The organism is Dactylosporangium maewongense (genome assembly GCF_039531485.1).
Taxonomy (GTDB): Bacteria; Actinomycetota; Actinomycetes; order Mycobacteriales; family Micromonosporaceae; genus Dactylosporangium; species Dactylosporangium maewongense.
This window is the reverse complement of record NZ_BAAAQD010000011.1, coordinates 1-57,671: the sequence shown is the minus strand read 5'-3', so window position 1 is coordinate 57,671 and position 57,671 is coordinate 1. Positions and strand designations below refer to the sequence as shown.

49 protein-coding genes, 1 pseudogene and 1 riboswitch are annotated in these 57,671 nt (G+C 72.6%); of the genes and pseudogenes, 25 read left to right on the top strand and 25 right to left on the bottom strand.

Annotation, left to right across the window (positions count from 1 at the left end):
* Positions 1-34 precede the first annotated feature (34 nt).
* The 7 genes from ABD332_RS26650 to ABD332_RS26620 all read left to right on the top strand — a co-directional run bounded on the left by ABD332_RS26650 (position 35) and on the right by ABD332_RS26620 (position 6,559).
* Positions 35-295: a ribbon-helix-helix domain-containing protein gene (locus ABD332_RS26650; RefSeq protein ID WP_344504863.1), complete on the top strand. Its 261-nt coding sequence runs from the start codon at positions 35-37 to the stop codon at positions 293-295.
* Positions 296-300: 5 nt separating this feature from the next.
* Positions 301-693, top strand: coding sequence for a hypothetical protein (locus ABD332_RS26645; protein WP_344504862.1), 393 nt, complete (start codon positions 301-303; stop codon positions 691-693).
* A 95-nt stretch (positions 694-788) separates the two neighbouring features.
* Positions 789-1,610: a hypothetical protein gene (locus ABD332_RS26640; RefSeq protein WP_344504861.1), complete on the top strand. Its 822-nt coding sequence runs from the start codon at positions 789-791 to the stop codon at positions 1,608-1,610.
* Positions 1,611-1,941: 331 nt separating this feature from the next.
* A complete protein-coding gene (locus ABD332_RS26635) occupies positions 1,942-2,595 on the top strand; it encodes a helix-turn-helix domain-containing protein (RefSeq protein WP_344504860.1) in 654 nt (217 codons plus the stop codon).
* Positions 2,588-3,805, top strand: a complete 1,218-nt coding sequence (locus ABD332_RS26630) for an MFS transporter (protein WP_344504859.1) — start codon at positions 2,588-2,590, stop codon at positions 3,803-3,805. Before ABD332_RS26635 ends, ABD332_RS26630 begins: the two co-directional genes overlap by 8 nt.
* 71 nt (positions 3,806-3,876) lie before the next feature.
* Positions 3,877-5,439, top strand: coding sequence for a murein biosynthesis integral membrane protein MurJ (gene murJ / locus ABD332_RS26625; RefSeq protein WP_344505245.1), 1,563 nt, complete (start codon positions 3,877-3,879; stop codon positions 5,437-5,439).
* A 166-nt stretch (positions 5,440-5,605) separates the two neighbouring features.
* On the top strand, positions 5,606-6,559 hold the full coding sequence (locus ABD332_RS26620) for a lysophospholipid acyltransferase family protein (protein ID WP_344504858.1): 954 nt from the start codon (positions 5,606-5,608) through the stop codon (positions 6,557-6,559).
* On the opposite strand, the gene ABD332_RS26615 is transcribed toward ABD332_RS26620, so the two are convergent.
* Positions 6,516-7,064, bottom strand: a complete 549-nt coding sequence (locus ABD332_RS26615; protein ID WP_344504857.1) for a GNAT family N-acetyltransferase — start codon at positions 7,062-7,064, stop codon at positions 6,516-6,518. The genes ABD332_RS26620 and ABD332_RS26615 overlap by 44 nt on opposite strands.
* 117 nt (positions 7,065-7,181) lie before the next feature.
* Here ABD332_RS26615 and ABD332_RS26610 point away from each other — a divergent pair, with 117 nt between their 5' ends.
* Positions 7,182-9,137 (top strand): putative bifunctional diguanylate cyclase/phosphodiesterase, encoded by a 1,956-nt coding sequence (locus ABD332_RS26610; protein ID WP_344504856.1) that lies wholly within the window; start codon positions 7,182-7,184, stop codon positions 9,135-9,137.
* Positions 9,138-9,217: 80 nt separating this feature from the next.
* On the opposite strand, the gene ABD332_RS26605 is transcribed toward ABD332_RS26610, so the two are convergent.
* Genes ABD332_RS26605 through ABD332_RS26590 form a run of 4 tightly spaced genes read right to left on the bottom strand, consistent with a single transcriptional unit; the run spans position 9,218 to position 14,206 of the window.
* Positions 9,218-9,937 carry a hypothetical protein gene (locus ABD332_RS26605; protein ID WP_344504855.1) on the bottom strand — a complete coding sequence of 240 codons (720 nt, stop codon included), beginning with the start codon at positions 9,935-9,937 and terminating at the stop codon, positions 9,218-9,220.
* Between the two features lie 12 nt (positions 9,938-9,949).
* A complete protein-coding gene (locus ABD332_RS26600; protein ID WP_344504854.1) occupies positions 9,950-11,869 on the bottom strand; it encodes a dynamin family protein in 1,920 nt (639 codons plus the stop codon).
* Positions 11,866-12,669, bottom strand: a complete 804-nt coding sequence (locus ABD332_RS26595; RefSeq protein WP_344504853.1) for a nucleotide exchange factor GrpE — start codon at positions 12,667-12,669, stop codon at positions 11,866-11,868. The genes ABD332_RS26600 and ABD332_RS26595 overlap by 4 nt, the downstream gene beginning before the upstream one ends.
* Positions 12,670-12,694: 25 nt before the next feature.
* Positions 12,695-14,206 carry a dynamin family protein gene (locus ABD332_RS26590; RefSeq protein WP_344504852.1) on the bottom strand — a complete coding sequence of 504 codons (1,512 nt, stop codon included), beginning with the start codon at positions 14,204-14,206 and terminating at the stop codon, positions 12,695-12,697.
* A gap of 303 nt (positions 14,207-14,509) precedes the next feature.
* Here ABD332_RS26590 and ABD332_RS26585 point away from each other — a divergent pair, with 303 nt between their 5' ends.
* A complete protein-coding gene (locus tag ABD332_RS26585; protein ID WP_344504851.1) occupies positions 14,510-17,017 on the top strand; it encodes a LuxR C-terminal-related transcriptional regulator in 2,508 nt (835 codons plus the stop codon).
* 118 nt (positions 17,018-17,135) lie between these two features.
* The gene (locus ABD332_RS26580; protein ID WP_344504850.1) at positions 17,136-17,687 is read left to right on the top strand and encodes a helix-turn-helix transcriptional regulator; all 552 of its coding nucleotides are present in this window, start codon (positions 17,136-17,138) and stop codon (positions 17,685-17,687) included.
* A 75-nt stretch (positions 17,688-17,762) separates the two neighbouring features.
* Here ABD332_RS26580 and ABD332_RS26575 read toward each other — a convergent pair whose 3' ends face one another.
* Positions 17,763-19,340 carry an Hsp70 family protein gene (locus ABD332_RS26575; RefSeq protein ID WP_344504849.1) on the bottom strand — a complete coding sequence of 526 codons (1,578 nt, stop codon included), beginning with the start codon at positions 19,338-19,340 and terminating at the stop codon, positions 17,763-17,765.
* A 137-nt stretch (positions 19,341-19,477) separates the two neighbouring features.
* Here ABD332_RS26575 and ABD332_RS26570 point away from each other — a divergent pair, with 137 nt between their 5' ends.
* Genes ABD332_RS26570 through ABD332_RS26550 form a run of 5 tightly spaced genes read left to right on the top strand, consistent with a single transcriptional unit; the run spans position 19,478 to position 27,147 of the window.
* A complete protein-coding gene (locus ABD332_RS26570; protein ID WP_344504848.1) occupies positions 19,478-20,236 on the top strand; it encodes a glycerophosphodiester phosphodiesterase family protein in 759 nt (252 codons plus the stop codon).
* Between the two features lie 22 nt (positions 20,237-20,258).
* On the top strand, positions 20,259-21,629 hold the full coding sequence (locus tag ABD332_RS26565) for an MFS transporter (RefSeq protein WP_344504847.1): 1,371 nt from the start codon (positions 20,259-20,261) through the stop codon (positions 21,627-21,629).
* A gap of 55 nt (positions 21,630-21,684) precedes the next feature.
* On the top strand, positions 21,685-24,660 hold the full coding sequence (locus ABD332_RS26560; RefSeq protein ID WP_344504846.1) for an AfsR/SARP family transcriptional regulator: 2,976 nt from the start codon (positions 21,685-21,687) through the stop codon (positions 24,658-24,660).
* An 11-nt stretch (positions 24,661-24,671) separates the two neighbouring features.
* Complete coding sequence (locus ABD332_RS26555; RefSeq protein ID WP_425552288.1) at positions 24,672-25,403, top strand: thymidine kinase; 732 nt, start codon at positions 24,672-24,674, stop codon at positions 25,401-25,403.
* Positions 25,404-25,446: 43 nt separating this feature from the next.
* Positions 25,447-27,147 carry an acyl-CoA dehydrogenase family protein gene (locus ABD332_RS26550; protein ID WP_344504845.1) on the top strand — a complete coding sequence of 567 codons (1,701 nt, stop codon included), beginning with the start codon at positions 25,447-25,449 and terminating at the stop codon, positions 27,145-27,147.
* Here ABD332_RS26550 and ABD332_RS26545 read toward each other — a convergent pair.
* The 3 genes from ABD332_RS26545 to ABD332_RS26535 are packed head-to-tail and all read right to left on the bottom strand — an operon-like array spanning position 27,144 to position 29,280.
* A complete protein-coding gene (locus tag ABD332_RS26545; RefSeq protein ID WP_344504844.1) occupies positions 27,144-27,671 on the bottom strand; it encodes a GNAT family N-acetyltransferase in 528 nt (175 codons plus the stop codon). The genes ABD332_RS26550 and ABD332_RS26545 overlap by 4 nt on opposite strands.
* Entirely contained in the window at positions 27,668-28,615 is a 948-nt protein-coding gene (locus tag ABD332_RS26540; protein ID WP_344505243.1) for a tyrosine-type recombinase/integrase, read from the bottom strand. The genes ABD332_RS26545 and ABD332_RS26540 overlap by 4 nt, the downstream gene beginning before the upstream one ends.
* A gap of 23 nt (positions 28,616-28,638) precedes the next feature.
* Positions 28,639-29,280, bottom strand: a complete 642-nt coding sequence (locus tag ABD332_RS26535; RefSeq protein WP_344504843.1) for a class I SAM-dependent methyltransferase — start codon at positions 29,278-29,280, stop codon at positions 28,639-28,641.
* A gap of 26 nt (positions 29,281-29,306) precedes the next feature.
* Here ABD332_RS26535 and ABD332_RS26530 point away from each other — a divergent pair, with 26 nt between their 5' ends.
* The 4 genes from ABD332_RS26530 (at position 29,307) to ABD332_RS26515 (ending at position 33,010) form a co-directional block, all read left to right on the top strand.
* Positions 29,307-29,435, top strand: coding sequence for a hypothetical protein (locus tag ABD332_RS26530; RefSeq protein ID WP_344504842.1), 129 nt, complete (start codon positions 29,307-29,309; stop codon positions 29,433-29,435).
* A 14-nt stretch (positions 29,436-29,449) separates the two neighbouring features.
* Complete coding sequence (locus tag ABD332_RS26525) at positions 29,450-30,592, top strand: winged helix DNA-binding domain-containing protein (protein WP_344504841.1); 1,143 nt, start codon at positions 29,450-29,452, stop codon at positions 30,590-30,592.
* Between the two features lie 10 nt (positions 30,593-30,602).
* Positions 30,603-32,513, top strand: coding sequence for an ATP-binding cassette domain-containing protein (locus ABD332_RS26520; RefSeq protein WP_344504840.1), 1,911 nt, complete (start codon positions 30,603-30,605; stop codon positions 32,511-32,513).
* A gap of 227 nt (positions 32,514-32,740) precedes the next feature.
* The gene (locus ABD332_RS26515) at positions 32,741-33,010 is read left to right on the top strand and encodes a hypothetical protein (RefSeq protein WP_344504839.1); all 270 of its coding nucleotides are present in this window, start codon (positions 32,741-32,743) and stop codon (positions 33,008-33,010) included.
* A gap of 38 nt (positions 33,011-33,048) precedes the next feature.
* On the opposite strand, the pseudogene ABD332_RS26510 reads toward ABD332_RS26515, so the two are convergent.
* Positions 33,049-33,555: pseudogene (locus ABD332_RS26510) on the bottom strand (transposase); the annotation flags it as partial.
* A gap of 126 nt (positions 33,556-33,681) precedes the next feature.
* Here ABD332_RS26510 and ABD332_RS26505 point away from each other — a divergent pair.
* Positions 33,682-33,816, top strand: coding sequence for a hypothetical protein (locus ABD332_RS26505; RefSeq protein ID WP_344504838.1), 135 nt, complete (start codon positions 33,682-33,684; stop codon positions 33,814-33,816).
* A 207-nt stretch (positions 33,817-34,023) separates the two neighbouring features.
* On the opposite strand, the gene ABD332_RS26500 is transcribed toward ABD332_RS26505, so the two are convergent.
* From ABD332_RS26500 to ABD332_RS26475, 6 genes are all read right to left on the bottom strand, one after another.
* On the bottom strand, positions 34,024-34,746 hold the full coding sequence (locus tag ABD332_RS26500; protein WP_344504837.1) for a GNAT family N-acetyltransferase: 723 nt from the start codon (positions 34,744-34,746) through the stop codon (positions 34,024-34,026).
* Positions 34,747-34,849: 103 nt separating this feature from the next.
* Positions 34,850-35,230: a nuclear transport factor 2 family protein gene (locus tag ABD332_RS26495; protein WP_344504836.1), complete on the bottom strand. Its 381-nt coding sequence runs from the start codon at positions 35,228-35,230 to the stop codon at positions 34,850-34,852.
* Positions 35,231-35,312: 82 nt separating this feature from the next.
* The gene (locus tag ABD332_RS26490) at positions 35,313-36,086 is read right to left on the bottom strand and encodes a dihydrodipicolinate synthase family protein (RefSeq protein WP_344504835.1); all 774 of its coding nucleotides are present in this window, start codon (positions 36,084-36,086) and stop codon (positions 35,313-35,315) included.
* 338 nt (positions 36,087-36,424) lie between these two features.
* Positions 36,425-36,760: a hypothetical protein gene (locus ABD332_RS26485; RefSeq protein WP_344504834.1), complete on the bottom strand. Its 336-nt coding sequence runs from the start codon at positions 36,758-36,760 to the stop codon at positions 36,425-36,427.
* A 263-nt stretch (positions 36,761-37,023) separates the two neighbouring features.
* Positions 37,024-40,113, bottom strand: coding sequence for a tetratricopeptide repeat protein (locus tag ABD332_RS26480; RefSeq protein ID WP_344504833.1), 3,090 nt, complete (start codon positions 40,111-40,113; stop codon positions 37,024-37,026).
* A 71-nt stretch (positions 40,114-40,184) separates the two neighbouring features.
* Positions 40,185-41,405, bottom strand: coding sequence for an IucA/IucC family C-terminal-domain containing protein (locus ABD332_RS26475; protein ID WP_344504832.1), 1,221 nt, complete (start codon positions 41,403-41,405; stop codon positions 40,185-40,187).
* A gap of 161 nt (positions 41,406-41,566) precedes the next feature.
* On the opposite strand from ABD332_RS26475, the gene ABD332_RS26470 reads away from it, so the two are divergent.
* Entirely contained in the window at positions 41,567-42,301 is a 735-nt protein-coding gene (locus ABD332_RS26470) for a septum formation family protein (RefSeq protein ID WP_344504831.1), read from the top strand.
* Here ABD332_RS26470 and ABD332_RS26465 read toward each other — a convergent pair whose 3' ends face one another.
* On the bottom strand, positions 42,302-43,486 hold the full coding sequence (locus tag ABD332_RS26465; RefSeq protein WP_344504830.1) for an IucA/IucC family C-terminal-domain containing protein: 1,185 nt from the start codon (positions 43,484-43,486) through the stop codon (positions 42,302-42,304).
* A 39-nt stretch (positions 43,487-43,525) separates the two neighbouring features.
* Between ABD332_RS26465 and ABD332_RS26460 the strand changes: the two genes are divergently transcribed.
* On the top strand, positions 43,526-44,659 hold the full coding sequence (locus ABD332_RS26460) for a type III PLP-dependent enzyme domain-containing protein (protein WP_344504829.1): 1,134 nt from the start codon (positions 43,526-43,528) through the stop codon (positions 44,657-44,659).
* Here the strand turns inward: ABD332_RS26460 and ABD332_RS26455 are convergent.
* The gene (locus tag ABD332_RS26455; protein ID WP_344504827.1) at positions 44,649-45,152 is read right to left on the bottom strand and encodes a peptide deformylase; all 504 of its coding nucleotides are present in this window, start codon (positions 45,150-45,152) and stop codon (positions 44,649-44,651) included. The two genes, ABD332_RS26460 and ABD332_RS26455, sit on opposite strands and share 11 nt — an antisense overlap.
* Before the next feature lie 163 nt (positions 45,153-45,315).
* Here ABD332_RS26455 and ABD332_RS26450 point away from each other — a divergent pair, with 163 nt between their 5' ends.
* Positions 45,316-47,031: a substrate-binding and VWA domain-containing protein gene (locus ABD332_RS26450; RefSeq protein ID WP_344504826.1), complete on the top strand. Its 1,716-nt coding sequence runs from the start codon at positions 45,316-45,318 to the stop codon at positions 47,029-47,031.
* A 45-nt stretch (positions 47,032-47,076) separates the two neighbouring features.
* Here the strand turns inward: ABD332_RS26450 and ABD332_RS26445 are convergent, their stop codons facing one another.
* On the bottom strand, positions 47,077-48,261 hold the full coding sequence (locus ABD332_RS26445; protein ID WP_344504825.1) for a chorismate-binding protein: 1,185 nt from the start codon (positions 48,259-48,261) through the stop codon (positions 47,077-47,079).
* A gap of 132 nt (positions 48,262-48,393) precedes the next feature.
* On the opposite strand from ABD332_RS26445, the gene ABD332_RS26440 reads away from it, so the two are divergent.
* Positions 48,394-48,603 carry a DUF5999 family protein gene (locus ABD332_RS26440; RefSeq protein WP_344504824.1) on the top strand — a complete coding sequence of 70 codons (210 nt, stop codon included), beginning with the start codon at positions 48,394-48,396 and terminating at the stop codon, positions 48,601-48,603.
* A gap of 21 nt (positions 48,604-48,624) precedes the next feature.
* Here ABD332_RS26440 and gcvP read toward each other — a convergent pair whose 3' ends face one another.
* The 4 genes from gcvP to ABD332_RS26420 all read right to left on the bottom strand — a co-directional run bounded on the left by gcvP (position 48,625) and on the right by ABD332_RS26420 (position 53,881).
* Positions 48,625-51,456: an aminomethyl-transferring glycine dehydrogenase gene (gcvP, locus tag ABD332_RS26435; RefSeq protein ID WP_344504823.1), complete on the bottom strand. Its 2,832-nt coding sequence runs from the start codon at positions 51,454-51,456 to the stop codon at positions 48,625-48,627.
* A gap of 76 nt (positions 51,457-51,532) precedes the next feature.
* A riboswitch (glycine riboswitch) is annotated at positions 51,533-51,627 on the bottom strand.
* A gap of 90 nt (positions 51,628-51,717) precedes the next feature.
* Complete coding sequence (locus ABD332_RS26430; protein WP_344504822.1) at positions 51,718-52,761, bottom strand: hypothetical protein; 1,044 nt, start codon at positions 52,759-52,761, stop codon at positions 51,718-51,720.
* 108 nt (positions 52,762-52,869) lie between these two features.
* Positions 52,870-53,208 carry a YciI family protein gene (locus tag ABD332_RS26425; protein WP_344504821.1) on the bottom strand — a complete coding sequence of 113 codons (339 nt, stop codon included), beginning with the start codon at positions 53,206-53,208 and terminating at the stop codon, positions 52,870-52,872.
* A gap of 118 nt (positions 53,209-53,326) precedes the next feature.
* Positions 53,327-53,881, bottom strand: a complete 555-nt coding sequence (locus ABD332_RS26420) for a peroxiredoxin-like family protein (RefSeq protein ID WP_344504820.1) — start codon at positions 53,879-53,881, stop codon at positions 53,327-53,329.
* A gap of 72 nt (positions 53,882-53,953) precedes the next feature.
* Between ABD332_RS26420 and ABD332_RS26415 the strand changes: the two genes are divergently transcribed.
* Positions 53,954-54,595, top strand: coding sequence for a TetR/AcrR family transcriptional regulator (locus ABD332_RS26415; protein ID WP_344504819.1), 642 nt, complete (start codon positions 53,954-53,956; stop codon positions 54,593-54,595).
* Here the strand turns inward: ABD332_RS26415 and ABD332_RS26410 are convergent.
* Together ABD332_RS26410 and ABD332_RS26405 are read right to left on the bottom strand one after the other, a co-directional pair.
* A complete protein-coding gene (locus ABD332_RS26410; RefSeq protein ID WP_344504818.1) occupies positions 54,555-55,742 on the bottom strand; it encodes a DUF1501 domain-containing protein in 1,188 nt (395 codons plus the stop codon). The genes ABD332_RS26415 and ABD332_RS26410 overlap by 41 nt on opposite strands.
* A 68-nt stretch (positions 55,743-55,810) precedes the next feature.
* Positions 55,811-57,241, bottom strand: coding sequence for a DUF1800 domain-containing protein (locus tag ABD332_RS26405; protein WP_344504817.1), 1,431 nt, complete (start codon positions 57,239-57,241; stop codon positions 55,811-55,813).
* Between the last annotated feature and the right edge of the window lie 430 nt (positions 57,242-57,671).

The following is a 57,671-nucleotide window of genomic DNA, read 5'->3' as shown; positions in this document are numbered from 1 at the left end:
GGTGATCGGCGTATGCAGCCGGTACCGTGTACGTATGCGTGAGGTGCGCAAGGAGCGGGTCACGGTGACGATGCCCGCCGATGAGGCCGCTGCGGTGCGGCGGTTCGTGGACGCGGGTGGCGCGGAGTCGGTGTCGGCGTATGTCGCCGAGGCGGTCCGGGGCCGGCTGGCGCGGGACCGGGCGCTCATGGCGCTGAACGAGCTGTATGCGCGACGCGGGGTGCGCATGGCGCCGGAGCACCACGCGTGGGCGCGTGAGGTGCTGGGGGTGGCACCCGCCGGGCCGGTGTCGTGACAGCGGTGGGTGGTCGCATCCTGGACAGCTCGGCGATCCTGGGGTTCGTGGCCGGCACGCCGTACAGTTCGGCGATCGTGTGGCATGCGGTGGATCAGGGTGTCGTGCTGGCGGTGCCGGCGGCGGCGCTCGCGGAGGCGTGGGCGCAGACGTCCCCGAAGGACTATGACGTGCTCAAGGTGCTGCTCAGCCTGCCGGTGGTGGTCGTGGACGACCTGACCGCCGCGGATGCCGTGGACAGCGGCGCGTTGTTCTCCGGTGAGGGCGGTCCCGCTCTGGTTGCCGCCGCGCATGTGGTACGCCGTGCGCAGGCCCGACCGGGCTGGGCGATCGTCACGGACCGGCCGGAGCTGCTGCGGACCCTGGACCCGTACGCGGAGATCGACGAGCTGCCCTGATCGCATGATCCATGTCGTACGGTGTGTCGCGTTCGAAAATGTCGTACCTGACTGGTAGAACGTTCCCGTACACATGTTCGACTGAGGAGGGTGCGATGGTAGCCGCGCGGACCGCGGCCGGAGGCTTGTCGACGGTGGAGCTGGAGCAGATCCGGGACACCCTCGCAGCCGGCCGGAAGCCGAAGGTGGTGTTCACGGAGGCTGCCGGCCAGATCGCCGGGCAGCTCGGGCAGGTCGTGCAGCTGACCGACCCGGAATTGTCCGAGGAATGGGTGGTGGTCCGGTTCGGCCGCGACGAGCTGCCCTTCTCCCCCGCCGACCTGAAGATCGCTCCGAAGGCGGCGCCGGCGCGTCGCACCCCGATCGTTCCCGCCCCTCGTGAGGAGAGCTCCGTGTCCGCGCCCGCCGTCGAGCAGCCCACCGACTCCGCCCTGTCCAGCTCCGACGCCCAGGCCGACCCGGCACCCGCCACCGCAGAGGCGGGCGCCGCGGCCGACGGCGACGGGGTCAAGGACACCGCGGCGAAGGACACCGGCAAAGACGCGGGCAAGGACAGCGCGAAGGACCGGGAGCCCGTGGAGAAGTCCTCGGGCGTGCCGGCACCGAGGGCGACACCGGCGAAGAAGGCAGCCCCGAAGCCGAAGGCGCCGGCGGGGCTGACGGTCACGCTGGCGTATGCGGACGGCGAGTGGACCGTGGCCGCCAACCAGGGCGCGAAGTCCCTCGCGAAGCCGTATGTCATCAAGGCCAGCGAGGCGCTGAAGATGGTCGGCATGCTCGACGTCCCCGGCGTCCACGAGGCGGTCGAGGAGATCGTGTCCGCCGCCCGTGCCGAGGCCGAGTCCCAGGCGGAGCGGCTGCGGGCGGAGCTGGCGGAGATCGAGGCCCGCCTGGCCGAGCTCCGCGAGGCAGAGTAGCGCCGAGCCCCGGACCTCCGGGATTGATCAGTGCCCGGCCGGCCGCTCGTGCCCCGGCCGGGCAGCACGTTCTGGCGCCGGGTGCCTGATGGACGGACACGTCAACCATCAGGCACCCGGCGCGAAGGCCTCAGGTCGGGCCGGAAGCCGTTCACGTTGACGGGTGTTGACGCTCGTGCCGTGGATCGGGTCGGTTCTTCCGCCGACAGGGCTGATCTGCACGAACCGCCGCACCGCAGCGGCCTCACGCCCGACTCCCCCAGCTCTGTCATGCGCACATCGTGCAAAGAAAGTTTTGCAAAGGATTCTTTGCAGGCGTAGCCTCGGCCGTATGGTCGATCCCGCGGACCTTCCTGTCGCGTCGCCGGGGTACGTGCCCGAGCCGGGCGCGCTCAAGGCGCTGGTGCACCCGCTGCGGCTGCAGCTGCTCGAGGCGCTCAGCGTCCGCGGCCAGGCCACCGCCACGCAGCTCGCGGCGGAGCTCGGTGAGAGCAGCGGCGCCACCAGCTATCACCTGCGTCAGCTGGCCCGGCACGGGTTCATCGAGGAGGTGGCCGGTGCCGGCACCGGTCCCGAGCGGTGGTGGCGTCCGGTCACCGGCGGATGGACGATGCCCGCCAGCGTGCAACGGGCACCCAGCGGCATTGCCGCGACGGCCGGCACCGTCATCGCGACCCTGCTGGAGGCGTCGCACCGCCGGCTCATGGAGTTCTACAGGACGCTGTCGCAGTGGCCGCTGCCGTGGCAACGGGCCGTGAGCCGCCAGCAGGCGCACCTGGATCTGACCCCGGAGCAGCTGCGGGCGCTGGGGTTCGAGGTCGAGGCGGTGGTCGACCGGTACCGGCAGCTGCCGCCCGGCCCGGACACCCGCCGGGTCCGTGTCGAGTTCGCCGGGTTCCCCGTCGGTGAACCCGGTGAGCCGGACGCCGCCAGAGACGGAGACGCAGACGGAGACGGGCCTGGCAGGGCGGCCGGCGATGGGTAGCCTCGGCAGCCGTTACTGGCGGCTGTTCGGTGCCAGTGCCACGTCGAACCTCGCCGACGGCATCGGCCGGGCCGCGCTCCCGCTGCTCGCCGCGACCTTCACCCGCGACCCGGTCCTGATCTCCGGGCTGTACTCGCTGGCGTTCCTGCCCTGGCTGGTGTTCGCGCTGCCGGCCGGGGCGCTCGTCGACCGCGGTGACCGCCGCCGCGCGATGGTGGTCGCCAACCTCGTGCGGGCGGGCGTCATCGGCGTCGTCGCGGCCGCCGCCGGCACCGGGCACGCGTCGGTCCCGCTGCTGTACGCGGCGGTGTTCACGCTGGGCGCCGCCGAAACCGTGTACGACAGCGCGGCGAACGCGCTGCTGCCCCAGCTCGTCAGGCCGGGGCAGCTCGACCCCGGCAACAGCTGGCTGGTCACGGCCGAGACCGTCGGGCAGCTGTTCCTGGGCGCGCCGGTCGGCGCGTTGCTGTTCGCCGTGGCGGTCGCGGCGCCACTGGCGGTCAACGCCACGGGATTCGCGCTCTGCGCACTGATCATGCTCACCGTGCCCGGTTCGTACCGGCCGTCGCTCGCGCCGACCGGGTCGCTGCGCGCCGACATGCGCGACGGGCTGCGGTGGATGCTGCGCCATCCGCTGCTGCGCGGACTCACCGTGCTGTTCGGGTTCACCGCGGCGTTCCAGGCCATGTCGATGTCGGTGCTGGTGCTGTTCGCCCTCGACGTGCTGCAGGTCGGCAGCCGCGGGTACGGGCTGCTCCTGCTCGCCGGAGGCGTCGGCGGCCTGCTCGGCGGGCTCGCCGCACCGTACGTCGGCCGCCTGCTCGGCCGCACGGGCACGCTGAGCGCGGTGGCGCTGTGCACCCCACCGGCCGTCGTCGGGATGGGCCTGACCAGCGACGCCGTGTCCGCGTTCGCGTTGTTCCTCGTCACCGCGTGCCTTGTCATGATCGGTAACGTGCTGACGATGTCGCTGCGGCAGACCCTCATCCCTGAGGAGCTCTTCGGTCGCGTCCAGGGGGTCTGGCGTACCGCCGTGTGGGGCGGTATCCCGGTCGGTGGGTTCGCCGGTGGCGTGCTCGCCGACGCCACCGATGTGCCGACCGTCTTCGTCGTCGCCGGCCTCGGCTATCTCGCCACCGGCGTCGCCGTCACCGCGCTGCTGTTCCGTCACCGGGCGCTCACCGCCGCCGCCGCGCCGGCCGGGGGCTGAACGCGGCCCGGCGGTGCGCTATGAAGGGCGGTATGGCGCAGCGGGGTTCGGTCGGTCGGGCGGGGCGCGGGATGGCGGTGGCGACGTTGGTGTCGCGGGTCGCCGGGTTCGTGCGGCTGGTGGTGCTGGCGTCCGCGCTGGGGCTGGGCAGCCGGCTGCTGGACGGGTACAACGTGGCGAACACGCTGCCGAACGCCGTCTACGAGCTGGTGGTCGGCGGTGCGATGGCCAGCGTGGTGGTGCCGTTGCTCGCGAGGGCGGCGGTCACCGAGCCCGATGACGGGGTCGTGTACGCGCAGCGGCTGCTGACGTTGCTGTTCTACGTGCTGGCGGCGGTGACGGTCGCGGCGATGGTGTCGGCGCCGTGGCTGGTGCGGGTGTACGCGCCGGGGTTCGCCGACGAGGAGCTCGCGCTGGCGGTCGTGTTCAGCCGGTTCTTCCTGCCGCAGATCCTGTTCTACGGCGTCAGCGCCACCGCCGGTGCGGTCCTCAACATCCGGGGACGGTTCGCTGCTCCGATGTGGGCGCCGCTGGTGAACAGCGTCATCGTGATCGCGGTCAGCGTCGTGTACCTGCTGGTCGGGGGCGGCACGAGCATCGACGCGTTGACCGGGCCGCAGCTGCTGGTGCTGGCGGTCGGCACGACCGGCGGGGTGGTCGGTCAGACGGCGCTGGTGGTGTGGGCGCTGGCGCGGAGCGGGTTCGTGCTGCGGCCGCGGCTGGATCCGCGGGGCATCGGCATCCGGCGGATCGGGCGGCTCGGCGGTTGGGTGCTCGTGTCGGTCGTCGCGGCGCAGGTCCTGATCGTGGCGGCGACACGGGTGGCGTCGATCGGCGGGCCGGGTGGGATCAGCGCGTACCAGAACGCGTTCGCGGTGTTCCAGATGCCGTTCGCGGTGGTGGCCGTGTCGGTGATGACCGCGATCCTGCCCAGGCTCAGCCGTCACGCGGTGCGGCGGGACCACGCGCGGATGACCGAGGACCTGTCCCGGGCGGTGCGGCTCGCCGTGGTGGCGCTCGCTCCGGTCGCGGCGGCGATGCTCGTGCTCGGCCCGCAGCTCGCCACGCTGCTGTTCGCGCACGGGCGCAGCGCACCGCCGGCGGTCGCGCTGCTGGGTGCGGTGGTGGCGGCGTTCGGGGTGGCGCTGGTGCCGTTCACCGGTTACATGATCCTGCAGCGGGGCTTCTACGCGCTGCAGGACACCAGGACCCCGGCGCTGATCACCGTCGGGGTGACGGTCGTCGGGGTCGGCGGCTGCTTCGCCGCGGCGTGGGTGCTGCCGCGTGCGGACATCGTCGTCGGGGTGCCGCTGGCGTACGCGGTGGCGTACACGGCGGGTCTCGTCGCGGCGGCCGCGGTCCTGCGGCGCCGGTTGGGGCGGATCGACGGCCGGCGGCTCGTCAGCACGCACGTGCGGGTCGGGGTCGCGGCCGGGCTGGCCGGTGGTTGCGCCGCGGTGGCGGTGCTCGTGTGTACGCCGCTGCTCACGCCCGGGTTCGGGGCGGCTCTGGTCACGTCCGCCGCGGCAGGTGTCGTCGGCGTTGTCGTGTACGTCGTGGCCGGCCGTATGATGCGCCTCACCGAGCTGCGGCAGCTCGTGTTCGTCGCCTTGGCCGGCATCCGGACCAGCTGAGGATTGCCGATTACTGGATTGCCGGTAATCGCTTGCCGGTTGGCTGTTGCCCGTCACTGGGCGCCGGCCGGATGGGAGGGCCGCTGGAAGGACCGGCGGTGGGATGTGCGTGGTGGCAGGGGTGGCGCTACCGTTCCTTGGTTCAGTTCGGAGTGACGGTGGCGGGATGACAGACGTGGAGCAGGGTGCGGCGCTCGGACATGGTGCTGCCGGCGGCGAGGTGAGCGTCTCCCCCGCCGCGGTCGACGGTGCCGTGGGCTCCTTGGTGGACACGGGTCCGGACGTACCCGGAGCGGCGCCCACGGTTGGAGCACAGGCGGACGACCGGGCGGCACAGGTGCCCGCAGCGGCGCCGGCGGCCGGCGACCCGTGGCGGGTGCCGCGGTTGTGGCGGTTCCTGCTGGTCCTGGCCAGGGAGGTGGTGCGGCCGGTCGCGCGGATGCGGGTGACCGGGGACGTGCCGGCGGAGCTGCGCGGTGGGCCGGTGGTGTTCGCGGTGAACCACATCGGGCCGTTCGACCCGGTGGCGATGAGCGCGGCGTGCCGGGTGGCGAGGTTGGCGCCGCGGTTGATGGCGACGGGTGGGTTGTTCCGGGCGCCGGTGGTGGGGTCGATGATGCGGGCGGCCGGGCACATCAGGATCAACCGGCGGCAGGCGGACGTCGGCAACGCCGTCGACGTGGTCGCCGACGCGCTCGCGGTGGGGTCGCACGTGCTCGGGTACCCGGAGGGGCGGATCACCCTCGACCCGGGGATGTGGCCGGAGCGGGGGAAGACGGGGATGGCGCGGATCGCGTTGCGGACCGGGGTGCCGGTGGTGCCGGTCGCGCAGTGGGGTGCGCACGAGGTGGCGGCGTGGGGCGGGTTCGGGCCGACGGTGCGGACGTTGGGGCGGTCGCTGCTGCGCCGGCCGGTGGTGCGGGTGCATTTCGGTGCTCCGGTCGACCTGTCGGACCTGGACCCGGGGGTGCCGGGGTCGGCGCAGCGGGCCACGGACCGGATCATCGACGCGATCACCGCGGAACTCGTCAAGCTCCGGGTGGACGAGCCGCGCCTGCCGCGGTACGTCGACCCGGTCAGGCCGTTGTCGACGCAGCGCCGGCACCGCCCGGCCCGGTGACGGCCGACGAAACCGTAGCCGCCGACGAAACGGTGGCTGCCGGCGAGACGATACCGGCAGGCCGCAGCATGTAGACGTCAATCGGGTCGGCGGCGGTGACGGTGAAGCCGTGCCGCTCGTAGAGGCGGCGGGCGGCGCTGCCCTGCAGGACGTTGAGCCGCACCGGCAGCCCGTCGGCGTCGGCGCGGTCCAGTCGCGTCCGCAGCACCGCGGAGCCGATCCCGTGGCCGTGCAGGTCGGGCCGCAGGTAGAAGTGCTCCAGCCACAGCTCCCCCGCCACCGGGCGCAGCGCGACGCAGCCCGCGACGGCACCGGCGACCTCGATCACCGTCGTGTGCCGTGGCGCGAACGAGCCGAGCAGCCGCTCCCGGACCCGCACCGGGTCGTACCGGCCGAGCCGGGTCAGGTCCGGGCGCAGGACGACGGCGCGGAGCTCGGCGATCGTGGTGGCGTCGCCGGCGCGGGCGGGTCGGAGCTTCCAAGGGGCCGGCGTCCAAGGGGTCACGGCGGGCAGTATCGCAACCGGACCGCTCCCACGAACCGCTCCCCCGCTCCCCTGGCCCCGCCGACGTGGACACGACAGCCCGGTTCGGCGGGGACGCACGGCAGCAGGGGGCAGCGGATGCAGGCGTCGGCGCGTACCCGCAGGCGGTGGCGGCTCGCGATCGGCGGGGTGAGCGTGGTGCTGCTGTCGGTGGCCGTGTTGTGTGTCATGGGGGTCGGCAGGACCCGGCACGCGGCGGAGACGGTCGCCCGGTCGACGGCGTTGTCCGACGCGTACGCGCGGGCGAACAAGGCGATCGCCGAAGAGGAGTCCCTGGAGCGCAAGTACCGGCTGGACCGCGGCGACGCGGTCCGGGCGCGGCACGCGATGGCGGGGGCGGCGTTGCACGCGGCGTTGAAGGATGTGGAGGCGCGCGGCGGGGCGCCGGACCGGGACCTGGCGTTGCGGCTGCGGCACGTCCACGACGAGTACGGGTATGCGGTGCTGCGGGTGTTCGCCGCGGTCGACAACGGGGACCTGGCCGAGGCCGCGCGGATCAACAACGACGACGTGGACCGGATCTTCTACCAGTTGAGCGCGGAGATCCAGGCGGCCGCGGACCTGCACGCGAGACGCGCGGACGCGGCGATCGCGGAGCTGCGCCGGGTGGAGGCGCTGGTGTTCGGTGGGCTGCTGACCGCGGTCGGTGTGGGCGCGGTGCTGCTGATCGGTCTGGGGCTGCTGGTGGTGCGGTACCAGAACGCGATGATGGCGCAGGCGGACCGGCACGAGCACGCGGCCCGGCATGACGCGTTGACGGGGTTGCCGAACCGGACCCTGTACACGGAGCGGCTCGAGGCGGCGATGCGGGCCCGGGACGCGGTGCTGTCGGTGATGCTGCTGGACCTGGACCGGTTCAAGGAGGTCAACGACACGCTCGGCCACCAGTACGGCGATGAGCTGCTGGTGCAGGTCGCGGCCCGGTTGACGGGTGAGGTGCGGGCCGGGGACACGGTCGCGCGGTTGTCCGGGGACGAGTTCGCGGTGCTGCTGCCGGGCGCCGACGTCGACCGGGCACGGGCCCTCGCGGGCAGGTTGCAGGAGCGGCTGCATCAGAGTTTCGTGTTGCGGGACGTGACGGTGGACGTGGAGGCGTCGATCGGGATCGCGGTGCGGCAGGTGCGGCAGCCGGACGCCGGTACGGCGGAGGCCGCCGATGAGCTGCTGCGGGCCGCGGACGTCGCCATGTACGCGGCGAAGGACACGAAGAACGGTGCCGTGGTGTACGAGCCGGCGACGACTGCGGCGCCACCGAGCCGGTTGCTGCTGCTCGGGGATCTGCGTCGGGCGCTCGCCGAGGCGGAGGAGCTGGTCCTGTACTACCAGCCGAAGGTGGCGCTCGCGTCCGGGGAGCTGTGCGGGGTGGAGGCGCTCGTGCGGTGGCATCACCCGACCCGGGGGCTGGTCGCGCCGGCTGAGTTCGTGCCGATGGCGGAGAACACGGGCCTGATCAACCTGTTGACGACGCATGTGCTGGGCCGGGCGGTGGCGCAGGCGTCGGCGTGGCGGGCGGCGGGGTGGACGGTGCCGGTGGCGGTGAACCTGTCGCCGCGGTGCCTGACTGACCCGGCGTTGCGGGACCGGGTCGAGGGGCTGCTGACCGAGCACCGGTTGCCGGCGCAGCTGCTGCGGCTGGAGGTGACGGAGAGCGCGGTGATGGCGAACCCGGCCCTGGCGACGGCGACGCTGCGGGGGCTGCACAGGCTCGGGGTGCGGTTGTCGATCGACGACTACGGCACCGGGTATTCGTCGATGGCGTACCTGAAGCAGCTGCCGGTCGACGAGTTGAAGATCGACCGGTCGTTCGTGGTGAACCTGTCGGGTGCGGACGACGACGACGCGGTCCTGGTCCGCTCCGCGGTGGACCTGGGGCACAACCTGGGGATGACGGTGGTCGCGGAGGGTGTGGAGCACGCGGGTCAGGTGGAGGCGCTGCGCCGGCTCGGGTGTGACATCGCGCAGGGCTACCACTACGCGCGGCCGGAGCCGGCCGACCACCTGCGGCCCTGGCTGCAACCGGCCCCGGCCCGCTGAGCAGAGGCCGCGAAGGGGGCCGCGAAGCCGGCGAAGGCCCGCCACGACAACCGTGGCGGGCCTGAACCGAACCCCCGGGGTTACGTGTGCGGGGCCCAGAACCCGGCGAGGGAGCTGGTGGCCGGGTCGTCGGACGCCAGCAGCGGCGCCCACGGGTCCGCGCCCGCCGGGACGTCCGCGCCGTCGTACGCGGCCAGGTCCGCCGGGCTCGCCGGGTCCGCGGTCACCGCCGGGTCGAACGCGGCCGCCGTGTGGTCGGGGCCGCCGAGGACGTCGGCGTCGGTCCACGGGAACCCGTCGACGGGCTCGGGTGGGCTGTCCAGGTGCAGTTCCTCCGGGAACGTGTGCCCGGGCCAGCCGTCGGTGTCGCCGTGCAGGTCGGGGTCGCTGCCGAACGGCTCCGCCCCGCCGTCCACGTCCGTGTCGACGTCGGTGTGGTGGTCGGCGAGGGGTTCGAACCCGGCGTGCTGGTTCGGGTCACCGTCCGCGTCCTCGAAGTGCGCGTCCGATGTGTCCGAGGCGTGCGAGGCGTCCGAGGTTTCGTGGTGGACGGACTGGTCGTAGTCGTCGGCGGCGTGTTCGGTGCCGAGCGGCTCCTCCAGGTCGTCGGCGCCGTGGCTGTCGTGCCCGTCGCCGAGCGCGGTGTAGTCGTCGTGCCCGTCGAACCCGGTGTCGCCGAACGCGTGCCCGTCACCGAACCCCTGTTCGAACGCGCCGTCGGTGTGGCCGCCGCCGAGGTCGGCGGTGTCACCGGTGTCCGGTTCGTCCCCGGACTCCGACCATTCCCAGTGCCCGTCCATGATCCAACCCCCTTACGCTTCGGCCGGTGCGTCGGCCGCGTCCGCGGGTGCGTTCGGCGCCAGTGCCCGTACCCGCACGAGGACCTCGTCAACCTGTTTGATGCGGGCCCGCAGACCTTCCCGTTCCGTGTTCAGTGCCGCCTTGCGCTTCGCCCGCTCCGCCTTGTCCTCCGCGAGGGACTTGTCGATGTTGGCGATGTGCGCGTCGAGCTGCTTGAGCCGCCGTTCGATCGCCTCGTCGAGGGCGAGGGTCAGCGCGTACTGCAGGTCGGTGAACCGGTGCATGATCTCGTCGGACAGCGCGGCCCGGGCCTCGCCGAGGACCTCCCGCAGCCAGGTGCGGGTCTGCTGCTTGTCGGTCATGCTCTTCCGCTTGAAGATCATGTACGCGCCGGCGGCGAGACCGAGACCGATGCCGATGACGGGGATGACGAGCCCGGCGCCGGCGACGCCGGCGAGACCGATCGCGCCGGCACCCGCCATCGCGCCCCGGCCGGCCATCATCGCCATACCCGCGGACGACATGACGACCATCGCGCCGTCGCCGCCACCGCCGTCGCGGCGGGGCTTGGTGCCCAGGGCGTGCCGCAGCTTCGCGTTGAGCTGCCGCAGCACGTGCTGCAGCTCGTTGGGGTGGAACACCTGCGCGAGGACCCGCTCACCGACCTTCCGGAACCGGAACTCCAGGTCGTGGGACAGCCGCACCGACAGCGCGTAGAGGGCCTTGTCGACCTCCGCGGGCAGTTCGCTGATGTCGCCGCGGCCGCCCTTGTCGATCTTCTCCATGAACTGTTCCTGCAGCTGCGTCATGTACGAGCGCAGCCTGGTGGTCGCCTCGACGCGGGCCCGTTGCGTCTCGGTGGACAGGGCGAGGGACCACTGCCGGGACTCGGTGCGTTTGCGGGTCGCGACCTGCGCGCGTTCCTCCTTCGCCCGTTCGGCGTCCTTCGGGTCCGGGTCGGTCGCCTTCATCCGGTCGCCGAGCTCCTGGTCGACGCGGATGTACTCCGACCGCACGGACCGCAGCACGTTCGCCTGCTGCAGCAGGTGCCCCTTCTTCGCCAGGTCGATCAGCGCGTGCTGCAGCTCCGCGATCCGCGACTCGCGGATCAGCTCCCCCGCGGACTCCTTCGGCAGCGTCATCGCCAGCTCCGCGAGCCTCGCGGACACGGGGAACCAGGGCGCGGCCCCGAACCGGGGTGCGTGCGTCTGCAGCTGCCCCTTGTTGTCGGCGAGGATCGTGCGCCACCCCGGGTACGCGTCGACCTTCGTCAACGCGAACAGCACGAAGTTGACCTTCTTGCTGGCCTCGATGAGGAAGTTCATCTCCGGCTTGGAGAACGGTGAGGACGAGTCGACGACGAACAGCAGCGCGGTGGCGCGTTCGACGGCGTCCATCGCGACCTCGGCGTGCATCGAGTCGAGGCCGCCGGTGCCGGGCGTGTCGGTCAGCGTCAGGTACTGCAGCAGCGGCGCCGAGTGGTGCACCTCGATCCGCCGGGGCGGGCGCATCCCGTCGGGGAGCCGCCCGAGGACGGTGCCCCAGTCACGCAGGTCGCTGAGGTTGATCGGGATCGGGTCCTCCCGGCCCGGCACGTACGCGCGGGCGCCGTGCTGCGGGTTGTGGGTGAACTCCAGGTAGGAGGCGGTGGCGACGGCCGCGTCGACCGGCGACAGGTTCGGCACCCCCATCAGCATGTTCGTGAGGCTGCTCTTGCCACGTTTCGTCTCGCCGACGACGACGATGCGGGGGCGTTGCACGTCCCGGCGGCGTTCGGTGTCGACGTCCGCGGCCGCGTCCGGGTCGATCTTGCGCAGGTACGCGAGGGACCCGTCGACGCCGGCCTTCAGCAGCTTGCCGAGCGCCGCCTCCGGGCTCGGTGGTTTCGGTTTGCCGTTCGCGGGAGGCGCCGCGTTCTCGGTCGACGTCATCGTGGCTGCTCCCTGTGCTGGTTGTTCTGCGGGACGGTCGGGTGGGCGCCGGTCGGCCCGCCCGGGTTGCGGGGCGCCTGGTACACGGTGACGATCGGGGCGCGCAGCACCCGCCCATCACGGTCCAGGTAGCCGGGGACCTCGACGGCGGCGATCGACCCGATCAGCGCCGGGTCGGTGCTGGGGGCGGCGCCGCCCGCTTCGTGGTGCGCCGGGTCGAACCGGACCCCGGTCGGCTCCAGGGTGGTGACGCCGGCCTCCTTCAGGGCGGCGCCGAGCCGGTCGCCGAGCGCTTTGGACGTGACCCGGTCCCGGACGTAGATGCACGCCTGCACCAGCGCCCGCCGGTCGTGCTCGGCGGGTCCGCCACCGTTGTGGCCGGCGGTGACGGGGACCTGCACCTGCCGGGGGCCGCGGGCGGACAGCAGCAGGAGCAGCAGCAGCGCCGCGCCGACGAGCAACGCCCCGACGAACGCGGTCGCCGCCGCGGTCACCCCGAACGTCTCCCGGGTCGTGCACGCCGGGGTCGCCGCCTGCACGACCTGCGCGGCGTGGGTCGCCGGCTGCTGCTTCGGCGGCGCCTCGGGGGCGCCACCACCGCCGATGGAGTCACCGATGCCGGCGCCGCCGTTCGCGGTCGTCGGCGCCGGCGCCGGCGCGGTCGTGGCGGCCGTCTGCGCCGGCACCGCCGGGCAGTCGGGGCCACCGCTGAGCAGACCGGTCGCGACGCCGGTGAGCACGGCGACGATCAGGGCAACAGCCACGGCGACGAGACGCAGGCTGTTGTTGGACGAGAGCATTCCCGGCTCCTGGGGGTAGGTGCCTTCAGTTGACACGGGCTTGGCCACGGATACGTTGGGACAGCAGGTAGAAGCCGCGGTGCGCGACGAGCGCGACCCGCGACTGGGACGGGCTGGCACCGGCGACGGCGTAGGCGCGCCAGCGGGTCGCGGCGTCCAACGCGGCCCGGACCATCTGGTCACGGTCGGATCCCTGCAGGTTCAGGATCCAGGCGGGGTCGTTGGACAGGGCGAGGCGGGTCAGTTCGCCTTCCATCTGGTCGGGCAGGTCCACGGCGCCGGTCGTGACGAGCTGCGCGACCTCCAGCAGCCGCAGCCGGTGCGACTCCGGCTGCTGCAGGACCCGTTCGATCGCGTCGCGGAGCAGCTCCCGGTCGTGGGGCCGTTCGGCGTGGCTGGCGATCTTCTCCAGGCTCGACAGCGCCCACCCGGCCTTGATCGCGTCGGTGCGCCACCGGAACGCGTGGTCGAGGGTCTGCCGCAGCCGCGGGAACCCGGACGCCTGGAACAGCATCCGGACGAGCTCACCGGTGGCGAGGGTCGGCTTGTTCACCAGCTGCGCGATCGCGAACGAGATCCCGTACAGGTCCAGCAGCCGCAGCAGCCGCTCCCGTGACTCGCGGGTGATCCCGCATTCACGGGTCGTGAACAGGTCGACGGAGGCAAGCAGCACGGTCCGCTCGCCCTGCGGGAGCGCGGCGAGCTGCCGCAGCGCCTCGCAGTCCGCCGCGGTCAGCCGGCCGGCTTCGGTCGTCTCGGCGAGCAGCCCGACGACCGGGACCACGTCGGACACGACCCGGCGCAGCACCTTCGACTGGTCGGAGGCGAGCGGCGCCACGATCGGCCATGGGTCCTGCCCGCCGCCGGCGAGCTTGTCGACCTTGTTGAACAGGCCGAGGGAGTTGATCGGGTTGCTGGACAGCCGGGCGGAGATCGACCGGAACGCCTCCAGCGCCTGCACATCGTCCTCACGCACCGACTGCGTGAACACGTAGATGATCGCCTCCGCGCCGGACAGCGCGCCGGCGGAGTCGGAGTCGAGGTCGTCGTCGATCGGCGCCTCGGAGAACAGGAACCGGCGGGCCTGGTCCGACACGGACGTGTTCGCGCTGGACAGGCCGGGCGTGTCGACGACGGTGAGGTCCCGCAGGTGGTCGCTGGTAAGGGTCACGTCGACGTACGCGACGTCGTGGCGGGCGACGCCGAGCCGCTGCGGGATCATGCCGGCCTCGTCCAGCGGCAGGCTGACCCGGGCGCCGTTACGTTTCACGACGTCGACCCGGTCGGACGTGCCGTACCGGAACTGGGTCACGATGCGGGTGCACTCACCGACCTCGGTCGGGGCGACCCGCCGGCCGATGAGCGCGTTGACGAGCGTCGACTTGCCCGACTTGAGCCGGCCCGCGATCGCGACCCGCAGCGGCTCGCCGAGCCGCCGCCGCACGTCGACGACCTGCGCCTGGGCGCCGCCGCCGAGCCGGTTGCCGACCTCGGCGCACAGGTCCGCGACCCGGGAGCTGAGTGGTCCTGGAGCCACGGCCCGTCAGCCCTGAACCGCGGTGTGGCCGGACACAAGCCCTGAACCGGGCGCGGATACGTCGCCGTGGAGACTGATCACCGACTGCGCGAGGCCGGTGTGTTCAGCCAGAATGCCGACGTACCCTCGGGGTTCCAAGGGGTGGTCCTCGCTCATTACTCGCTCCCGGGTGGAATCAGACCGTCATGTCACGCACGTACGGCACACACATTACGAATATCCTGCGCGCGCAGGATCCCATGTTCGTGCCACGAATGGAGGCGAGAAGTGCCTGAGGCACCGACTGACGAGCCAGTCGCCGGTGTGCCCGCCGCTGTCCCGGTGGGGGTGCCGGCCGGGCGGGCGACGGTGGGTGCCGCCGTGTGGCCGCCCGCCGACCTGGTCGCGGCGGCGGTCGACGCCCTGCGTAACCCCGGTCTGGTGGTCATCGCGGGCGCGCCCGGCACGGGCCGCTCCACGGTGCTGAAACGGCTCGGTGAGACGTTCCGCGGCACCGTGTTCGCCGGTGGTGCCCTCGCGATGCTGCGTGGCGTGCCCGCGTTGCCGCTGTCCCGGGCGGTGCGGGTGCGACTGCCGTCACATGAGGCGCCGCTGCTCGCCGAGGCCGTCCGGTCCCGGGTCCGTCACGGTCTGCTGCTGCTCGACGACCTGCAGTGGGCGGATCCGTTGACGGTCGCCGCACTTCCCGCGATCGCCGAACACTGTCGGATAGCCGTCACGTTGCGTACGCCGCACCGGCTGCCCGGCGACGCCGAACAGGTCCTGCGCGCCGCCGCCACGGCGTGGCTGAACGTGCCGGCGATGCCCGCCGACGCCGCCGCCGCGCTCGTCCGGCAAATCGCGCCCGGCGCGACCACCGCCGTCGTCGCCGACGTCGTGCGCCGCGCCGGCGGGGTCCCCCTCGCCGTGACCGCGATCGCGAAGCACGTCGCGCAGGGCGGCACCCCCCTCGACTCCGACAAGGGTCTCGCGTACACGGTCGCCGGTGCGCTCGCCGACCTGAACCGTCCCGCCCGCACCGCGATGGCGGCGCTCGGCCTGCTCGGCCGGCCGGTCACCGCGACCGTCCTCGGTGAGGGCATCACGGAGCTGACCGGAACCGGTCTCGTCGAGGTCGACGCCGCCGGGATCGCCGCGCCCGTGTCGCCGTACACGGCGGAGGTCGCCGCCGGTCTCCTGGAGCCGGCGGAGCGGGTCGCGTTGCACCGGCGGCTCGCCGGTCTGGTCCCGCCGCGGGAGGCGGCCCGGCACCTCGCCGCCGCCGGCGCCCACACCGACGCGTACCAGGTCGCGGTCCGCGCCGCCCGGTCCGCCGCGTCGACCGGGGAACGCGCCGAGCTGCTGCTGCTCGCCTGTGACCTGCCGGGTGTGTCGCCGGCCGCGGACGTGCGCCTGGACGCGGCCCGCGCCGCCCTCGCCGCCGGCCGGCCCGGTTCGTGCCTGCGCGTCCTGCCCGCCGACGCGGTCACCGACCCGGCGGTCGGCGCCGTCGGTGCCGTCCTGCGTGGTGAGGCGCTGCTGCAGCAGGGCAACGCGACGGCCGCCGCCGACGCCGTCACCACCGTCGGTGACGGCGAGCCCGGTGAGGTCGTCGGCGCCCGCGACCGGGTGCGGCTGCTCGCGACCCTGTCCCGGGACCCGGACGCGGCGCTGGCCCGCGCCGAGGAGTTGCTGCGGGTCCACGGTGACGCGCCCGCCCATCCGGGGCTGCGGGCGGCGATCGCCGCCGTCCGTGCCGGCACCCGCCGCCCCGGCTGGGAGTACGGTCTGGCGTCCGCCGCGTCGGCGGCCGGGCAGGCCGGTGACGTCCTCGCCGCCCGCTGGTCGGCGTGGCTGCTGGTGGAGACCCTCACCGCCGACGCCAGGCTCACCGAGGCGTCGAACGCGGCCGCGGCGGCCGCGGCGGCGTGCGCCGGTGACCTCGCCTACTCGTGGCAGACCCGGTTCATCGCCGCGCAGCTGTGGTGCGATGCGCTGCGCGGCGACGAGATCGACGAGGTCGTCCGCCGCGCCGGCGACCTCACCGACCGGACCCTCCCGGCGGTCGCCCGCGGCTACGCGGTCGCCGCCGCCAGCCTCGCCGAGGCCGACGGTGGGCTGCTCGCCCCGGCCCGGGCGCGGCTGGACGCGCTCACCGGCCGGCCGTCGTCGACGGGCCCGGTCCTGGACTGGGTGACGCGGGAGGCGGCGTGGCTGGACGGGCAGCCGGACCACGCGGTCGGCCGCGCCGGTGACCTGCCCGCCCCGCCGCTCGTCGACGGGCTGCGCCGGATCACCGCCCGGTGGGCCGCGTACGACGCCGGCGACACCGCATCCCCCGACGCGGGGTTCGGGGAGGGTGACCGGCCGCTCGCGGCGGTCGCGACGACCCTGGACGCGTGGAAGGCCCCGGACCTGTTCGCGGCGGCCGCCGCCGCCTGGCGCGACCTCGCCCGCCGGGAGGAGGTCCGGTGCCTGCTCGCCCAGGGCACCCTCGAGGAGGACGCGGAACGGGCCGTGCCGCCGCTGCTGGAGGCCGAACGGCTCGCCGAGGAGGCCGGGCTCGTCGTCCTGCTCGGCCGGACCCGCCGGGCGTTGCGCCGTCACGCGATCCGCCGGGACACCCGCGGCCGGCGCGCCGGCGACGACCTCACCGACCGGGAACGTGACGTGCTGCGGCTCGTCGCGAACGGCGAACCGACCCGCCGGATCGCCGGGCAGCTCGGCATCTCCCGGGAGACCGTCGAAACCCACATCCGCTCCGGCATGCGGAAACTCGGCGCCCGCACCCGCACCGAAGCCGCCGCACTCGCGATCGAGGACCTTGGATGAGTAACGGTGTGCACTTGTGCGGTGGTGCCTGTGCACCGCATCGTTGGCGGATGACACCCGCTGCACCGCCCCGACCAACCGGCCACCTGACCGGTCACGTGAACGGTCAGGGCCGCTGATGGCGGGCGACCCCGCTCACGCACCCCGCTACGTCGTCGCGTCCGGCGGCGACGCCACCAGCGTGCTGCGCCGGCTCGCCCGCGCCGGTTGGAGCACCCGGGAGGGGTTCGCGCTCACCGACCAGGCGTGGGACGTGTCCGACGCGCGGCTCGCCCTCTACGGGCGGGTCGCGGAGGCCGACACCGCCGAACTGGCGCTGCTCGCCGCGGCCCGCGGCGCCGGTATCGTCGCGATCTGCGACACCGGCGGCGACATCGGCCGGGCGTTGCTCGCCGACCTCGCCCGGATCGGCCCGGTCAGCACCGACCCGGACGCTGACCTCGGCACCGGCCCGGAACCGGACGCCGGCGGCCCGCAGCTGGCCCCGGAGCAGCGGGCGCTGCTGGAGCGGCTCGCCGGCGGTGAGACGATCGCCGCGGCCGCCGCCGCGGAGTTCCTGTCGCTGCGGACCGCGAACCGGCGGATCGCGGAGGCCCGGGAGGCGCTCGGCGTCCGCACGACCCGCGAGGCGGTCCTCGCGTACCTGCGGATCAAACGCGAAGGCGGCTGACCCCAGCCTGACCCTAGACAGGGTCAGGGCCCGTCACGGACGTCCGTGACGGGCCCTTCTGCGCTGCGGCAGTGGTTAGTTGAACGCGGTCATCAGCAGGATCACGAACAGCACCGCCACGATCACGAGCACGACGACGATGACCGCGACCCAGTTCCGCTCGCCCTCGTCCTGCTGCGGGGCGGGCGCCGGCGCCGGCCGGGTCACCTGCGGCGGGAACGGCCCCGGCCGCGCCGGCTGCTGCTGCACCGGCGCCGGCGACACCGGCGGACGGTACGGCTGCTGCACCGGCTGCTGCTGCTGGACGGGCGGCGGCTGCCGCACCAGCTGCACGGGCGGCTGCTGCACCGGCGGCGGGGGCTGCCGGACGAGCTGCACCGGCGGCTGCTGGACGGGCGGCGGGGCCTGCCGCGTCAGCTGGACCGGCGGCTGCTGCCGCACGAGCTGCACCGGCGGCTGCTGCTGGATCGGCGGGCGGTTCATCCCCGGCGACACCGGCACCGCCGACACCGGCCGCTGCTGCTGTTGCGGCTGCTGCGGCGGCGGTGGGGTCGTCGTGCGCGGCATCCCGGACGCGCGGGCCGGCGCCGACGGCGCCCCGATGCACAACGCGCCCTCGACGACGACGGTCTCCGGCTGCTCCAGGGTCGTCGGCGCCACCCCGAGCTCCGTGTGGATCAGGTGCGCCGCGAGCGGGATCCGTGACGACCCGCCGACGAGGAAGATCCCGACGAGGTCCTTCGGCTGCAGCCGCGCGGACTCGATCGCCCGGCGCAGACACGACACGGTCCGCTCCAGGTACGGCTTGACGAGCCCTTCCAGCTCCTCCCGCGTCAGGTGCGCATCCACCTCCAGGGACGGCAGGTGGATGTCCGTCGACGCGGTCCGCGACAGCATCTCCTTCGCGCCGCGGACGTCCTCATACAGCAGCCGCCGCTGCCGGCGCGCGTTCGCATCCGACGGGGTCGCGATCGACGCCCACTTCTCCGCGTGGCTTTCGGAGTACACCTTGCCGAGGTGCTCGACGATCGCGTGGTCGAAGTCCAGACCACCGACGTCGGGCAGGCCGTCCTCGGCGAGGACCTCGAACCCGGACTGGGTGCGCCGCACCACGGTAGCGTCGAACGTGCCGCCGCCGAGGTCGTAGATCGCCAGGGACCGGCCGACGGGCACCGCGGAGCCGAGGACGGCGGTGAAGTACGACGCGGCACCGACCGGCTCCGCGATCAGCCGCGGGTTCCCGAGCCCGGAGATGCGGGCCGCCTCGATCAGCGCCGACCGGCGCCGCTCACCCCACCGCGCCGGGTGCGTCATCCGCACCTCGTCGGGGGCGGCGCCGAGCTGCCGGCGGGCCTCCGTGTTGACCAGCGACAGCACGTGCGCGAACAGCCGCGGCACCGGCATCGGATGGTCACCGATGAACACCTCACCGTCGTCGATGCGACGTTTCGGGTTCGGTTCGAACCGGGCCGGGTCGAGCCGCGCGTTACGCTCGGCGTCCCGGCCGACCAGCACTTTCCCGTCGGTGTTGAAGTACAGAGAAGAAGGCAGCAAGGGGGAACCGTCGAACAGCAGCGGCCGCATCCGTGAGTCCGGGGTCCGGACCATCGCGACCGTGTTCGACGTGCCGAAGTCAATGCCGAGCACGCGCATGTGCGTCACCCTACCTGTACAGATCCACACTCCGCGTCGCCCGGCAAGCCTGCCGACAGTCGTGTGTCAGCACGAGGACAGCAACAGGTAACCCGCCGTTACGCAACCACACCGGAAGATCACCGCATACTGTCGGCGTGCCCTATCTTGACCTGCCCGGACCGTTGGGTTTCGCGCACCGCGGCGGCGCCGCGGCCGGTGACGAGAACACGACAGCTGCGTTCGCCCGCGCCGTCGACCTCGGCTACCGGTACATCGAGACCGACACCCACGCGACCGCCGACGGTGTCCCCGTCGTCTTCCACGACGACACCCTGCAGCGGATGCTGGGCCGGCCGGGCCGCATGGTCGACGTGACGTGGGCGGACCTCGCCTCCGTCCGGGTCGGTGGCGCCGCCGCCGTCCCCCGCCTCGACGAGGTCCTCGACGCATGGCCGGACGTCCGGTTCAACATCGACTGCAAGACCGACGCGGCGGTCACCCCGACGGTCGACGCGGTCCGCCGCGCCGGCGCCGAGGACCGGGTGCTGCTGGCGTCGTTCTCCTCCGCCCGGCTCACCCGCATCCGCCGCGAAGCCGGGCCGCGGGTGGCGACGTCGGTCGGGATGCGGGAGGTCACCGCCCTGTGGGCCGGGTCCATGACCGGCCGGCCCGTCCGGGTCGCCGACAGTGTCGTCGCCGTGCAGATCCCGCCCCGGTACGGACGCCTCACCCTCGCCCGTCCCCGCTTCATCGACTACCTGCACCGCCTCGGCCTGCACGTGCACCTGTGGACGATCGACGACCCGGTACAGATCGGGCACTTCCTGGACCTCGGCGTTGATGGCATCATGACCGATCACATCGAGGTGCTCCGCGACGTCTACCACGCCCGCGGCATCTGGAACCCCGCGTAGATCCCGGCGTAGGAGAGGCCCCGTGTCAGCTGTCGACACACCCGAGGCACCGCAGCTCAGCACGAAACGTGAACGGGTCGGCTGGTACTTCTACGACTGGGCGAACTCCGCGTTCTCCACCACCGTCGTCACCGTCTTCCTCGGCCCGTACCTGACGTCGATCGCGGAGAAGGCCGCCGGCTGCGACGGCGACGCCTGCGACACCGCCGTCATCCACCCGCTCGGCATCGCGATCGCGCCCGGCGCCCTGTTCCCGTACACGGTGAGCCTGTCGGTGTTCCTGACCGTGTTCGTCCTGCCGGTCGTCGGCGCGATCGCCGACCGGTCCCCGCGCAAGAAGCAGCTCCTGGCCCTGTTCGCCTACATCGGCGCGGCCGCGACCGCCGGGATGCTGTTCCTCACCGGCGACCGGTACCTGCTCGGCGCCGCCCTGTTCCTCGTCGCGAACATCGCGTTCGGCGCGTCCGTCGTCGTCTACAACTCGTTCCTGCCGCAGATCTCCTCCGAGGAGGACCGCGACCGGGTGTCCAGCTTCGGCTGGGCGTTCGGCTACCTCGGTGGTGGCCTGCTGCTGCTGCTCAACGTCGTCGCCGTCCTCATGCAGGACACCCTCGGCATGACCACCGGCGAGATCGCCCGGTACAGCATCGTGTCCGCCGGCCTGTGGTGGGCCGGGTTCACCACGATCCCGCTGCTCAGCCTCCGCAACCGCCCGCCGCAGGAGGCACCGGCGAAGGGCGTGAACGTCCTCACCGACGGGTTCCGGCAGCTGTGGCACACCCTGAAGTCGTTGAAGGCGTACCCGCTCACCCTGTTCTTCCTCGTCGCGTACCTCATCTACAACGACGGCATCCAGACCGTGATCGCGCTCGCGTCCCAGTACGGGACGAAGGAGCTGCAGCTGTCCGACGACGTCCTCGTCCCGACGATCCTCATGGTGCAGTTCCTCGCGTTCGCCGGGGCGCTGCTGCTCGGCTGGCTCGCGAAACGGTACGGGGCGTGGAAGACCCTCCTCGGCAGTCTCGTGCTCTGGACGGTGATCATCGTCATCGCGTACTTCCTGCCGGCGAAGGAGCCGCTGCTGTTCGTCGCGCTCGGCGGCGGCATCGGCCTCGTCCTCGGCGGCAGCCAGGCGCTGTCGCGGTCGCTGTTCTCGCAGCTGATCCCGAAGGGCCGCGAAGGCGAGTACTTCGGGATCTACGAGATCTCCGACAAGGGCACCAGCTGGCTCGGGCCGCTGCTGTTCGGCCTCGCCTACGACACGACCCGCTCCTACCGGGTCGCGATCATCTCGCTGCTGGTGTTCTTCGTCGCCGGGTTCCTCGCGCTGCTCGCCGTCCCGATCCGCAAGGCGATCGAACAGGCCGGGAACACCCCACCGGCCCGCCTGTAACCCTCCTGGAACCCTCCCGGAAACCTCCCGGCCGCAGGTCATTACATTCACCTTCGTGCGATTCCGGCTCCTCGGTCCCCTCGCCGTCCACGTCGACGGCCGGCCGGTCGAGGTGCCCGCCGCACGGGACCGGGTGCTGCTGGCGATGCTGCTGCTGCACCCGGGCCGGGTCGTCACCGTCGACCAGCTCGTCGACGCCGTCTGGGGCGACCACGCGCCCGTGACGGCGCGGGCGCAGCTGCACACGTGCGTGTCCCGGCTGCGCCGGCTCCTGCCGGACCTGATCAGCACCGACACCGCCGGCTACCGGGCCACGGTCGCCGGCGACGACCTCGACACCGTCACGTTCACCGCGCTCGCCGCCGCCGGCCGGGCCGCCGCCGCGGCCGGTGACCTGCCGCAGGCGCGGGCACGGCTGCGGGCCGCCGTGGACCTGTGGCGCGGCCCAGCGCTCACCGGCGTCGACAGCGCCGCGGTCCGCGCGCACGCGGTCGCGTTCGAGGAACGCCGCGACGCCGCCCTGGAGGACTGCGTCGACGTGGAGCTGCGCCTCGGCCTGCACGCGTCGCTGATCGGGCAGCTGACGGCGCTGGTGGAGCAGTACCCGCTGCGGGAACGGGTGACGGGGCAGCTGATGACGGCCCTCGCCCGGGCCGGGCGGACCGCGGACGCGCTCGCCGTGTACCGGCGGCTGCAACGGACCCTCGACGACGAGCTGGGCCTGCCGCCGAGCGACGCGCTGCAACGTCTCCACGAGGACCTGCTGCACCCCGCCCCGGACCCCGCCGCACCGCCACCCGCCGCGGTCCCGGCGGCGCCGCAGCGGCCGTGGACGCTGCCCCGGGACGTCGCCGACCACTCCGGCCGCGACGACGTCGTCGCCGCCCTCCTCGCCACCGTCGCCGCCACCGACGCCGCCGTCGGCGGCACCCCGGTGGTGGTCACCGTCGACGGGATGGCCGGCGTCGGCAAGACCAGCCTCGCCGTCCACGTCGCGCACCGCGTCGCCGGCCGCTACCCCGACGGGCGGCTGCTGCTGGACCTGCGCGCCCACAGCGACCGGCCGCCGCTGCCGCCGCACGAGGCCCTCGGTGTCCTCCTCACCCACCTCGGCGCCGCCCGGATCCCCACCGACCCCGACGACCGCGCCGCCCGGTGGCGGACCGAGACCGCCGGCCGGCGGCTCCTGATCGTCCTCGACGACGCCGCCGACGCCGCGCAGGTCACCCCGCTGCTGCCCGGCGCGTCGGCGTCGCTGGTCATCGTCACCAGCCGCCGCCGCATCGCCGGCCTCGACGGCGTCCGCCCCGTGTCGCTGGACGTCCTCGCCCCCGCCGAGTCCCTCCGGCTGATCACCGGGGTCGTCGGGGCCCGCGCCGCCGCCGACCCGGCCGCGACCGCCGACGTCGCCGACCTGTGCGGGCACCTGCCGCTCGCGTTGCGGCTCGCCGCGGCCCGGCTCGCGCACCGCCCGTCGTGGAGCGTCGCCGACCTCGCCGACCGGCTCCGCCGCGCCCACCCCGCCCCCGTCGACCTCGCCGTCGACGGCCGGTCCCCGCACGCCGCGTTCGAACTGTCGTACCGGCAGCTGCCCCCGCACGCGCAGCGGCTGTTCCGGCTCCTCGGCCTGCACCCCGCCGGTGACCTGTCCGTCCGTGCCGCCGCCGCCATCACCGACACCACCACTGCGAGCACCGAGGACCTCCTCGGGCAGCTCGTCGACGCGCACCTGCTCAACGAACCCGCCGCCGGCCGGTTCCGGTTCCACGACCTGCTCCGCGAATACGCCGCCCACCTCGCCGCCGCCGACCCGGAACGCGACCCGGCGACCACCCGGATGCTCGACTTCTACCTGCACACCGCCGCCGCCGCGACGAAAATCTGGGAAAGCAACCCGGACCGGGACCCGATCGACTTCACCGACGTCGGCCCGCACGTGCCCACGTTCACCGGCATGCTCGACACCCGCGAATGGCTGAACGCCGAATGGGTCAACGTCGCCGCCGTCACCCACCTCGCCGACCGGCTCCACCGGCACCGGCACACGATCCTGCTCACCCGCGCCCTGTGGGCGTACCTGTTCCGTAACTCGATCAACGACGTGTCCCTGGACCTGCACCGCCGCGCCCTCACCGCCGCCGAAGCCCTCGACGACCCGGACCTCGTCGCGATGGCCCACAACTACCTCGCGTCCGCGCACGCCCGCAGCGGCGACCTCACCGCCGCCGCCGGGCACCTGCAACGCCTCATCGGCCACCCCCGCTGGGGGGCCCGCGCCGAGTCGAACCTCGCCTACGTGTACCTCAACGTCGGCCGGTTCCGGGAAGCGCTCACCCTCACCGAACGGTCCCTCACCGCCGGCGACGACCGGCGGCAGGTCAGCGGCCAGTGGACACCGCTCGCCGCGACCCTGCGGGCCCTCGGCCGGCACCACGAGTCCGTCCTCGTCGCCCAACGGATCATCGCCTACGCCCGCGGCACCGGCAGCGACGGCGGCAGCACCTGGCCGGGCGCCGTCGGCGCGGTCGAGCTCGGCGCGACCCGCGCCCGCCTCGGCCAGCACCGGCAGGCGACACTGCTGCTGTCGTGGGCACGCCGGCAGCTCGGCGACGACGCCGGCCCCGGCTCGGAGATCGAGGCCCGCACCGTCATCGGCGCCGGCCTCGTCGCCCTCGGCGACCACGACCGCGGCCTGCGGCTGCTCCACGGCGCGTACGACGACGGCCGGCACCTCGACCCGACCGCCGCCTGCCACGCCGGGAACACGTACGGCGAGGCCCTGCACACCGCCGGCCGCCCCGCCGACGCCGAAACCGTCCACCGGTGGGTCCTGGACCGGGCGACCCGCGCCCAGCACCGCTACGAACAGGCCCGCGCCCACCGCGGCCTCGGCACCGCCACCGGCGACCCCGACGCCGCCCGGGAACACCTCACCGCGGCGCTGCGCCTGTTCGACGAGATGGGCACCCCGGAACGGCACGAGGTCCGCGCCACCCTCCAACGGCTGGGTGGCCCGCCACCGGCCCAGTAGGCTGCACCGTCGTGACGTCCTCCACCCAGACCCTCGACGAAGACCCGGCCGCGTGCGTCGCCGCCGGTGACAGCCGGCTACGCCGCGGTGGCTCCCTGAAGTTCTTCTACGGACCGATGGACTGCGGCAAGTCGACCCTCGCCCTGCAGATGGACTACAACCACGCCCGGCAGGGCCGCCGCGGCCTGGTCCTCACCACCATCGACCGCGCCGGCCCGGGCCGCCTGTCCACCCGCATCGGCCTCGGCAAGGAAGCCGTCGACGTCGGCGCCGACCTCGACATCCGCGGCCTCGTCCGGCAACGGTGGGCCCAGGGCATCCGCGTGGACTACCTCATCTGCGACGAGGCGAGCTTCTACACCGTCGCGCAGATCGAACAGCTCGCCGACCTCGTCGACACCTCCGACGTCGACGTGTACGCGTTCGGGCTCGCCACCGACTTCCGCACCAGCCTGTTCCCGGCGGCGCAGCGGCTGTTCGAGCTCGCCGACGAGGTGACCCGCGTCCAGGTGGAGGTGCTGTGCTGGTGCGGCCGGCCGGGGCTGCTCAACGCCCGGGTCGTCAACGGCGGCATCGCCCGCGAAGGCGACCAGGTCGTCATCGGCGACACCGGCACCGACGGGGGTTCCCCGGAAGGCGCCCCGGAGGTCGACGTCCGCTACCAGGTGCTGTGCCGCCGCCACCACCGCGTCGGTGACCTCGGCCCCGCCGCCCGCGCCGAAGGGCAGCTCCGGCTCGTGTGAGCAGCCTCGACCCCGACGATTACCGGACGGTAACCTTCGGGGTATGACGCGTTTCGTGCAGACCCGGCCGGCGTTGCGGGACCCGTACACCAGCGACTGGCAGCTGCAAGGCTGGCTGGACCGGCTCCTCGGCCCGGACGGGCACGCCGCCGCCAAGGCCCGCCTCGCCGCCGTGTCCGCCGACGTCCTCGGCCCGCTCCGCGCCGCCCACCACGACGCCGAAACCCACCCGCCGACCCTGACCCGGTTCGACGCGTGGGGCGCCCGCATCGACCGCGTCGACACCGCCACCGGCTGGCAGACGCTCCGCGCGTCCGCCGCCCGGCACGCGGTCGTCGCCCTGCCCTACACCAGCGACGCCCGCACCACGTGGGGCGCCGGCACCCGCGTCGTGCAGCACGCGCTGCTGCACCTGTGGGGGCCGGAGTCCGCGACGTTCTCCTGCCCGGTCGCGATGGCCGACGGCGCCGCCGCCCTCCTCACCGCGACCGACCCCACCTCACCGTGGCTGGCCCGCCTCACCAGCACCGACCCCGACCATGCCGTCACCAGCGGCCAGTGGATGACCGAGTCACAGGGCGGCTCCGACATCGCCCGGTCCACCACCACCGCCCGCCGGCTCCCCGACGGCCGGTGGGTCCTCACCGGCGACAAATGGTTCTGCTCCGCGATCGACGCCGACATGGCGATCGCCCTCGCCCGCCCCGAAGGCGCCGGACCCGGCAGCCGGAACCTCGCACCGTTCCTCGTCCCCCGCTACACCCCCGGCACCGCCCTGCCCGCCGACGGGCTGCAGGTCCTGCGGCTCAAGGACAAGCTCGGCACCCGCGCCGTCCCCACCGGCGAGGTCCGCCTCGACGACGTCCCCGCGATCCCCGTCGGCGACCCCACCGTCCCCGGCCTGGCCCGCATGATGACCCTCGTCGTCGTCACCCGCCTCCACAACGCCGCGGCCGCCGCCGGCGGGATGCGCCGCGGCCTCGAATACGCCCTCAGCCACGCCGCGAACCGGCAGGTCGCCGGCGGGACCCTCGCCGGGAACCCGCTGCACCGCGCCACCCTCGGCGGGCTCGCCGTCGACGCCGCCGGCGCCTACGCCCTCGCCGCCCACGCGTTCGCCCTCCTCGGCACCGCCACCACCGGCAGCCCGGACGGCCCTGCGAGCGCCGCAGCGGACGAGCTGCGGCTCGTCGCGCCCCTCGCGAAACTGCTCACCGGCCGGCTCGCCGTCGCCTCCGCCAGCGAATACCTCGAAGCGTTCGGCGGCGCCGGCTACGTCGAGGACACCGGCATCCCCAGACTGCTCCGCGACGCGCAGGTCCTGCCGATCTGGGAAGGCACCACCAACGTCCTGTCCGTCGACGTCCTCCGCGCCCTCACCACCGGCGACGGCGCCCGGCCGCTGCTGCACCGCGCCGAGATCGCCGCCGCCGCCGTGCACCGGCTCCCCGGCATCCTCCCCGGCACCGCCGACGCCGTCATCGCCGCCACCCGCCGCCTCGCCGCCGACGTCGGAACCGCCGCCGCCGACCCCCGCAGCGACCGGGTCGTCGCCGGAGCGCGGGAACTGGCGCTGCGGCTCGGCACCACCCTCACCGCCGCGCTGCTGCTCGAACACGCCGCCTGGGCCGCCGACCGCGGCGACGAACGCCCGGCGCTGCTCGCGTCGCTGTGGACGCTGCGCCGGCTCGGCGACGCCGACGTGTCAGCCGACCTCCACACCCACTTCGACCAGCTCGTCTAGCTGATCTGGGCGTCCGCCCAGACGATCCGGTGCTTGCGTGGGGTGCCCTGCAACCGGCCCGGCACCCCACCCGCCGCCGTCACGTCCACCGTCCCCGCGTGGACCCCGCCACGCGCCGCGTAGAACCGCTGCGCCGCCGTGTTCTGCGCCAGGACCCACAGGTACAGCCGCGACGACACCGCCCGGTCGACGACGGCACCGGCCGCGGCCCGCAGCAGCCGCGTGCCGACACCACCGTGCCGGCGGCCGTCCACGACGTGCAGGTTGTCGACGAGACTGCCCCACTCCACGTCGTCGTCCAGCTTCACGTGCGCGAACCCGACCAGCCCACCGTCTTCAGCTACGAACGTGACCGTTCCCGCCCGCTCCTCGAACCGGTCCCGCCACACCACCAACCGGTCCGCGACCACGTCACCGTCCAGGAACGCGTCACTGTACGCACCCCGGTAATGCCGCCGCCAACTGTCCGCGTGCAACCGCGCGATCCCGTCCACGTCGCCGTCCGTCGCCGCCCTGATCCTCACGAACCCGCCCCGTCCCCGCGACGGGCCCGCGCCGCCGCGATCGTGTACGCCGGATCCCGGTCCAGGTTGTGCCGGTCCCGGTCATACCGGCGCGTCGTCCGCGGATCCGCGTGCCCCATCGCGTCCTGCACATCCTCCAGGGGGACACCCTCGTCCCGGGCCGCGGTCGCGAACGCGTGCCGCAGCGAATGCGGCGACAACCGCTCCCACGCCGGCACCCCAGCCTCCCGCGCCAACCGCCGCACCAGCCGGAACACCGCGTGCCGATCCACCCGCGCCCCCGTCGCCGTCGTGAACAGCGGCCCGTCACCGCCGGTACCGACGCCGACATAACCATCAAGAGCAGCCGTCACCGCCGCCGTCAGCGCCCGCCGCCGCGGCTTACCACCCTTCCCGACGAACCGGACCGTCCGGTGACCACGCTCCACCCCGAGATCCGCATGATCCAGGGCGACGACCTCACCGACCCGCAACCCCAGATCCGCCAGCAACGCCAGGATCGCCAGATCCCGCGCCGCCGTCACCCCCGTCTGCCGCGCCGCCGCGGCCAAAATCGCGTCGACCTCACCAGCCGTCAACCCCACCGTCGAAGACGTGTCCCGATCGATCCGCGGCCGGTCCGCACCCCCGACCGGATTCACCGCCACCGCCTGCAACCGCAGCAGAAACCCGTACCAGCTCGACAACGCCGACAGCTTCCGCGCCACACTCGCCGGCGCCAGCACCTTCCCCGACCTGACGTCCACCGTCGACTCCAGATCCCGCGCATACGCGTTCACCTGCAGAAACGACACCCGCAACGGATCCAGGTCACGGCCCGCGCACCAACCGAGGAACTGGTGCACATCCCGCCGGTACGCCGCCCGCGTGTGCGCCGACAACCGCCGGTTCGCCAGCCACGCCTCGGTGAAATCCCCCGACGCCCGCTCCAGCTCCCCCTGCACGGGCCGTACAGGCTGGACGGGCTTTACAGGGTCGGCCGCCACACCGTCGTCCGTTTCACCGGCGTGTCCTCCAACGTCTGCGGCACCGGCACGTCATACACCGCGACCAGCTCCAGATGCTCCTTCGGCAGATACGCCCGCCCCGGATCCCCGACCAGACACCCCGCGCCCCGCTTCGTCACCCGCCGCAGGAAGTCGAGGACCTGACCGGTCATCTCCCGGCTGTAGAACACGTCCCCGGCGAGGACCACGTCGGCGTCGCCGCCGTCACCCGGCAGCACGTCCTCCAGCCGCGCGTCGACCGTCACGTCGTTCGCGGCCGCGTTCACCGCCATCGCCGTCACCGCCAGAGGATCGATCTCCACCGCCGTCACGTGCGCCGCGCCCGCCTTCACCGCAGCGATCGCCACCAGCCCCGACCCCGCCGCCACATCCAGCACCCGCTTCCCAGCAACCAGGCCCGGGTTGTCCAGAATGTACCGGGCGAGGGCCTGACCACCCGCCCACGCGAACGCCCAGAACGGCGGCGGCAGCTGCACCCCACCCGCGAACTTCTCCGTGTACTGCCACAGCTCGATCGCCTCATCCGCCAACCGCAACCGGACCTCCGGCACGAGCGGAACCGGGGCCAGGCTGGTATGCGCGAGAACGAATGCGGTGGACATCGGCTCGGACCCTATGTCACTCGTGCGTGCGACGCCCCGCCGGGGCCGACCTCGGTACCGTCACATCCATGGGGGTCGGACTCTGGGTCATCCTCGGCACGGCCGTCGTCGTGCTCGTCCTCATCACGCTCTACGTCGACTCGATGCGCCGCTGACTATCGTCGACCCGGTGACCGTCCCGCACATCACAGACACCCAACGCCGCGCCCGCCTCTACTGGCGGCACGGGTTCACCGCCACCGACCCCGTCGCCGCCGCCACCGACCTCATCACGCTCCACGCCACCGACGCCGCGACCGTCCACCTCTCCGTCGCCGCCCGCATCCCCGACGCACCGCCGCTCGACAACGCCCTCTACGAGCAGCGGACCCTCCTACGGATGCTCGGCATGCGCCGCACCATGTACGTCGTCCCCACCACCACCGCACCCGTCGTCCACGCCGCCGCGTCCCTCACCATCGCCGCCGAACAACGCCGGCTCCTCATCAAACACCTCGGCGGCGACGCCACCTTCCTCACCGAGGTCGAAACCGCCACCTACGACGCGCTCGTCGCCCGCGGCGGCGCCGCCACCGCCGCACAACTCGCCGCCGACGAACCCCGCCTCCGCACCGTCCTGCACTTCCCGCAAGGCAACCAGTACATCACCAGCCGCGTCCTGCTCCTCCTCGCCGCGCAGGGCCGCATCATCCGCGGCCGCCCCAGCGGCACCTGGACCAGCACCCAGTACACCTGGCACACCCACACCAACTGGACCCCGACCTACGACACCCTCGACCCCGCCACCGCCCGCACCGAACTCGCCCGGCAGTGGCTCGCCCGCTACGGCCCAGGCACCATCAACGACCTCAAATGGTGGACCGGCTGGACCATGGCCCACACCCGCGCCGCCGTCGCCGCCCTCGACACCACCACCGTCACCCTCGACAACGGCGACACCGGCATCGTCCTCGCCGACGACACCGACTCCGTCCCCGAACCCGACCGGTGGGTCGCGCTCCTACCCGCCCTCGACCCCACCATGATGGGCTGGACCAGCCGCGACTTCTACCTCGGCCCCCACGCACCCGCCCTCTTCGACCGCACCGGCAACCCCGGCCCCACCATCTGGATCAACGGCCGCGTCGTCGGCGGCTGGGCCCAAACCCCCACCGGCCACATCGCCACCGAACTCCTCGAGTCAGTCGACGCCGCCGGTGTACGCGAAACCGCCGACCGGCTCACCAACTGGATCGGCGACATCCGCGTCACACCCAAATTCCGCACACCACTCGAACGGCGCCTCACCGAAACTGTCGCACCCCGCGGATAACCTGACCCTCGTGTCCCGCATCAACGTCGTCGGCGCCAGACAGAACAACCTCCGCGACATCACCGTCGACATCCCCAAACACGCCATCACCGTCTTCACCGGCGTCTCCGGCTCCGGCAAAACCTCCCTCGTCTTCGACACCATCGCCGCCGAAGCCCAACGCCAGCTCAACGAAACCTTCACCGCCTTCGCCCGCACCCGCACCCCCCGATACGACCGACCCGACGTCGACGCCATCCACAACCTGTCACCCGCCGTCATCGTCGACCAGAAACGCCTCGGCGGCACCGCCCGCTCCACCGTCGGCACCGCCACCGACATCAACCCCACCCTCCGCCACCTCTACGCCACCCACGCCCACCCCCGACCCGCCAACGCCCGCAGCCTCTCCTTCAACGACCCCCAAGGCATGTGCCCCACCTGCCACGGCCTCGGCTGCCCCACCTGCCACCACACCCGCCTCAACGACACCGCCCGCGCCAGCCGCATCAACGGCTACACCATCGCCGACCTCACCGCCATGGAAACCACCGAACTCGACGCCGTCCTCCGCCTCCTCACCGACGACACCAACACCCACCACATCACCGCCGTCCGCGACCGCCTCGACCACCTCATCGACATCGGCCTCGGCCACCTCACCCTCGACCGCCAGACCAGCACCCTCTCCGGCGGCGAGTCCCAACGCGTCAAACTCGTCCGCCACCTCGGCAGCAGCCTCGTCGACATGCTCTACATCCTCGACGAACCCAGCATCGGCCTCCACGCCCACGACATCACCCGCCTCCTCGAACTGCTCCGCAGACTCCGCGACAAAGGCAACACCGTCCTCGTCGTCGAACACGACCGCGACGTCATCGAAACCGCCGACCACATCATCGACCTCGGCCCCGAAGCCGGCACCCACGGCGGCCGCGTCGTCTACCAGGGCACCCTCGAAGCCCTCCCATACGCCCGTACCCTCACCGGCCGGCACCTCCGCCACCGGCTCGCCCTCAACACCAACCCCCGCACCCCCACCGGCACCCTCACCATCACCGACGCCCACACCAACAACCTCAAACACGTCACCGTCGACATCCCCACCGGCGTCCTCACCGCCATCACCGGCATCGCCGGCTCCGGCAAAAGCACCCTCATCACCAGCGACCTCCTCGCCCAACACCCAGCGGCCACCGTCATCGACCAGACCGCACCCGCCACGTCAACCCGGTCCACCCCCGCCACCTACACCCGCATCATGGACCCCCTCCGGACCCTGTTCGCCCACGCCACCGGCGCACCCGCCGCCCTCTTCAGCCCCAACTCCAAAGGCGCCTGCCCCACCTGCCACGGCACCGGCACCACCCACACCACCCTCGCCTTCCTCGAAACCCTCAAAACCACCTGCACCGACTGCCACGGACACCGGTTCCGCCCCGAAACCCTCCACCACCGGCTCCGCGGCAAAACCATCGCCGACGTCCTCGCCATGACCGTCGAACAAGCCACCGACTTCCTCACCGAACACACCATCCAACCCGCCCTGCACGCACTCACCGACGTCGGCCTCGACTACCTCACCCTCGGCCAACCCCTCAACACCCTCTCCGGCGGCGAATGCCAACGCCTCAAACTCGCCACCCACCTCAACACCGCCAACACCACCTACGTCATGGACGAACCAACCACCGGCCTGCACATGTCCGACATCACCCACCTGCTCAACCTCATGGACCACCTCGTCGACCACGGCAACACCGTCATCGTCATCGAACACCACCTCGACGTCATCAAAAGCGCCGACTGGGTCATCGACCTCGGCCCCGACGCCGGCCACCGCGGCGGCATGGTCATCTTCGAAGGCACCCCCGAACAACTCACCCACGCCACCGGCTCCCACACCGCCGACGCCCTCCGCCGCGACCTCGCCGCCTCCTGACGCCACTGGTTGGTGCGGCGCGGCCGCTCCGGCTGCTTCCGGCCGAGGCGGGGCGATCGACTGGCCCGAGCTGCTGACCCACGTCGAGCGTCGGCGCGGCATGGATGTCGTGCTGCCGACGTACGACCAGGCGTGCGCACTCATCACCGGTTCGCCCTCGCACCAGGCCCGGCTAGAGCCCTGACCACAAACGTTCACAGTGTTGATCGGAAGGTAGCCTCGTCGAGATGGCTGAGGACGACTTCACGATCAAGCTGACGCGGGACCAGGCGTTGGTGTTGTCCGACTGGCTCGACCGCATGATGGGTACCGCGGAATTCGACAGCCTGGTGAACCAGGACCGCGCGGTGTGGTCGCCGCTGTACCGGATCGCCGGGACGCTGGAGACCTCACTGGTGGAGGTCTTTGTGCCCGACTATCCGGCCCGTCTGGACGCCGCGCGGAAGCGGCTGTTGGACGGTCTTGGCGAGGTGGGCCGGCCGGTGGACGAGCTGTGATGGAGCAGTTGGGCTGACGCGTTCGTTGGCGGCGCAGGTCAGGCAGCTCGACTGGCTGGCTGGCCCCATCGGCGTTTCCGTTCGGAACGGATGCGGGCGCGTTCGCGGCGTTGCGCGGCCAGGACGTCGGGGTGGCGGGCGTTGGCGTTGCGCCAGCGCAGGTAGCTCTGCAGCCGTCGGGCCAGCACGGTGTGGTTGGGATGGTCGGAGCCAGCGATGACGAAGGTGCGCAGCGGCCCGAACTGGGCCTCGATCGGGTTGGCCCAAGAGGCGTAGGTCGGGTGAAACACAGCTCGACCCGGTTCCGGACAGCCCACGCCCGGATCTTCGGGCCTTTGTGCTCGGACAGGTTGTCCAGCACCACATAGATCGGGGCGCCGTCCGGACGCGCGGCCCGGATGCTCTTGAGCGCGGCTAGGGTGTTCTCCGCCGACTTCCGCCGTCGCACGACGCCCCAGAGTTGGTCGCCGCCGACGCTGTAACAGCCGTGGAACTGCCGCACTCCGTGCAGCTTGTAATAAGTTCGCGGGCAGCCGATCCGGGTGACCAGACCGTTCCCGAGACACCTGGACCCGCCGGCTACCACGCTTGTGGGCGAGGAAGTCAGTGAGTTGCGTACGCTCCAGCGGGTGAACGGCAGCCCGAGCGTTTCGGTCCGGATGATAGCCGTCGTGCATCCGACCACCGACGAAGAGCCCCAGATCGCCGTCCGCCACCTCTGCCGGCGCCTGCGCGACTTCCTCAACCTCGACCCGGCCGCGCCCAGCGTCACCAGCCCACCAGGACCACGAACACCCGGTCACTGATCCACCCGACGACCCGCTCCCCACCCACGCGGCAGACAGCAATACTGTGCCCGCCAGCGGAACCCCGGGAACCGCCGCACTACCACGCCCGGGCAGGACCCAGCCGCCAGGTTCCGTCGCAGCACCGGACGCCGGTGGTCGACAGCCGCGTCACCAGCACCGGTGCCCGACGCCTGAACAGTGCCCGTGAACACCGCCGACGCCACGCTAGCGTGCGAGGCGGACGCTCAGCTGGGAACCCAGCTCCACAAACCCGAGCGCTCGTGCCACCCGGCGGGACGGCTCCGGACGGGCTCGCCACTGCGGCAGCAGACCCGCGTCCAGCGCCGCGGCGACCGCCGCGCCAGCCACCAGACGCGCCAGGCCCCGGCCGCGCTCAGCTGGGGCCGTCAGCACACTCACGTGCGCGACAGCGCCCTCCCACACCCGGTAACCGGCGGCCGCGGCGACGTCGTCGCCGGCGCGGAGCACGTACGCCGGTGACGTGATCTCGTCCAGGCCCGCCTCGCCGGCGTCCGCGGCCGGCACCCGGCCCAGCAACCCGCGCACGCCCGCGTCACCCGCACCGACCGCCACCACCGCGCCGGACCCGGCGCCAGCGGGGCGGAACCGGGCCGCGTCGCAGAACGCCAACGTCGCCGGGCCTAGCACCGCACCGACCGGCAGCCTGCCGGACACTGCCACCGGGTCGGTCATCGCCGGCACCGGCAGATCACCCAACGCACGCCGCACCAACTCGGCCGCGCCCTCATCAGGAGCGGTCGCGACCGCCGCACCGCCCAGCGCGACGACACCCACCCGGCCCGGCGGGCACAGCGACGACGCCGCGGACACCGCCACATCCAGCCCCGACGACGTGAACGTCACCGGCGCACCGGCCAAGGCGGCCCACACCCACCGGGCACGACCCAGCACCGCGTCATCAGTCACGCACGCAGGATCGCAACCCAGCGGACCGGACCGCCACCCGAATCACACCGAACCGGTCCACGACCGACGTTGCCGGGGCCGGCCGACCCCGGCAACGAGCAGCTCAGATCGCCGGACGGTAGAAGAACGTGCGACGGCCGCTGATCCGGCCGTCACGGAGCTCGAACCAGTCCGCGAACGTCTCCACCAACGGCACGCCAGCGTGCGACATGCCCTCGAAACGGCCCCAGCAGAACGCCTGGTCCGGCAGCTCCACACACCGCTGCACCGCATGCCGGCCCGACATCACGATGCACCGCCGCTCATAGAACTCCACGAACGCCGACACACCCTCGATCGGAGGACACCCCGGCCGGTGGTACACCACATCATCCGTCACCAGATCCACCAGACCGGCCCAGTCCCGCCGGTCGATCACCGCCAGCAGCGACGGGACCAACCCAGACCGCACCGACGACGCTGTCAGCACTGCATCAATAGCCATACACCCATGGAAAAACGCCGGCCACCCACCGTCAACACGCCGCGACGCCTTCTTACAGCCGGAAACCCGACCGTAACCCGCATCAACCCATCCGCGACGCCACCGACGTCCCGAAGCGATCCGCCACCAAACGCTTCAAACCATGCGGAAACTCCGACTTCGCCGCCACATGCGCCGCCGTCAACCGCAACTGCGCCGCGGCGTCACCCTCCCACGCCGCCACACAATCCTCCGGCGCCACATTCGCCACCGCCAGAATCGCACCCGCCGCACCCAACATCCCCGCCGTCGACACCAACGCCGACGAACCCACATACACCGCCCCGTCCCACTCCGACAACAACCGCAGCAACCGCTCCGGATCCCCCGTCGAATCCTTCAACCCCGCCACCGGCAACGACGGCAACACCTCCAACGGCACCGCACCACCCGCCACCCCCGGGAAGTGATACGCCAGCACCGGCCGACGGTCCGCCGCCGCGACCACCCGCTCGAAGAACGCCCGCAGATCCCCAGCCCGCCGCGGCGGCGCCACCAGCACCGCATCCGCACCCACCGCCACCGACGCCGCCGTCAACTCCGCCGCCGGACCCGCCCACGCACCACTCGCACCCGCCACCACCGGCACCCCCGGACACGCCCGACGCACCGCCGACACCAATGCCACCCGCTCACCATCACTGAGCGCGTCCGCCTCACCCGTCGAACCAGCGACCAGCACAGCTCGTACACCCGCAGCCACCAACCGCTCCGCATGCGCCGCGGTGCCGGCGACATCCACCGAACCGTCCTCCGCGAACAGCGTCACCAACGCCACCGCGACACCCCGCCACAACACAACCGGCTCCTGAGTCATACCCAGAACCCTAAGCTGGATCCGGGTGCGCGGGCCGTCGGCGTGCCAGCGCACCCACCCGGACACGAAGAAGCGCCGCCGGTCAACACTGGCCGGCGGCGCACGTCTCAAGCGGGGCGGACACCCCGGCGATGGACGCGCTGCGCAGCCCACCGCATCGTGACCCGCTCGCGACCGCCGACCGCCTGCGCCACCCACTGCGCCTGCAACCGCACCGTCGTCGCGACCACGCCACCACGCCACCACGAACACCCGACATCGCCGACTCCTACCGTCGCACCAGGTCACCTACACCCGGCACCACGGCGCTCCCGACGCCGGCGTTCACGCCAGATTTCTTACACCGTCACGTCGACGTGCTCGACGCGGTTCACGTCCTTCGCCGGCTCCGTGTCCTCCACCGGCTGCACCGCCGTCCGCGACGCCGCGAACGCCATGATGAACGACCACGGCGGCATCCCACCGACGTTCGTCACCGCACCCGTCGGCGACAGGTGATACCCCGTCAACCCCGAGATCGCCGCACGATCACCCGGCGTCAGCTGACTCAACACCTGTTGCGACGCCGGCAACCCACCTTTAGGGGGCGGCGCGACCGGCTCGACCGCGGGTGTGTTCGTCGCCTTGACCGGCACAGCGGCGTGCGTGGCCGACGACAACTGTCGAATCTCCATGTGGTGCCTCCCGAAGCGTCCGTGCTCCACGCTTGATCCTCCTGTACATGACAGCATCACCGCAGGTGAACGGGCAGCCCGATGACCGCCGCGACAAGTCCGACCGATCGGACGACGCGACTCCCAACCGCCACTTCCGCCCCGCTCCCCCTGTCGGAGACAGGGGTTTGAAGGGCGTGCCGTCAGGCACGTCCCCTAAGGCGTCCTAGGATGCTAGGAATTGAATTGGGAGCAGGCCGCGGCACCTGTTCGTACACTTCCGATCAGGAGTGGTCGAGGACCGTCAAGCGGTCGGTGCGGCCCTGCTCCCGCCAGATCTCCCGAGCGATCCGCAGGTGGTCGGCGGTAACAGTGGCGTCGACGGTGAGCGCCGCAAGCCGTGCATGCGCCTGCGCGATGCCGTCCCGGCGGCCGATCCGCTCGAACGCCACCAGCGCCGCCTGAGCAGTCGACAAGGCCCGCGTCGAATCCTCCGTCGCCGCGGCGATGCCCAGCAGGCAGGAGGCCCGCCCGATCACATCGTCCAGCTGGGTGTACAAGTCCAGCGCGACGTCGAACAGGTCGACCGCCGACGCCTTCTCGCCCCGTGCGAGCGCGATCTCACCCAGGACGCTCATGCAGTCCGCTTGCCCTCGCTTGTACCGCATGCGGGCATACAGCGGCTCGGCGCGCTGGATGGCGTCTCGGGCCGCGTCGAAGTCACCGCGGGCAAGCGCAACCTGCCCCTGACCCCGAATGCAGTTGGCTCGGCCCAGCACCACACCGGTGCCCTGGTACCAGGCCAGCGCCTCGCTGTAGCGGCGCTCAGCCTGGTCGACGTCGCTGACGGCCAGCGCGACGTCGGCGAGCCTGCGGTGCAGGTCGGCTCGCTCCAGCCGATCACCGATCTCGTCGACGATGACCAGGGCCGCCTCGAACAACCTGATCGCGTCGTGATACTCCGACAGCCGCTCGGCGACGTCACCGCGGGTCTTGTTGCACCGCGCCTCACCACGCCGGTCGCCGGCAGCGCGGTACAGCTCCGCGGCACGCTCGAACGACGGCAGCGCCGCCTGGTAGTCGGACTTCTCGAAAGCGGTGTCGCCGATGTGCTTCACCGTGTGCGCTTGCCACCGCACGTCACCAGCGGCCTCGAACAGCGGCAACGCCCGGGTCAGCAGTGCGTGCGCGTCGTCGAGCTCGCAGCGGCGCAACGCGATGTCACCAAGCCGGTACAGGCACTCACCTTCCAGCGCGGCGTTGCCGGCCCGCCCGGATGCCTGCGCGGCCAGCTCCAGCAGGTCGGTGTCCCCGATGCCGGTCCAGCGGGTGAACTCGCCGAGGGCGCACACCGCCTCGATCGCGGCGATCGGGTCGGCGTCGGTGAGCCCGTCGCGAAGCACCGTGTCGAGGTTGCCGCTCTCCGCCACCAGCCGAGCACTGGCCTGAGCGCCGCTGTCCGTGCCCGCCTGCAGCCCGTACTGCTTCGCCACGCCGACATAGTGGGCGATCACGGCCGACCGTACGTCTGCGGCCATCGGACGCTCACGTGACACGTAGTCGCGGATCGGAGCAAGGGTGCGCAGCCGTCCCTGGTCGTCGAACGCCAGCCCGACCTTCCGCAGCGTCGCGGCGGCGGCGTCGGCCGTGTCCGGCATCAGCCGTTGCAGATCGTCCAGCTCGATGCCATCGGGCAGGGCACCGAGCACGGTCAGCAGACGATGAGCAACGCCGTTCATGCGGGGACTCCTGATGGTGAGTTCGACGGAGACATCCATACCGTCCTGTCCGGGCAACCCATCGCTGACGAGCCTACGTTGGGTCATCCAACGTCGCCAAAGTCCGCGGAGGTTCGGCTCGCCCTGCGCGACCGTGGCGAGCAGCTTCAACGCCAGCGGCACGCCGTCCTGCCCGGCGACCAGTTCCGCCAGGTCAGGGTCACGGGAATACTCCTCACCCGCGATCGACAGGAACACCTGCTGCGCCGTGACGTGATCGAGCGGGCGCACCAGCACCCGCCGCACCGGGAAGTCGACGCCCGGCGACGCCGTGCCGCGGATCGTCGCCGCCAGCCCCAGTCCTGGCACCGCCACCAGCCGGTCCAGCAGGTCCTCGACCGCTTCCCTGTCGTGTTCCCACGCGGTGGCCAGCTCGTCGAGCGCCAGCAACGCCGGCGCCGTCGCGAGCGACTCGAGCACGACGTCGATCAGGCCAGGCCCGATCGAGATGTGCAACGCGACCGCGATCTCCGCCACGATGGCGTCGGCCTGAGACTCTCCGCCACACCTGACGAAGTACCGGCGGCCACCGAAGCGTTCGACGACGGACCTGTGGTGCAGCGCCGCACGCAGGACGGTGCTCTTGCCGATGCCGGGTGCGCCGTGGATCCACACCGGGGTCCGGCTCACCACGGCCTCGGCGACGTCGGCGACGTCACCGTCGCGGCCGAGGCACAGCGGCGCCGCGGGGATGCTCGGGCGCGCCACCGGCGGTGCCGTCGGCTGCGGCGGTATCACCGGCGCCGGCATCGGTGCCGGGTCCGTAGCAGGCCCGGCACCGAGCGATGCCAGCAACCGCCCGCCGGCGGCTGCCCGGTCGACACCGGCGAGGACCGAGTCGGTGGTTGCCGCCTCCGTGAAGCGTGCCTGTTCCTGCTCGCTCCACACGTCGCTCATGGAGGCGATCTCGGCGCCGTTGAGGAATTCGCGCAGCAGCCCCGTGACCGGCGCCGGGTCCGGCCGGGTACCGACGATCACCAGCGGACCGGTCCGCCGCGAGGCGAGCCGGTGCAGCAGGAACCGGTCGACGTGGCCGGCGGCGATGAACGCGTCGAGATCGTCGAGCCACAGCACCGTCCGCCGCAGCGGAATGTTCGCCTCCACGATCGCGACGAGCGCCGCCGGGTCCCGCGGGGCGACCAGCGTGCAGCGAGGGTAGACGCGCCGCAGCGCCTCATACGCGGCACGGGACTTGCCGCAGCCGGCCGGCCCCTGCACCACGAGCACCCGGGTCTGCCGCAGCAGCCTGTCGAGGTCGGCGTCGACGTCCCGCGGTACGTAGGTGGTGACTCCGGTCGTGCCGGCGCTCGCGCCCAGCAGCGTGGGCCGGTCGGCCCGCGCCACCTGCGGCAGCGTGCCGCGCTCGTCAACCAGGCAGGTGCGCACCAGCACACCGCGCCGATCGCCGTGTCCATCGACGGACTTGCCCCACCAGCTGCCAATGAGGTCAGCGAACACCGCGAACGGGATCGTCAGGATGCTGGTGAGCACAAGCGTCCACATCGGGCTTGAAGGCACCGCTCCGGTGGACATCGCGACGATCAGACCGCCCGCGACGGCGACGAGTGCGAGCCCGACAAGCAAACGGCCTCGCATCGGGCGGCGCCCCTCCGTCCGTTCGGGTACACCAGGTTTACCCGAAGTCGTCGCTGCGCGCTACCCCGTCGTCACCGCCACGGAGGTACCTCCCCCGTGTCGACGAGCTTCGTTGCCTCCCGGTCGTCCAGTTCTCGCTGGTAGTAGAACCTGGTTGGCGGAAGCAGGTCCGCGGCCGTCGCGACGGCGTCCCGGGCGGCGGCGTACAACCGCTGCGGCGCGACACCGAGCCGATCGTGCGCGACCGTGGTCAGGTACGACAGCGCGTGGTGCCACAGGAAGCTGTCGTAGCCGAGGCTCAGCACCGGGCCGGTGTCGGCGTGGACGTCCCGCCCGACCACGTTCACCGGTGGCAGCCCGCGCAGGCCACGCCGGACCCGGATGCCTTCGTCCACGTAGACGCCGCAGTCGCGGTACACCAGCGCCGTCGTACGACCGTCCGGCTCGAAGGACAGCAGGGTGTTCTGCCCATGTGGTTCGACCGCGACGCCGGCCGTGGTGACCGCCCGCGCCCACATCCGCGCCGCCGGCGCGACGACCCTGTCGGCGACGTAGGTGGCGGCGTCCTCACCGGAGATGTCGACCAGCTGCTCGATCAACGTCGGGTCGGACGGGTGCTGCAGGTCGCGGCCGTACAACGCGAACAGCGGCACCGTCAGCGGAAGTCTCGCCGCGCCGACCGGCACGGTGTCCCGGATCAGGAACCCCCAGGCGTCGTCGGTGTCGCCGAGGAAACCGCCGCCGACTTCCGGCAGCAGCGGCAGTTCTGCGTCGACGAGCTCGTCGGACACCCAGAGCTGCGCCTCGATGACCGGTTTGCGCAGCCGGCGGGTGAACCGGGACATGCGACGGGGGTAGTGCAGCTTCACGAAGTGGGGCTCGACCGGGGCATCGCCGATCGCAGTGACGAAGACGGTGCGGGCGTTCGCTGACGGCACGACCCGCAGCTGGGGGCCCCGATCGCAGCCGCGCAGCGTGTCGCCCAGCACGAGCCCCGCCCAGTCCAACGCGTTCGGGTGCACCGGCAGCAGGAACCCGTCCCCATCCCGGTACAGCGCCGCCAGCGGGCTGCGGTGCCGTGACTCGACGAATCCGCCGAGCTCCGCCGGCACCCTGAACGTCGGAACGGCGAACGACGCCGCGCCCAGCTGGGGGTGGAACGTGTCGTCGATGTCGATGTCGGCGGCGTACGCGCTGTACGTGCGCGTTCCGTCGCCGAGGTACCGCTCCGCGTACTGCCAGACCTCGATCGGGTCGCCGGATCGGAGGCCGGAGAGGGTGTGCAGGCGCATCCGGACGAGCCTACCGGCGGCTGCCGCCAGTCCGGGCAGGCCCCTCGACGCGGACGGCCAACACCGTCTCGCCGCGCGGTGAGCAGCTGCGGCGCCTGTACTTCCGGGCGGGGTCGAAATGCACTTGATCATGGGAGGGTGGGGCGCTACCGTCCCGCTGCGTGCGGACGAAGACTTTGGTGGTGGTACTGGTGCTGGCCGTTGCCGGCGCGGTGTTCCTGTGGTGGCGGGAGACGGGTGGTGAGGGCGGGCTCGGGTGCTACACGGCGCCTGTCGCCGTGGGGATCCTGCCTGACACGGGAGCGGTGCAGGCGGTCGGTTGTGACGAGCCGCACGACTACGAGGCGATCGCGATCCTGACCGAGGCCGGCGCCGAGGAGCGCTGCCGGGAGGAGGCTGAGTCGTTCCTCGGTGGGCCGTGGGAGCAGTCGCGCACCATCTACGGGCTCCTGCGCGACAAAGACCCTGTGCGCGGGCGGCTGCTGTGCGCGGTCGCGGAGACCTCCGGCACCGGCGGGCGTCCCGTCGGCAGCACCCGCAGCATGAAGGACGGCATGCGGGGCGACCGGCGGCTGGCCATCACGTGCCTCGTCACCGACACAGGCGGGGACGACGAGGAGGAGCAGGAGTACCTGTTCGGCGAGTGCACGCAGAGCCACGCCGCGGAGTTCGTCGGCACCGTCGCCCCCGGTGACGACACCGACGCGGACTGCCGGGAGGTCGCCGCCGCGTACCTCGGTCTGCCCGACCTCCGGCAGCGCGCCGACCTGCGGGTCGCCTGGCTCTCCCGGGAGAACGAGCTGTGCCTGGTCACCGAGGTGCCCGATCCGGCCGGGCGGCACGACACGCTCCGCGGCAGCGTGCAAGGGCTCGGCGGCGGGCCGTTGCCGCGGTGATCAGCGCCAGTCGGGGTGCTGGCCGGTGTCGACGAGTTTCCAGTCGCCGTTGTCGTACAGGACGTTGTCGTAGTAGAAGACCGTCGGGGGGAGCAGGTCCTGCGCGGTGAAGGCCTCGCGGGCCGCGGCGTGCAGAGCGGCCGGCGGGACCTGCCACAGCGACGACGCGAGGGCGGCGACGTAGGACAGGGCGTGGTGGCCCATGAAGCTGTCGTACGTCAGGCTGAACACCTCGTCCGCGGCCATCGGCACGTCGCGGGGGATGACGTTCGTCGGCGGCAGCGGGTCGGTCAGGCCGAGGCGGGCGCGGTGGGCGGCGTCGACGTAGATGGCGCAGTCGCGGTACAGGATGCGGGTCTCGTCGCCGGCGGCGTCGAACGCGAACAGCGTGTTCTGGCCGTGGGTCTCCAGGGGGCAGCCGGTCGTGCGGGCCACCTCCGACCACAGCCGGACCATCGGCGCCACGATCCGGGACGCGACGTAGGTCAGCGGGTCCTCGCCGGAGCGGACGACGAGCTGCTCCAGCAGGGTCGGGTCCGACGGGTGGTGCAGGTCTCGGCCGTACAGCGCGAACAGCGGCACCGTCCACGCCGGGGCGGGCGCGAGCGGGCGGGCCGCCCGAAGCAGATAGCCCCAGGCGTCGTCGCCGGTGCCGAACCAGCCGCCGGCGACCTCCGGCAGGACCGGGGTGCCGGCGGCGACGAGGTGGTCGGACACCCACAGCTGCAGCTCGATGATCGGGCGGCGCAGCCGGCGGGTGAAGCGGGACAGGCGGCGCGGGTAGTGCAGCTTCACGAAGTGCGGCTCGACCGGGCGGCCGTCGACGGCGGTGACGAAGACGGTGCGGGCGTTCGCGGACGGGACCGCGGTCAGCGACGGGCCGCGCGGCGACGCGAGCAGCTCGGCGCGGCCCACCAGGTCGGGGGCGTCCAGGGCGTCCGGATGGACCGGCAGCAGGCCCTCGTACAGCAGCGGCAACGACGACTCGACGAGCCCGGACGCCGCTGTCCGCAGCGACGGGACCTGGAACGTCGGGAGCTGGAAGGACTCCGCGCCGAGCTGGGGGTGGTGGACGTCGGAGATGTCGAGGTCGCCGGCGTAGGGGCTGTAGGTCCGGGTCCCGACGCCGAGATACCGTTCCGCGTACTGCCACAGGGCGATCGGGTCGCGGGAGTCGAGCTGCATCGCCGGCCAGCCTACCGGTGCGTGAACTGGAGTCGAAGCGTGGTTCCCCCCAACGTGGCCGCCGCCATACGCGGCGCCGGGCGTCCCGTCTGCGCCTACGTCTACGCCCGGGAGCGGCTGCGGGCCAACGTGGCCGCGCTCCGCGACGCGCTGCCCGCGGGGACCCGGATCGCGTACGCGATGAAGGCCAACGGCAACGAGGACGTCGTCGCGGCGTTGCGGGGGCACGTCGACGCGTTCGAGGTCGCCTCCGGCGGTGAGCTGCGGGCGGCGGCCGGACTGCCGGCGATCTTCAGCGGACCCGCGAAGACCGACGCCGACCTGCGCGCCGCGGTGGAGGCGGGCGCGACCGTGAACGTCGAGAGTCTCCACGAGTTGCGGCGGCTGCAGGTGTACGGCGGTGCGAAGGTGTGCCTGCGGGTCAACCGGACGCACCCGGCGCTGCCGGGCACCCACGCGATGGCGGGCGTCCCGACGGCGTTCGGCATCGACGAGGCGCTCCTGCCGGAAGCGTTCGCGATCGCCCGGAATGTCCAGGGCTTCCATCTGCACGCGGTGTCCAACAACCTCGACGCCGCCGCGCACGCCGCGTTCATCCGGGAAGCGGTCGCCTGGGCCGGTGACGCGGCCCGCAGGTGGGGCGTGCCGGCGCCGGTCATCAACGTCGGCGGCGGGTTCGGCGTCGACATCGCCGCCCCGACCGGCACTGGCGGCCGCTTCGACCTGGACGTCTTCAAGGCAGGGCTCGCCGGGCTGGAGCTACCGGACGGGGCGACCCTCGTCGTGGAGCCCGGCAGGTTCGTCGCGGCGACCGCCGGGTGGTACGCCACCGAGGTCGTCGACGTGAAACGCACCCACGGCCAGTGGTTCGTCGTCGTCCGCGGCGGCACCCACCACTTCCGGCTGCCGGCGTCGTGGGGGTACAGCCACCCGTTCACGGTGCTGCCCGTCGACGCGTGGCCCTACCCGTTCGAACGGCCCGGCGTGCGGGACGCCACGGTCACGGTCGCCGGGGAGCAGTGCAACCCGCGCGACGTCCTCGCCCGGGACGCGGCGGTCGCGTCGGTGCGGGCCGGCGACGTCCTCGTCTTCGCCGGCACCGGCGCCTACGGGTGGGAGGTGGCGCACCACGACTTCCTGCGCCACGCCCACCCGCAGTTCATCACCGTGTGACGCGCGGCGCGAACTGGGACCGGACCGCGCGCAGCGCCTGGCGGCGGGCGTCGCCCTTGAGCGTGTCGACGTACAGGACGCCGTCGAGGTGGCCGGTCTCGTGCTGCAGCGCCCGGGCGAGCAGGCCGCTGCCGGACACGGTGACCGGCTCGCCGTGCCCGTCGAACCCTTCGACGGTGGCGTGCATCGCCCGTGGGGTCGGGAACCACAGCCCCGGGATCGACAGGCAGCCCTCCTCGCCGTCCTGGGCCCCGTCCAGCGCCGTGATCGTCGGGTTGACGAGGTAGCCGACCTGCTTGTTCGCCGCGTACGAGAACACCCGCAGCCCCACCCCGATCTGCGGCGCGGCGACCCCGGCACGGCCCGGTTCACCGGTCACCGTGTCGAGCAGGTCACGCACGAGCGCACGCAGCTCGGCATCGAACGAGGTCACGGTCTCGCAGGGGGTGCGGAGCACGGGATCGCCCAGCACGCGGATCGGTCGGATCGTCACGCGTCACAGGCTACTTCGGGGCGGCGTGAACGATCGTTGACGAGGGCCTAAACTGTGCCGACTTCCCACCCCCGGAGGCACACCCATGGCCTACCAGGCCGACAGGGCGGACGTGCGGTCACACCGCAAGAGCCCAGCTCAGCGCCGATCACGACGCCGGTTAGTGATCATCGGCGCGGTCGTTGCCGCGCTCGTCGCCGGCGGCGCCGCGTACGGCGGCGTCCGGCTGCTGCAACCGTCCTGTAACGGGACGGTCACCGCGAAGATCGTCGCGTCGCCGAGCACCGCACCGCTGCTGCAGTCCCTCGCCAAGTCGTGGACGGACAGCAACCCGGCGGTCGCGGGGCGTTGCGGCCGCGTCGAGGTCACCGCCCGGGAGACCGCGTCGATGGCGCAGGCGCTCGGCACCGACTGGGACACCAAGACCGGCTCCCCGCCAGACGTGTGGGTGCCGGACTCGACCGCGTGGGTGCGGCGGGCGTCGACGGCGGCGATCGCCGAGCGGATGATGCCGGACCTCCAGCCGATGCTGGCCCGCACCCCGTCGGTCCTGGCCATGCCGAAACCGATGGCGGAGGCGCTCGGCTGGCCCGGCGGCGAGCTGTCGTGGCAGGACGTCATCAACAAGGTCGCCGCCGACCCGCAGGGCTGGGCGAAGTACGGCAAGGGCGACTGGGGCAAGTTCAAGTTCGGGATGAGCGACCCGCTGCAGTCGACCGCGGGCCTGCTCGCCCTGATGGCGATCCTCGACGGCAACGACGACGGTGAGGTCACCGCCGACGAGCAGGCGACCCTCGCCAAGCTCAAGCAGGAACGCGCCGTCTACACCCCGACCACCGCCGCGCTGCTCGCCGACCTGGCCAAGGCCGACGGTCAGGGCGACACCGCCGCGCTGCAGTACGTGTCGGCGTTCCCCGCCCTCGAGCAGGACGTCCTCGCCTACAACAAGACCAACCCGAAGGTGCCGCTGGTCGCGGTGTACCCGTCCAACGGCAGCGCCGACGCCGACAACCCGTACCTGATCCTCGACGCGCCCTGGGCGGAGAAGGACAAACAGGACACGGCGCGGCAGTTCCTCGCGTACCTGCGCGGGCCGCAGGGGCGCAAGGCGTTCCTCGACGCCGGGTTCCGCGACCCGAACCGCGACGCCGGCACCGCGCTGAGCGCCGACAACGCGTTCAGCGCGAAGATCAAGACGGTGCCGCGGGCGGTGCTGCTGCCGGAGTCGGTCAAGCAGTCGATGGACTCGTGGACGGCACTGACCCGCCCCACCAACGTCCTCATCGTCCTGGACATCTCCGGCTCCATGGCCGAGCAGGTCCCCGGCACCGGCCGCAACCGCATGCAGCTGGCGAAGGACGCCGCCCGGGAGGCCGTGCAGCTGTTCGACGGCGACGTCGACGCCGGCCTGTGGGTGTTCTCCACCCGGCAGAACGGCCAGCAGGACTACAGGTCCCTGATCCCGATCGGCCGGGTCGGCGACCAGCTCAGCGGCAAGTCCCGCCGGGAGCAGATGGTGGCCGCGATCGACAAGCTGACCCCGGTCGGCGACACCGGCCTGTACGACACGGCCGCCGCCGCCCAGCAGGCCGTGGTCGACGCGTACCAGCCCGGCGCCACGAACCTGGTGGTGCTGATGACCGACGGGAAGAACGACGACCCGACCGGCGGCCTCAGCCTCGACCAGCTGCGCCCGAAGCTCGAGGCGAACGCGGCGTCGGACAAGAAGGTGCCGATCGTGACCGTCGGGTACGGCAACGACGCGGACTTCGCGGCGCTGCAGGAGATCTCCCGGGTCAGCGGCGGCGCCCTCTACACGTCGAAGACCGCGTTCGACATCAACGAGGTCCTCCTCACCGCCATCTTCGGCAGGGTCTGACGCTCGGGGCCGGTCCGCTCACCATGAGAGCGGACCGGCCCGCCGTCAGGCGCTCAGGGCGGCCTTGATCGGGGCGGTCTTCGCGGCGGCCTCGGCGACCTCGGCGGCCGGGTCGCTGTCCCAGACGATGCCGCCACCCGCCCACACGTGCGCGAGACCGTCGGCGACGGCGACGGTGCGGATCGTCAGCCCCAGGTCGACGCGGAGGCTGCCGTCGGCGCCGTGGCCGATCCAGCCGGCGGCGCCCATGCTCGGGCCGCGCCCGACCGGCTCCAGCGCGCTGACGACCTCGATCGCGGCCAGCTTCGGCGCGCCGGTCACCGAGCCACCCGGCCACACCGCACCCAGCAGCCCGGCGAGGCCGACGCCGGGCGCCAGGTCGGCGCTGACCGTCGACTCCGCCTGCCACAGCCGCGACCAGCGGCGGATCGCGAACAGCTCGTCGACGCGGACGCTGCCGGTCCGGGCGACCCGGCCCAGGTCGTTGCGCTCCAGGTCGACGATCATGACGTGCTCGGCGCGTTCCTTCGCCGACGCGAGCAGCTCCGCGCGGCCCTGCGCGGTCGCCGGGCGGGTCCCCTTGATCGGGCGGGTCACCGCGCGGCCGCCGGCGACCTCGACGAGCGTCTCCGGCGACGCGCACGCCACCCACCAGCCGCCGTCCGCGCCGGACAGCACCCCGCCGTAGCGGGCACCCGGCAGCGCCGCGACCCTGGCGAGGGCGGCGCGGGGGTCGCCGGCGAACGGGGCGCTCGCGTGGCCGACGACGTTGGCCTGGTAGACGTCGCCGCGGGCGATCGCCGCCCGGACCGCCTCGACCGCGGCGGCGTGCTCCCCCGGGGTCCAGCTCGGCGTCCACGGGCCCACCCGGCCGTCGCGGGGCACGGCCGGCCCCGCGAACGCGTACGGCGGCGGGGTGTGGGCGTAGACGACCGCGACGAGGTCCGGCACGCCCGGCGCCGGCGACGCCACGGCCGACGGCGGCGCCAGGAGCACCGCCGCGCCACACACCCCGTCCGTCACCGTCCGTGACCGTGACACGTCGGAGACGGGCAATCCGGCGTCGACGAGGAACGCTTCCAGCAGTTGCAGAGGGTCACCGCCGTCGCGGGAACGCCACTCCAGCCGGGAACGCTCCCAAACGTGCGGCCGGCACGCCGGTTCCGACCCGGGAGGGTGCAGATCCACCGTCCCGGGCCAATACCCGACGACCGGTCCTAATGGGCTCATACGAATGGCGGATTATCCCCAAGTTGTGCCGTCACATGTGCGGATTCGTGTCGTTGGCCGTAGTAGCGTGCATCACTGGTCATGTGAACAACCCCACAGGCCCCACCAGAACCTCTCAAACGGAGACCCCGGATGCTCTGCCAGCACCAACCAGCGTGCCCCTCGGCCCACGACTCCGACCACGAAGCAGCCAGGATCCTGGCCTCGCACCCCGAGCAGGGGTGGAGCCTCCTGTGCAACGGAGTGATCGTCTTCGAGGACACCGGAGAGCTACTTCCTGACTGCAGCGTGATCGAACCGCACCGCGGCCCCGCCATGCACGTCCTCGTCGAAGCCGCCTGAGCGATCACGCTCCGTAGCCGCTCACTCCTCGAAGGCTGATGCCGGCGGGCACGAGCAGACCAGGTTCCGGTCGCCGTAGCTGTCGTCGATCCGCCGCACCGGCGGCCAGTACTTCGCCACCGTCACGCCGGCCGGGTAGGCGGCGAGCGACCGCGGGTAGGCGTGCGCCCACTCGTCCGCGGTGACGACCGCCGCTGTGTGCGGCGCGCCCGCCAGGGGGTTGTCCCCCGCCGGCCACTCCCCGGACGCCACCCGGTCGATCTCCTCACGGATCGCGATCATCGCGTCACAGAACCGGTCGAGCTCCGCCAGGTCCTCGCTCTCGGTCGGCTCCACCATCAGCGTGCCCGACACCGGGAACGACATCGTCGGCGCGTGGAACCCGTAGTCGATGAGCCGCTTCGCGACGTCCGCCACGCTCACACCGGTCGCCTTCGTGATCGTGCGCAGGTCCAGGATGCACTCGTGCGCGACGAGGCCCTCGCTGCCGCTGTACAGCACCGGATAGTGCTCCCGCAGCCGCGCCGCCACGTAGTTCGCCGCGAGGACCGCCGTCGCCGTCGCCTTCGTCAGCCCGTCCGGGCCCATCACCCGCAGGTACGCCCACGGGATCGGCAGGATCCCCGCGGACCCCCACGGCGCCGCCGACACCGGCCCGACCGGAGCCGCCACGCCGTCCTCCTCCAGGATCGGGTGCGACGGCAGGAACTGCGCCAGGTGGGCACGGACCGCGACCGGACCGACACCCGGGCCGCCGCCGCCGTGCGGGATGCAGAACGTCTTGTGCAGGTTCAGGTGCGACACGTCCGCCCCGAACTGCCCCGGCTTCGCGTAGCCGAGCAGCGCGTTGAGGTTCGCACCGTCGACGTACACCTGGCCGCCCGCCTCGTGCACCTTCGCGCACAGGTCGGAGATCCCCGTCTCGTACACCCCGTGCGTCGACGGATACGTCACCATGATCGCGGCCAGCCGGTCCCGGTGCAGCTCGATCTTCGCCTCGAGGTCACCGAGGTCGACGTTGCCCAACTCGTCACACGCCACCACCGCGACCCGCATGCCCGCCATCACGGCGCTCGCCGCGTTCGTGCCATGGGCGCTCGACGGGATCAGGCACATGTCCCGCCCGGTGTCGCCCCGCGAGTGGTGGTAGGCGCGGATCGCGAGCAGGCCCGCCAGCTCGCCCTGCGACCCCGCGTTCGGCTGCAGCGACACCGCGTCGTAGCCGGTGACCTCCGCCAGCCACCGCTCCAGGTCACCGATCAGCTTCCGGTAGCCCTGCGTCTGCGCCGCCGGCGCGAACGGGTGCACGTTGGCGAACTCCGGCCAGGTGATCGGCTCCATCTCCACGGTCGCGTTGAGCTTCATCGTGCACGACCCGAGCGGGATCATCCCCCGGTCGAGCGCGTAGTCCATGTCGGAGAGCCGCTTCAGGTACCGCAGCATCGCGGTCTCCGACCGGTGCGTGGAGAACACCGGGTGGCTCAGGTAGTCGCTGGTGCGGCGCAGCTCGGCCGGCACCACGTCCGCCGTGTCCAGCGCGGTCACGTCGACGTGCGCGAGACCGAACGCGGCCAGCACGTCACGCAGGTGCCCGAACGTCGTCGTCTCGTCGCACGCGATGCCGACCCGGTCGGCGTCGACCTGCCGCAGGTTGATCCCCCGGTCCGCGGCGGCACCGACGACGTCCTTCGCCTTCCCCGGTACGACGGCCGTCACCGTGTCGAAGAACGCCTCGTGCTCGGTGGTGACACCGCCGGCCCGCAGCCCCGCCGCCAGCCGCACCGCCATGTCGTGCGTGCGGGACGCGATCTCCCGCAGCCCGTCGGGGCCGTGGTAGACGGCGTACATGCTGGCCGTGACCGCGAGGAGCACCTGCGCGGTGCAGATGTTGCTGGTCGCCTTCTCCCGCCGGATGTGCTGCTCACGGGTCTGCAGGGCGAGCCGGTAGGCGGGGGCGCCGTCCGCGTCCTTGGACACGCCGACGAGCCGCCCCGGCAGGGTCCGCTCCAGGCCCTTGCGGACCGACATGTAGCCGGCGTGCGGGCCGCCGAAGCCCATCGGCACGCCGAACCGCTGCGCGCTGCCGACCGCGACGTCCGCGCCGAACGCCGCCGGCTCCTGCAGCAGGCACAGCGCGAGCAGGTCCGCGGCGAACGTGACGATCGCGCCCTTGTCGTGCGCCTGCCCGGTGATGTCCGCCAGGTCACGGACCGCGCCGGACGCGCCGGGGTACTGCAGGTGCAGGCCGAAGAACTCCGCTGGCAGCTCCTCGGTCCGCAGGTCCACCGTCTGGACGTCGATGCCGAGCGGCTCCGCCCTGGTCCGGATGACGGCGAGGGTCTGCGGCAGGACGTCGCTGTCGACGACGTACACGTCGGCCTTGACCTTCGACGAGCGCCGCGCCAGGGTCATCGCCTCAGCGGCGGCGGTCGCCTCGTCCAGCAGCGACGCGCCCGCGACCGGCAGCCCCGTCAGGTCCGTGATCACCGTCTGGAAGTTGAGCAGCGCCTCGAGGCGGCCCTGGCTGATCTCCGGCTGGTACGGCGTGTACGCCGTGTACCACGACGGGTCCTCAAGCACGTTGCGCAGGATGACCGGCGGCGTGTGCGTGCCGTAGTAGCCGAGGCCGATCATGCTGACGAGCGTCCGGTTCGCCGACGCGAGGGCGCGCAGCTCCCCCAGCACCTCGGCCTCGGACGCGGCCAGGGGCAGCTGGAGCGGCTGGTGCCAGCGGATCGAGCCGGGGATGGCCGCCGTCATCAACGCCTCGACGGAGTCGTACCCGACGGTCTTCAGCATCGTCGTCTGCTCGTCCGGCGACGGTCCGATGTGCCTGCTGGCGAAACTGGTCATTGGCCACACTCTTTCGGATCCGGGGGTCGGGGCTGCGCACGTCCCTCCCCCTCTGTCGTGTGGCCTCCAGAGGTGCCAACCCGTCGCGGTCCTTCTGCCTGAGAGGTTCCGGGGAGGATTTGCCCCTTCGGCGTCGCCCTGAACTCAGACGATCTCTCCCGCGCGGGTATTGCCGGCGATGCCTAATCTACCGGTTCTTTGACCATGGTCACGCGCCCGTGGTCCACACCACAGCGCGTAGCGCATCCTAGGACGCTAGGTTCATGGCTTACAGCGGGCTGAATTCGCGTCGACCATCAGAAGGCTGGCGTCCACCGCCTCGAAGTCGCTGCCCTTCAGCCCCTTGAGCGCGTTGAGCTGATCGTTGCTCCACCGGTCGTCCTGCGTGCCGGAGAAGAACCACGGCGAGCCGTTGTCGGCGAGGACGGCGCCGTACTGCTTGAGCGCCTGCGCCACCACCCGCGCCTGCGCCGGGAACTTCGAGATGTCGACGGACGCCTTCAGCCGGAACCGGGCACCCATCGGCGGCAGGTTCGCGTCGGTGCTGCTGGACGCCGCGTGCCGGGCGGGCCACACGTACGCGTTCCTCGTGCGCGGCGCGGTGAACCGGATCGCGTGGTCGATCCTGCCCTTGGTGACCTCGTCGGCGCGCGGCAGCCCGGCCAGGATCGACAGGCCCGCGGCGTCCGCCGACGTCCAGCCGGCCTTGCGCAGGTCGTTGCGGCGCAGGTCGAACACCGCCCCGGAGCCGGCCTTCCACGATCCGTCCGCGTTCGGGCGCGCGGCGTACAGCTCGTACACCTTGCAGGCCGCCGTGTCGTGCACGATGACGTGCCGGTCCCCGTCGGCGTTCGGCCCGCCCTCAACCTTGGCGTTGCGCGGGATCGGGTACGGGCCCTTGTCGCTCTCGTCCGCGTACTCGAAGCTGACCTTCACGCCGGCCTGCCCCTGCCCGACCATCGTGACCGGGATGCCGAACGGCGCGCCGTCGATGAGCCCCGAGCCGAAGTCCGGGTGCGCGTGCGCCTGCGCCCCGATGCTGCCGACCCACGCCGCCGAGTCCCGGTGCACCGGCAGCCTCGACACGTCGGCGTGCCACACGTTGTCCGCGGGGAAGATCGTGCACGCCCCGCTCGGCGCGGACGCGGACTGGCTCGCGGCGCCCAGGCCGCCGGCGCCGGACCCGCCCGTCGCGCCCGTCGCGCTCGGCGTCCCCGAGGCGGGTGCGGCGCTGCCCTTGCCCGGCGAGCTGCATCCGCTGACCGCCAAGACGGCGACGACGGCCAGCGCGGCGCTGCGCTTCAATGATCCTCCTCGGGTCGGCCCCCGATCCTCACGGACCTGCGCGCACAGTACGCGCACCCTGTGTCCGACCCGCAGCGCACCATCGCCGCGCAGCGCCGCCGTGCCGGGTCAGTCCGCCGCGCCGGCGGCCAGCTCCCGCACCTCCTGCGTGCAACGGCACGCCGCGGCGAACCTGGCCGCCCACCGGACCGCCTCGTCCCGGTCCGGCACCTCGAGGAGCGCGAACCCGCCGATGTGCTCCTTGGTCTCCGGGAACGGGCCGTCGGTGACCGAACCGTCCGCGGCCACGACCGTCGCGGGCTGCGCCGGCACCCCACCGCCGAACACCCACACGCCGGCGTCGCGGGCGTCCTGCGCCACCTCCTGCGCGGCCTTCGTCACGTCGGGCACGTCCTTCTCGGCGACGTTCATCCACCCCTCGTCGAACGAGACCAGGTAGTGCGGCATCCTGTTCCTCCTCGCCTCCGGCGGCCCCTCCGGCCGCCGCTCACCCGTCCTACGAACGGCCCGCCCCGGATCCGACAACCCGCCGCGACAAATTTCCGTCGGTGCCAGTCCTACACGGTCAGGGCGTGCCGGGTCCGTGCCGCTCGACGAGATCCAGGAGCTCGTCGACGGACCACTGGTCGTAGGCGTGCTCGCCGTACTTCGCGGCGAGGACGGTGCCGTCGGGGGCGATGAGGAAGTCGGCCGGGAGGCCGAATCGTCCGCCGGCCGGGGTGAGCGACGGCGGGCGTTCGCGGCCGCGGAGCAGGGCCCAGGTGCTGCGGGCCACGGCGCGCAGGATCGTGGGCCAGACGCGGGGGTCGAGCAGGGCGCGGCGGGAGGACTCGACGCCGAACTCGCGGTACAGGCGCTTCTGCGGGTCGGGCACGACCGGGAACGGCAGGTCCGTCACGTGCTCGCGCAGCGCCGCCGCGGTGGAGTGGAACACGACGACCTCACGGACGCCGGCCGCGGTGATCTCGGCGTGGCGGCGGACGATCGAGCGCAGGTGCAGGTTGCAGACCGGGCAGCCGGCGAAGCGGCGGAACTGCAGGTGCACCAGCAGCGACGGGTCCGGCACGGCGACCGGCTCCCCCACGACGACCTGCAGGCGCCGGGAATCGACGACGAGCATGACACCTCCGCGTAAGCGTACAACGTACTCTTACGGGCAAGCGTAGGCGTATGACGTACGCTGTCAAGTGCCATGCCTCGACCGCGATCACTCACATCCGCGCAGATCGCCGCGGCGGCGCTCGCGGTGCTCGACCGTGACGGGCCGGCCGGGCTGACCATGCGCGCCGTCGCCCAGCAGCTCGGCATGGGCACGATGAGCCTGTACCGGTACGTCGCCGACCGCGAGGAGCTCGAAGGCCTCGTCGTCGAGCTGGTGCTCGGCGCCGTGGACCCCGCACCGCCGGAGGGCGGCGGCTGGCAGGAGCGGGTCACCGTCATGGTGGAGCGGGTCCGCGTCGCGGTCGGCGCCCACCCGGCCGTCGTCCCGCTGACCATGACGCACCGGCACCGGTCACCCGCCATCCTGCGCTGGTCGGAGACGGTGGCCGGCATCCTGGCCGAGACCGTCACCGACCCGGAGCGCAGGGTCGTCGCGCTGCGGGGGCTGCTGTCGTACCTCGTCGGCGCGATCCAGCTCGAACACCTCGGCCCGCTGTCCGGCCCCGGCACGGCGGCCATCGCCGGGCTCGACCCCGCCGCGTTCCCTCACATGCGGCAGCTCGGCGGGGCGGCCCGTCAGGTCGGCGCCGACGAGGAGTTCCGCGGCGGTCTCGCCCTCCTGCTCGCCGGCATCAGCGGCGGGCCAGGGCCAGCTCGTACGAGGAAGGCGTGACGTTCGGGAAGATGCCCGTCAGCGACCCGACTCCGCAGCGGCGCTGGAGCAGCTCGCCGATCACCGACCGGTAGTCGGTGGTGGACGTCAGGTCGCCGGCGGTGAGCTTGGCCGGGGCGAGACCGGGCCAGATGCCGTGCACGCGGCCACCGCGGACGTTGCCGCCGAGCAGGAGCATGGCGTTGCCGTTGCCGTGGTCGACGCCGCGGGAGCCGTTCTCCGCGACGCGCCGGCCGAACTCGCTGAGCGTGACCAGGGTGACGCGGTTGAACGCGTCGCCGAGGTCGGTCGCGAACGCCGCCAGGGCCAGGGCGAGCTCCGTCAGGTGGTCGTGCATCCGCTGGCCCTTCACCGGGCCGCCGAGACCCTCGTGCATGTCCCAGTCGCCGAAGTCGACGGTGGCCGCCATCAGGCCGACGTTCGACTTCACCAGGCGCGCGACGTCGCACAGCGCCTTGCCGAGGGCGGTCGACGGGTAGGTCGCCGCCGGGGTGTACGCGCCGAGCGCGGCGACAGTGCCCAGGGTGGCGTTGACGGCGCGGGCCGGGTCGGCCATGACCGCCGGGGCGCCGTCGAACAGCTTGGCGATGGTCGCGGCCAGCGGCGTCTTGGCGTCGTTGCCGGAGAGCTTGAAGCCGTCGACGGACGACATCGACACGTCCGGGGACGGGCCGGCGAACGCGCGGGCCGGGGACGTCGCGCCCATCGCGACGCCCGCGGTCGGGGCGGAGGCGCCGGTGACGCCGAGCATCCGGTCGAGCCAGCCGGTGCGCACGGACGTGCCGGCGGCGGCGCGCTCCATCTCCTCCATCGCCTGGAAGTGCGACCGGGACGGGTGGGGCTGGCCGACGGCGTGGACCGCGCCGAACGTGCCGGCGGTCCAGCGAGGCAGCAGCGGCGCGAACGCCGGGTGCAGGCCGAACATCCCGTCCCCGGCGATCACCGACGCCTTCGGCACGGCGATGGTGGGGCGGGCGGTGTAGTAGTCGGGGTCGCCGATCGGGACGACGGCGGACAGCCCGTCAAACCCGCCGCGCAACGACAACACGACGATGGTGTCGCCGGTGTACGGTGTGCCGGCGAACGCCAGCCGGGTCGCGAGGCCTTCCCCGACGAGCCCGGTGAGCGCGGCGCCCGCCCCGATCACGGCGGCCCGGCCCAGCAGCCCGCGCCGCGAAATACCGTTATCGGTAATACAGCAATCCATCATGACGGTCACCTGGCCAGGTAGTAGGGCGAGTCGAGGATCAGGGCGATGAGGTGCGGCAGCCGGCCGGCGACGGCGGGGTCGGTCGCCTTCAGCGGGCTCGACGCCGACTTGTTCAGGAAGCCGAGCAGGGCCGCGCTGTGCGCCGCCTGCAAGGGCTGCCCGACGAGGCGGGTGGCCAGGGCGTCGAGGAACGTGCCGTGCGTGGCCGGCAGCGTCGGCACCAGCGTCGCGAGCATCGACGCCGGGCGCACGAGCTGCTTGGGGTACCAGCCGGCGGCGAGGTTCAGGTGTGCGTTCCAGCGGATCAGCAGGCCCGACGGGGCGGTCCAGGCGGCGGCGACGTCCGGGTAGCCGTTCGGCGGCGCCCAGCGCATCGGGGCGTGGCCGGCGGCGACGAGGTAGTTGTACAGGGCGCGGACCCCTTCGGTGCCGGACGCCTCGGGCTGCAGGCCCAATCGGCGGACCGTGCCGATGAGGTCCTCGAGGGGCGTGCGGACCTTGGCGCCGACGGACGCGGCGAACTCCGGCGACGTGAACAGCGCCCGCAGGACCGGCGCGATTGCCGATTTCTGTTGCAGGTACACCTCCCGCAGCTGCTGCACGAGGGCCGCCGGCGGGTCGTCGGAGACGAAGCGGACGCAGAGCTTGCGGGCCACGCGCTCGGCGGTGGCCGGGTGCTGGGCGAGCATGTCCACGAACGCGAGGGCGGCCGCTTCCCCGCCGCCGGCGGTCGCGTTGTCGTGCCGCCAGCCGAGGATGGTGACGGCGCCGGTCGCGTGCTGGGTCGCGTCGAACTTGTACAGGCCGGTGGTCTTGTCGACGGTGAGCCCGGTGAGCAGCCGCGCGGCGTCCTTCACGTCGGCCTCGGTGTAGATCAGCCCGACGGTGTGCAGCTCCATGAGCTCGCGGGCGTAGTTCTCGTTGGGTTTCGCCTTCGTGGAGCTGCGGTTGTCGAGGTACGACAGCATCGCCGGTGACGTCGCGGACGCCTTCAGCAGGTCGGCGAACGTCCCCAGGGCGTGCCTGCGGATCAGGGAGTCGTAGGCGCCGCGGCTGTCCCAGACGTCGCTGGACGGGCAGGTGACGTTGAGGTGGTTGGACCACATGTCGACCATGACCTCGAGCAGCTGCCGGTTGCTCCATGCGGCGCGCGCGACGGCGGCGGAGCCGAGCTGCTGCATGGCGTCCCAGCCCCCGGACTTCATGGCGCCGGCCTTCACCTTGGCCCGCACCCCGGCGATGTCGAGGTTGGCCATCGGGTACCGCGTGAGCAGCTTCGCGCACGCGGCGTCGTCGATGGTCGCCGGGGCGAGCTGCCGGTCCAGCCACGCGACGGCACCGAGCTTGCGCAGCTCGGCCTCGCTCGCGGGAGTCGGCCCGAACGTGGCGCGGCGCAACAGATGCAGGACCGGGTCCTGAGGGGTGAAGGCGGTCACGCAGTCCAACGTCGACACCGACACGGCCGGCCTGACCGACGCCCCCACCACGCTCCCACCCGGCAACCGCTCCGCACCACCGGATTACCGGATTACCGGATTACCCAACCCAACAATCCAGTGGGCGGACGGGTGTGTGCGTGGTTTGCGTCGAGTGCCGTGTTGGTCTCGGCGTGGGGCCGGTCGAGTGACACGCCGGCTGCGGTTCTCTTGGCCAGCGGATTACCGGATTACCGCACCCAACAATCCCGCCACATCGACCATCGGAACGGTGCGACCAAGAAGACCGCAGCGACCGAGACGGGTCACGTCCGCGCTGGTGGTGTAGGAGGCGGTCAGCGCTGATCCGTTGTGGTTGATGTTAGGCGGCGGCGAGTTGGGTGGTGTCGGTGTCGGGTTGGGTTCCCTCGGTGGTGATGACGGTCAGTCG

Bases quoted from the DNA above. Each gene is read 5' to 3' on its own strand.
- ABD332_RS26650 (WP_344504863.1), top strand. From the start codon at position 35: ATGCGTGAGGTGCGCAAGGAGCGGGTCACGGTGACGATGCCCGCCGAT.
- ABD332_RS26640 (WP_344504861.1), top strand. From the start codon at position 789: ATGGTAGCCGCGCGGACCGCGGCCGGAGGCTTGTCGACGGTGGAGCTG.
- ABD332_RS26635 (WP_344504860.1), top strand. From the start codon at position 1,942: ATGGTCGATCCCGCGGACCTTCCTGTCGCGTCGCCGGGGTACGTGCCC.
- ABD332_RS26630 (WP_344504859.1), top strand. From the start codon at position 2,588: ATGGGTAGCCTCGGCAGCCGTTACTGGCGGCTGTTCGGTGCCAGTGCC.
- murJ (WP_344505245.1), top strand. From the start codon at position 3,877: ATGGCGGTGGCGACGTTGGTGTCGCGGGTCGCCGGGTTCGTGCGGCTG.
- ABD332_RS26620 (WP_344504858.1), top strand. From the start codon at position 5,606: ATGACAGACGTGGAGCAGGGTGCGGCGCTCGGACATGGTGCTGCCGGC.
- ABD332_RS26610 (WP_344504856.1), top strand. From the start codon at position 7,182: ATGCAGGCGTCGGCGCGTACCCGCAGGCGGTGGCGGCTCGCGATCGGC.
- ABD332_RS26605 (WP_344504855.1), bottom strand. From the start codon at position 9,937: ATGGACGGGCACTGGGAATGGTCGGAGTCCGGGGACGAACCGGACACC.
- ABD332_RS26600 (WP_344504854.1), bottom strand. From the start codon at position 11,869: ATGACGTCGACCGAGAACGCGGCGCCTCCCGCGAACGGCAAACCGAAA.
- ABD332_RS26595 (WP_344504853.1), bottom strand. From the start codon at position 12,669: ATGCTCTCGTCCAACAACAGCCTGCGTCTCGTCGCCGTGGCTGTTGCC.
- ABD332_RS26580 (WP_344504850.1), top strand. From the start codon at position 17,136: ATGGCGGGCGACCCCGCTCACGCACCCCGCTACGTCGTCGCGTCCGGC.
- ABD332_RS26575 (WP_344504849.1), bottom strand. From the start codon at position 19,340: ATGCGCGTGCTCGGCATTGACTTCGGCACGTCGAACACGGTCGCGATG.
- ABD332_RS26550 (WP_344504845.1), top strand. From the start codon at position 25,447: ATGACGCGTTTCGTGCAGACCCGGCCGGCGTTGCGGGACCCGTACACC.
- ABD332_RS26535 (WP_344504843.1), bottom strand. From the start codon at position 29,280: ATGTCCACCGCATTCGTTCTCGCGCATACCAGCCTGGCCCCGGTTCCG.
- ABD332_RS26515 (WP_344504839.1), top strand. From the start codon at position 32,741: ATGGCTGAGGACGACTTCACGATCAAGCTGACGCGGGACCAGGCGTTG.
- ABD332_RS26495 (WP_344504836.1), bottom strand. From the start codon at position 35,230: ATGGCTATTGATGCAGTGCTGACAGCGTCGTCGGTGCGGTCTGGGTTG.
- ABD332_RS26490 (WP_344504835.1), bottom strand. From the start codon at position 36,086: ATGACTCAGGAGCCGGTTGTGTTGTGGCGGGGTGTCGCGGTGGCGTTG.
- ABD332_RS26485 (WP_344504834.1), bottom strand. From the start codon at position 36,760: ATGGAGATTCGACAGTTGTCGTCGGCCACGCACGCCGCTGTGCCGGTC.
- ABD332_RS26480 (WP_344504833.1), bottom strand. From the start codon at position 40,113: ATGCGAGGCCGTTTGCTTGTCGGGCTCGCACTCGTCGCCGTCGCGGGC.
- ABD332_RS26475 (WP_344504832.1), bottom strand. From the start codon at position 41,405: ATGCGCCTGCACACCCTCTCCGGCCTCCGATCCGGCGACCCGATCGAG.
- ABD332_RS26465 (WP_344504830.1), bottom strand. From the start codon at position 43,486: ATGCAGCTCGACTCCCGCGACCCGATCGCCCTGTGGCAGTACGCGGAA.
- ABD332_RS26445 (WP_344504825.1), bottom strand. From the start codon at position 48,261: ATGAGCCCATTAGGACCGGTCGTCGGGTATTGGCCCGGGACGGTGGAT.
- ABD332_RS26440 (WP_344504824.1), top strand. From the start codon at position 48,394: ATGCTCTGCCAGCACCAACCAGCGTGCCCCTCGGCCCACGACTCCGAC.
- gcvP (WP_344504823.1), bottom strand. From the start codon at position 51,456: ATGACCAGTTTCGCCAGCAGGCACATCGGACCGTCGCCGGACGAGCAG.
- ABD332_RS26425 (WP_344504821.1), bottom strand. From the start codon at position 53,208: ATGCCGCACTACCTGGTCTCGTTCGACGAGGGGTGGATGAACGTCGCC.
- ABD332_RS26420 (WP_344504820.1), bottom strand. From the start codon at position 53,881: ATGCTCGTCGTCGATTCCCGGCGCCTGCAGGTCGTCGTGGGGGAGCCG.
- ABD332_RS26415 (WP_344504819.1), top strand. From the start codon at position 53,954: ATGCCTCGACCGCGATCACTCACATCCGCGCAGATCGCCGCGGCGGCG.